The organism is Pyramidobacter sp. YE332 (genome assembly GCF_033060595.1).
Classification (GTDB): Bacteria; Synergistota; Synergistia; order Synergistales; family Dethiosulfovibrionaceae; genus Pyramidobacter.
The window spans coordinates 1,434,819-1,490,325 of the sequence record NZ_CP133038.1 but is presented as its reverse complement, the minus strand read 5'-3'; the positions used below and the strand labels follow the sequence as shown (position 1 = coordinate 1,490,325).

Below are 55,507 nucleotides of genomic sequence, written 5' to 3'. Positions count from 1 at the left end.
GCCGCTCTACAAATCCGATTTCGACCTGGAACGCGCCGTAGAGGAAGCCCGCGAGGAGGACCCGAAGTCGACCGACGGCCTGCTCCACATCTCCGAAGACGTCGTTCAGGAAATCGCCCGTCGGGCGCTGGCGCGGGTTTCCTCGGTGGTGCCGGCGAACGCCGGCATGTCGGTGCTGGGACTGGGACGAAAAAATCCCGAGGGCGTGCGCGTTTCGCTCGAAGAAGGGACGCAGTCGCAGATCTCCGTCGACGCCTACGTCCTCGTTCGCTACGGGCTTCGTATTCCGGACGTGGCTTGGGATTTGCAGGAATTCCTGAAAAAGGAGCTGGAGAGTTCGACCGGCTACGAAGTCAAGGCCGTGAACATTTTTGTCCAGGGAGTTTATTTCGGCGAACAGGCCCCAAAAGAAGAGCAAGGAACGGGAGAAACTGGAGCAAAGGCAGCGGTGACCACTGCCGGAGAGTAACATAACAGCCGGCTCGTCTTCGGGCCGGCTGCTGTCGTAGAGAAAGGAGGCATGCGCGACGTATCAGGATTTTGGGCGTACGCCCTATGGATTTATCAAAGTGGATACGCAGGCGGTGCTCTCTCTCGTTTCCCGCCATCTTCCCCAGGGAGTCCAGTGCAGCGCGGTCAGACTGCGCGCGCACGATCGTTTGTGTCTTGTCGTGATCAACGACAAGCGCGAGTTCTGGAGCCGCGAGGACGATATGCGCCGCGCCAAGGCCATCACCGAGGACCTGCGCGCCATGGGGATGGAGCTGCCCAGATTGCAGTGGATCAGACAGAGCCGCTTTCTCGCCGAGTCGCCCTACCTGGAGCATTCTCTCTGCGGGCAGCCTGCGTTCTGGATCAACTGCGCCTGCGGCGTGTTTGCCTTTTTTGCCCTTTCGTGGGGAGGCTTTGCCGTTTACGTCGGTTTAGGATGCGGCACGTGGCTGCTTTCGTCGTGGCTTATTTCCGGCGGAGGCTGGGCCAAGCTGCAGAATCTTTTGCCCTTTTTGAAAAGAGGTCCCCAATGGTGACGAATAAAGACAACATACAGGAATCGCTTCATGCGGCGCGGGTGCGCCTTTTCCAAATTCTGTGCGCGCTGGATTCTCTGGGCGGAAAGAAGCTTGACCAGCGTGAGATCGAAGCGTTTCTGGAAGAGCTTTTCGTCGAGCCGGAAGCCGCGGCGGAAAACGGCGCTGAAGCTGAAAGCGGGGAAGCCGGCGCCGACGAGGAAATCGGGGTATCGCGGGTTCCCTTGGCGGCCTATCGCCGATCCTGCGAGCGCGCCTGTTCCGTGCGCGGCGCCCTTGCTGAGATCGACGCCTTGATCGGAACGTACTCGACCGAATGGAAGACCGAGCGCATGAGCCTGGTGGACCGCACGATCATCCGCCTGGCGCTGTACGAGGCCGTGATCGCGAAAAAAGTCCCGGTCGGCGTCGCGCTCAGCGAAGCCGTGCTGCTGGCCAAAGAGTACGGCAGCGACGATTCGCCTCGTTTCGTCAACGGCGTCCTGTCTCGTATCGTCAAGGGCCTTTCTCTGTTATGATCCGTTACGGTCCCGTTCGCGTCAAAAAAGACGCCGCGCCTCTGACCGTAGACGAGGTCGCTCTGCGGGTAAAAAATCTGCTCGACTACGACGAGACGCTCGCCCATCTCGTTGTCGAAGGCGAACTGACCGATTTCAAACGTCACGTCTCCGGGCACGTTTATTTCGTCCTGAAAGGGCAGAACGCTTCGATGCCCTGCGTGATGTTCCGCGGCGACGCGGCGGGGACGCTCCTCTGGCCGGCGGTCGGCGATCGCGTCGTGGTTTCGGGCAGCGTGCGGCTTTATGAGGCGCGCGGCGCCGTGCAGATCTATGCGCGTAAAATATATCCGCTCGGATTGGGCGCGGCCGCGAGAGCCAAAGAGGAGCTCCGTCTCAAACTGGAAAAGGAAGGGCTTTTCGCTCCCGCGCGCAAACGCTCCCTGCCGCGTTATCCGCGGCGCGCGGCCTGCGTCACCTCCGACACGGGGGCTGCCGTTCAGGACGTGATCCGGCAGTTCCGCACCCGTTTCCCCGCCGCCGAGCTGATCGTCGTTCCTTGTCTCGTGCAGGGCGTCCGTGCGGCCGAAAGCGCCGCCGCGGCGATGAGACGGGTTTCGGCTCTGGCGGGGGTAGAGGTCGTGCTTCTGGTGCGCGGCGGCGGCGCCAAGGAGGATCTCAATCCGTTCGACGACGAGGAGCTGGTGCGGGAAGTCGCCCGCTGTCCCGTCCCCGTCGTGTGCGGCGTGGGGCACGAAGTCGACTGGTCGCTGTGCAATCTGGCCGCCGACCGGCGCGAACCGACGCCGACGGCCGCCGCCGCGTCGGTGTTCCCCGATCGTATGCGGGAGTTGGGCGGCCTGGCGGAATGCGCGCGTCTTCTTCATATGCACGCAGACCACGGCCTGCGCAATGAAAGGCAGATGCTTGCCAGCCGTGAGGAAAACATGAGGAATTTTCTGGGGCGTCTGCTGGAAAACGCGGCGCAGCGTCTTGACGATCTCGACGAAAAAACGACGTTCCACGCGCGCGCCGAACTTCGACAGAGGCAAGGGCAGCTCGACGGATACGAGCGTTCTCTGAGGAATCTCTCGCCCGCGCTTCTGGCGCGTCGCGGCTACAGCCTGGTCATGAGCGGCGGCAGACCGCTGCTCTCCAGCGTCCAGGTGCGGTGCGGCGACGCCATCGTCGTGCAGACGCTCGACGGCGACGTGAAAGGGCGCGTGGATTCCGTGGAGCCGCGCGGCGTGAACGGAAAAGATGCGCATATACAGTGAAGGAGAATTCATGATGGATTATAAAATCGCCGATCGTTCTCTCGCTCCGGGCGGCCATGCCAAGATGGACTGGGCGTGGCGCTCCATGCCGGTGCTCAACGCCCTGAAATCGCGTTACGCCGCTTCGCAGCCGCTGAAAGGCGTGAAACTTTCAGCCTGTCTTCACCTGGAAGCGAAAACCGCCTGCCTGCTGCGGACGTTCAAAGAGCTGGGCGCCGAAGTCCGCGCGGCCGGCAGCAATCCGCTTTCCACGCAGGACGATATTTGCGCCGCTCTCGTCGATTCGGGCGTTTCCGTGTTCAGCCGCCACGCCATGAGCGGCGAAGAGTATCGCCGCTATCTGCGCGATACGCTGGCTTTCGGTCCCGCCGTCATCGCCGACGACGGCGCCGATCTGGTGGCGACGGTCCTTTCCGACATGAAGGATTTGATCCCCGCCGTCAAGGGCGCTTCCGAGGAAACGACCTCCGGCGTCAAGCGCCTGAAGGCCATGGAACGGCAGGGGATCCTGCCATTTCCGGTGATTTCCGTGAACGACGCTCACAGCAAATATCTTTTCGACAACCGCTACGGCACCGGGCAGTCGGTGTGGGACGGCTTCATGCGCACGACCAACATCCTCGTGGCGGGCAAGACCGTGGTCATCGCCGGTTACGGCTGGTGCGGCCGCGGCGCGGCCATGCGCGCCCGCGCGCTCGGCGCCCGCGTCGTCGTCACCGAGCTGGATCCGCACCGCGCGTTCGAAGCGGTCATGGACGGCAACGAGCTGATGACCATGGCCCAGGCGGCGCCGCTGGGAGATATTTTCCTCACGTTCACCGGCAACACGCACGTGATCAGGGCGGAACATTTCCGGCTCATGAAGGACAACGCGATCATGGGCAACGCCGGACATTTCGACGTCGAGATCGACAAGCAGGAGCTGGCGGCGCTGGCCGTCAGGCGCGAATCGGCGCGGACGAACATAGAGACTTTTACGATGCCCGACGGGCGCCGTCTCAATCTGCTCGGCGAAGGACGCCTGGTCAATCTGGCCTGCGGCGACGGACATCCGATCGAGATCATGGATCTCAGCTTCGCGCTCCAGCTCGAATCCGCTCTCTACGTGAACGAACACGGCCGCGCGCTCAAGGCCGGGCTGATGGACGTGCCGGCGGAGATCGACGCGGCGGTCATGGAGACGAAGCTCGCTTCCATGGGACTGTCCCTCGAGCGTATGACCGACGAACAGCGCGCCTATATGGCCGACTGGCGCGAAGACTAAAATGGCGATCCTGTTCCGCAACGTTTATCTTCTCGACGGCACGATGGAGCGCGCTGTGCGCGCCGATCTGCTCGTCGAGGGGGAACGCATAAAAAAAATCGCCGCCCCGGGGTCGTTGAGCGGCGAAAAATGCGAAGTGATAGACGGCAAAGGCGAAACGCTCCTTTTGCCGGGCTTTTTCAACGCTCATTGCCACGCGGCGATGACGCTGCTGCGCGGGCTCGGCGAAGAGCGCCCGCTGATGGAGTGGCTGGAACAGAAGATCTGGCCGCTGGAAGAGCATTTGACCGACGAAGTGGTCTACGCCGGCGCCGTTCAGGCCATGTGCGAGATGGCCACGTGCGGCGTGACCGGCTTTACCGACATGTACTACCATATGGATCAGGTCGCCCGCGCCGTGAACGAGCTGGGCATGCGCTGTTCCGTTTCCGTCGGCGTCGTGCGCGATCCGGCCCGCTTCAAACAGACGCTTTACCGCGATTTTGCGGAGATGCGGGGGCCGCGGATCATCAACAGCATCGATCCGCACGCGCCGTACACCGTGCCGTTCGAGTTCGTCAGCGAATGCGCCGCCGAGGCGAAAAGAAAAAATCTGCCCTTGCAGACGCATTTCCTCGAGGCGGAATGGGAGCGCGGCTACCTCTCCGACACGCTGAAAATGACGCCCGTCGAATATCTCGAAAAGACCGGCCTCGCCGCCGTACCGCGCCTGGTCCTTGCGCACGGCGTGCAGTTCAGGGAAGACGAGCTCGACTATCTGGCCGCTCACGACAACATCACCGTGGCGCATTGTCCGGCGTCCAATCTCAAGCTTGGCAGCGGCGTGGCGCCGGTTCCGGCCATGCTGGAGAAAGGCGTTCACGTGGCGCTGGGGACCGACGGCGCCGCCAGCAACAACCGTCTCGATCTGTGGGACGAGATGCGGCTCGCTTCGCTGATCCACAAGGGCGTCGGCCGCGATCCGCTGGCCGTTTCCTCGCGGCAGCTGATCGACTGCGCGACGTATCAGGGGGCGCGGGCGTTCGGTTACGAAAGAGTGGGGCGGCTCGCCGAGGGCTGGGCGGCCGATCTGACGGCCGTCGACCTGACGGCGCTCCATTATCTCGGCGCCGATGAGGAAAACATGTCCAGCTACGTCGTGTACGCCGGCGGTTCCGGCGACGTCAAACACGTTCTCTGCGGGGGCGGCTGGATCGTCAGGGATCGGGCGTTCGTCCCCCGTCCCGAGCGGGAAATCCGCGCGGCCAGTTCGGCGCAGCGCGCCTGGCTGCTGGCTGCAAAATCTTGAAGAATCTCCGGCAGCTCGCGCCGCCGTCATTATTTCTCTTAAAAATGTGCAGGAGGGAACATCCGTGCAGTATCGCAGCGGTAAGGAAATCCGTCAGTTGTTCGTAAATTTCTGGGAATCGAAAGGGGCTCACCATTACAAGAGCTTTTCGCTCGTGCCCGACGATCCCTCGCTTCTGTTCACCATCGCCGGCATGGTGCCTTTCAAGAAGTATTATCTCGGCCTCGAGGAGCCGGAATACGCCCGCGCCGTGACCTCGCAGAAGTGCGTGCGCACCAACGACATCGAGAACGTCGGCCATACCGCGCGGCATCACACGTTTTTCGAAATGCTGGGCAATTTCTCCTGGGGCGGCTATTTCAAGCGCGAGTCGCTGACCTGGGGCTGGGAGTTCCTCACGCAGGTTCTTGGACTCGACGGCGGCCGTATGTACGCGACGATCTACAAGGACGATCAGGAGGCCTTCGACATCTGGACCAAGGAGATCGGCATGCCCGAATCCCATCTCGTCCTCAACGGCGAAGACGAGAACTTCTGGTTCATGGGGCCGCAGGGACCGTGCGGCCCCGATTCCGAGATCCTCTACGATCAGGGAGAAGAATTTTCCTGCGGTCCCGACTGCCATCCCGGCTGCGACTGCGATCGTTTTCTCGAGATCTGGAACCACGTCTTCACGCAGTACGACCGGCAGGCCGACGGCAGCTTCAAGCCGCTGCCCCGCAAGAACATCGACACCGGCATGGGGCTCGAGCGCCTTGCCTCGCTGATCCAGGGCGTGCGCAACGACTTCGAGACGGATCTCTTCACGCCGCTCATGAAAAAAGCCGGCGATATCGCCGGCGTCAGGTACGGCGAGAACGGTCAGAGCGATCTGGCGCTGAAGGTCATCTCCGACCATGTCCGCGCCGTCTGCTTCATGATCGCCGACGGCATTCTGCCGGCCAACGACGGCCAGGGCTACGTGCTGCGCCGTCTGATCCGCCGCGCCGCCCGCTACGGACGCCTGATCGGCATCAACAAGCCGTTCATCAACGACGTGATTCCCGCCGTGATCGAACTGATGGGCGATCCCTACGCCGAACTCGGGGAAAACCGGCTCACCATCGAGAAGATCGTCGAGATCGAGGAGAACGGCTTCGGCAAAACGATCCGCCAGGGCAGCGAGCTGCTCGACGCCGAAGTCAAAGCGGCGCTCGAAAGCGCCGGAAAGACTCTCAGCGGCGCGGCGGCCTTCCAGCTGTACGATACGTTCGGTTTCCCTCTGGAATTGACTCGCGAGATCTGCGCCGAGCGCGGCGTGTCGGTCGACGAAGAGGAGTTCAAAAAGGAGATGGAGCAGCAGCGCGAGCGCGCCCGCAGCTCCAGCAAGCAGATCGCCAACAACGTCATCAAGGGGAACGTGTTCAACGCTCTGGCCAACGAATTCGGCGCCACGGATTTCGTCGGCTACGAAAAGAGCGAATGCAATACAAAGGTCCGCGCGCTCGTCAGGGAGGGACGGAAAGTCGACGCTCTCGGCGAAGGCGAGGAGGGCATGGTCCTCCTCGAAAGTTCGCCGTTTTACGCCGAGCGCGGCGGCCAGATCGGCGACACGGGGCTGATCAAGGGCGACGGCGTTCTCGCGGTCGTGAAGGACAGCACGCACCCCTTCGGCGAGCTGAACATGCAGACAGTCGCCGTCACCAAAGGGACGCTTCGCGTCGGTCAGAGCGTCCTCGCGCAGGTCGACGCGGACCGGCATCTTGCCGTCGCCCGCAACCATACGGCCACGCACATCCTGCACGCCGTGCTCGGCAAGGTGCTGGGCGGGCACGTGCGCCAGAACGGTTCGCTCGTGTCCGACCGCTTCCTGCGCTTCGACTACACCCATTACGAAGCGCCGAGCCACGAACAGCTCGAGGAGATCGAGACGCTCGCCAACGCGACGATCCTGACCGACCGGCCGGTCACCACCGTCGTGACGGATCTCGAAGCGGCCAAAGCCAGCGGCGCCAAGGCGCTGTTCGAAGAGAAATACGGCCAGACCGTGCGCGTCGTCTCCGTCGGCGATTTCTCCAGCGAGCTGTGCGGCGGCACTCACGTTTCGTCCTCGGGCACGATCGGTTCTCTGAAGATCGTCAGCGAAGAGAGCATCGGCTCCGGCATCCGCCGCATCACGGCGGTGACGGGCATGACCACGGTGCGCCTGCTTCAGGAACTGAGCCGCACCGCCGACGAACTTTCCGCGCGCCTGGCCGTCAAACGGCCGCTGCTGATCGAAAAGGTCAGGGGCATGGAAGAGGAGATCAAGGAACTCAAACGCCAGATCGACGGGATGTCCCGCGCCAGACTTGCCGGCAGCATCGACGGACTGATCGCGAAAAAGGCGCTTGCCGGCGGCGCCGTCAACCTTTATATCGGTCGCGTGGACGGACAGGACATGGAGCTGTTGCGCGAATCCGGCGACAAGTTCAAGGACGGCGATCCCAAAGCCGTATTCGTGGTCTTCTCCAAAGCGGCGGAGGACAAAGTGCAGATCCTCTGCATGCTCGGCGAGGAAGCGCAAAAGAAAAAACTCCACGCCGGCAAGATCGTCAAGGAATTGGCCGCTTTGGTCGGCGGAAGCGGCGGCGGCCGTCCGAACATGGCGCAGGCCGGCGGCAAAGAGCCGGCCAAAATCGACGCGGCGATCGCCGCCGCGGTCGATCTCGTTGCGAAATTCATCGGAGCTTGACGATGCCCCGAATTATCTGCCTCGACGTCGGAACTGTGAGGATCGGCGTGGCAGTCAGCGATCCCCTGGGCATGTTCGCTCAGGGGATCGCTGTCTGGAAAGCGGAGGGGCCTTGGATGGACGAGCTGGAGCGCGCTTTCGAGCGTTACGACACAGGCTGTCTGCTCGTCGGGCTGCCGATCCGCGAAGACGGGACGATCGGCCCCTCGGCGCAGCGCGTGCAGGACGTGGTGAAGGCGATCCAGCGGCGCTTTCCCATGATCGCCGTGAAATATTGGGACGAGCGTTACAGCACCTGCACCGCCACGGGCTACCTGCTCGAAGGCAACGTGTCGCGCCGCAAGCGCAAACAGTCCGTCGACAAGATCGCCGCCGCGGTGATCCTGCAAAGCTATATGGATGCGAAAGGAGCTGACCGATTTTAGATGACGGAACCCAAAGCGCCCGTCCAGCAAATACCCGCCAAGATGACGCCGATGCTGGAACAGTACTTTTATTGGAAAAACAAATATCCCGACTGCGTGCTCTTTTTCCGCATGGGGGATTTCTTCGAGTGTTTCTTCGACGACGCCAAGCTCGTCTCGCGCGAACTCGACATCGCCCTGACCGCGCGCGACTCGAACAGGAACATGCCGATGGCCGGCGTGCCGCACCACGCGGTGGATCAATACGCCGCGCGCCTGATCGAAAAGGGTTACAAGATCGCCGTCTGCGAACAGATGACGCCGCCCGACGGACGCACGCTGGTGGAACGGGAGGTCGTCAAGATCCTGACGCCGGGGACTTTCATCCCTGAGGAAGGCCCCGTCAACTCGTCGCTGGCCTCGTTGCTTCTGGGACATGACCAGTGGACCGTCGGCTTTCTGACGCCGAGCGCCTCGACGGTGCAGGTGGGGACGTTTCCCCCGCAGGAAGCCTGGTCGGTGCTGCTGTCCTTTGCGCCGCGCGAAATTTTGATCCCGCGCGGACGGGGCTATCGGGAAAAGGTCGAAGCCCATCCGGGCTGGTCGTATTCCGAGATGTCGGCGGAAGATTTCGATCCCGAGATCGGACTGGCGCGGCTGTGCCAGCTGTGGAACGTCAATTCCCTCGAGGGTTTCGGCCTGCGCCGCGGCGACCCGCGCATCGGCGCCGTCAGCGCGCTGGTGAGCTACGCGGAGGAGACCAGTTTCTCGAAGGCGGCCCACATCAGAAGCATTTCCCAGATCCTGCCGGAGGGGTTCATGCACCTCGACTGGCATACGCAGAACAATCTCGACCTCTGGGGCGGCGAAGCGTCGCTGTTCGAGTGCATGAACGAGTGCGCCACGCCGTTCGGGAAGAAACTCCTTCACGATTGGCTTGCCCGTCCGCTCTGTTCGATCGAGAGGATCGACGAACGCCTGGATTCCGTTCAGGAACTGTACGACCACGAAGATGTCTCGCGTTCTCTGGCCGAGCTGCTGGGGAAATGCCGCGACGTGGAACGCGCCATCGCGCGCCTGCACATGAAAAGCGCCAATCCGCGCGATCTCGGCGCGATCCGCGACACGCTGGACGTACACCCGGAAATCAACGCGGCGCTGGGCGAAATGTGCCGTTCGGTCGCGTTGCCGGCTCCCGGCGAACTGGAGGGACTGCGCGCCCGGCTTGACAGATTCTTGCTGCCGGAACTGCCGCGCGCCCTGAGTTTTGGCGCCATCGCCGCGCCCGGCTGCGACGAGGAACTCGATCAATGGCGTTCTCTCGGCGACAGCGGCGACGCGTGGCTCGACGACTTTGCGGAGCGGGAAAAAAAACGTATCGGCCTGACGAAATTGAAAGTCGGGTACAACAAAGTTTACGGATTTTACATCGAGATTTCCCGTGCCAAAGCGGAAAATGCGGAAATCCCGCCGGAGTACGTGCGCAAGCAGACGCTGGTCAACGCCGAGCGCTACATTTCTCCCGAACTGAAGGAATACGAGGAACGCCGCTTGCAGGCGGATTCCAAGATCGCGGAGATCGAGCAGCGTATCTTCGACGAGCTGACCGCGGCCTGTCTCGAACGGACCGACGCCATTCAGCGGCTCGGCCGCGCACTGTCCCAGCTGGACGTGCTGAACTCGTTCGCGCGCACGGCGCGGGAACGCGGCTACTGCCGTCCCGAAGTCGTCGAAGAGCGGGTCCTCGAGATCCGCGAAGGCCGCCATCCGATGGTCGAACGGGCGCTGCGCGGCCAGCCCTGCATCCCGAACGACCTGAAAATGGATCTGACGCGGCGGACGGCCATCGTCACCGGGCCCAACATGGCGGGCAAATCGACGTATCTGCGCATGGCCGCGATTTTGCAGATCATGGCGCAGGCCGGCAGCTACGTGCCGGCGGCGTCTGCCCGCCTGCCGCTGACCGACCGCCTGTTCACCCGCATCGGCGCGCGCGACGAGCTGGCGCGCGGCAACAGCACGTTCATGGTCGAGATGATGGAGACCGCGAACATCCTCCACAACGTCACGGCCCGCAGCGAGGTCATCCTCGACGAGATCGGGCGCGGCACTTCGACGTACGACGGCATGAGCATCGCCTGGTCCGTGATCGAGTATCTGCACAACCTTTGCGGCGTCCAGCCGTTCGTGCTTTTCGCCACGCATTATCACGAACTGACGGATCTCGAAAAGACCATGCCGGGGCTTTTCAACCTGAGTATGGGCGTGGAGGAGACCGACGAGGGCGTGCGTTTTCTGCACAAAATACAGCCGGGGCCGGCCGACCGATCCTACGGTATCGAGGTCGCCCGCATCGCCGGGCTGCCGCGGGTGGTGCTCAAACGCGCTCATGAGATCCTCGAGCGCTTGGAATCCGAACCGCCGGGGGGCGCGGCGATCCGAACCGTTTTGCGCCGTCGGCGCAGGTGAGCATGTTCGATCTTTCCGGTGACGCTTTCATCGAAGAGGTGGCTTCGCTCGAACCCGATCAGATGACGCCGCGGGACGCGCTCGACCAGATTTACCGGCTGGTCTCGCGGGCCAGAAAGCTGAGGTGTGAATGATGGGAATTCATCGACTGCCCGACGGGCTTTCGCGCAAGATCGCCGCCGGCGAGGTGATCGAGCGGCCGCTTTCCGTCGTCAAGGAACTGATCGAAAACAGCCTCGACGCCGGCGCGACGGCCATCGACGTGGAACTGGGGCAGGGCGGCAAGGTGCTGATCTCCGTGAAGGACAACGGCGGCGGCATCGTCCCGGAAGAACTGCCCCTGGCGGTGGAAAAACACGCCACCAGCAAGATCAGCAGCGAGGCGGACCTCGAGGCGATTTCCACGCTGGGGTATCGCGGCGAAGCGCTGAGCAGCGTCTGCGCCGTCAGTCACTTCGAAATCTACAGCCGTTGCCCCGAACTGACCGAAGGCGCTTCGCTGCACTATGAAAACGGCGTGCCCCGCGTCACGGCGGTGCCGCTGCGTCCTGGCACGACGGTGGTCGTCAAGGATCTTTTCTATAATCTGCCGGCGCGGCGCAAGTTCCTCAAGACGGCCGCGGCGGAGTTCCGCCGCATTTCGCGCCTGGTCCAGGACTACGCGTTCGCCTATCCCGCCGTCGCGTTCTCGTTGGTCCACGACGGCAAGAGCGTCTTCAAGAGTTCGGGCGGCGGCAGCGTCGAGAAATTGCTGGCGCAGATGTGGGGCGACGAACCCGAGATCCGCGCTTCCGCTTTCGAAGCCGCGGCGTCCGCCGTGCGGCTGTGGTGGCAGGATCTGGGGCCGCAGAGCCGCTTCCAGCTGATCTCGTTCGTGAACGGCCGCCGCGTCAGCGACGCGGTGATCCGTTCGGCGATCCAGGGTTTCCACTGGGCGACGCGCGGCAACTGGCTGGTCATGCTTTCGCTGCCGGCGGAAGACGTGGACGTCAACGTCCATCCGGCGAAGTCGGAGATCCTGTTCCGCCGTTCCGGAGAGGTGTACGATCTGATCCGCAAAGCGGCGGAGCGTCTTGCCAAGGGATTTTCCGACGCGCCGATCCGTGGGCGCGGCGATCGCATGCCGTTTTCTTCGCCTCCGTTCGACGCGCTGGCAGAATCTTTTTCCGTCGGCGGGCCGACGGCGCCGGGCGGTTCCACGGCGTGGCGCCGCCTGCCCGAACGCGAGCCGCATCCGTTTTCGCGCCTGGAAGAACCGGTGTTCCGCGCCGCGTCGCCGAACGCGTTCGCGGCGCGAGGTTCGCAGGAGGCGAGCGGCGAACGTCTGCCTTTCGCTTCCTATCGTCAGACCGTTTCGGTTCCGCCGTCTGGCGACATGTCTGCTGCGGAAAGCGCCGCGCCGGACGGGAAACTTTATCTCGCCCAGCTGCCTCAGGGCTATCTGGTCTTTTCCACGCCGGACGGGCTGCTGATCGTCGATCCTCACGCCGCCCACGAGCGCGTCAATTACGAACGGATCTTGAAGGCCTGCGCCGATCCGCGCGGGCAGGAAAAACTGATCATGCCCATTCCGCTGCCGCCGACGCTGAAGGACGACGCGATGGCGAACCGCGAAAAGCTGGCCGAGCTGAACTTCGCGATCGACGAGGACGGCTCTCTGTCGCAGCTGCCCATGCACGCCAAAGTTGCGGGCGTTTCGCCCGTCGATCTGCTGCGCAGCGCGCTGAACGCGATCGAGGAACGGCAGGAGCACTCTGACTCGCTGGTCAACGTCTTCGCGACGAAAGCCTGCAAGGCTTCGGTCAAGCTGACGACGCGGCTGGAAGCGGCGGAAGCCTATCAACTGCTGGCCGAACTGGAGCGTTGCGACCAGCCCAACGCTTGTCCCCACGGACGGCCGACCGTACTGCGGCTGACGGGGAGCGCGCTGGACAAACACTTTGGGAGGTTGGGATTGTGAGCGGCGCGAAAAAAACGCCCATCGTCGCGGTGATCGGCCCGACGGCCGTCGGCAAGACGGCCATGAGCCTCGGTCTCGCCCGCGCGCTGAACGCCGAGGTGATCTCGGTGGACTCCCGCCAGGTCTATCGCTACATGGATGTGGGCACGGACAAGATCTCCCGCGAAGTGCGCCGGGAGATTCCGCACCATCTCATCGACGTAGCCGATCCCGATCAGGTCTACACGGCGTCCGATTTTACCGCTCAGGCGGCGGACTGCGTCAGGCGGATCATGGCGCGGGGGCGGGCGCCGCTTTTCGTCGGCGGCACGCCGTTCTATTATCAGGCGCTCTTCAGCCGGCTGCTGTCCATCGACGTGCCCACGGACGAAAAACTGCGCGCCGAACTTTTTGCTCTCGAAGCGGACGAACTGTACGAGCGGCTGAGGAATTGCGACCCCGAAAGCGCCGTCAGACTCCATCCCAACGATAAATTCCGCGTCTCCCGGGCGCTGGAGATCTTTCTCACGTCCGGCCGTCCGGCTTCCGACTGGTACGCCCGCGAGCGCCCGGCCGAATCGCCTTACGACGTGCTCTATCTGGGCCTGTTCAAGCCGCGCGATCTCCTCGTCGGCGGCATCGAACGGCGCGTGCGCCAACAGTTCTCTTCGGGCTACCCCGAGGAAGTGAAGTGGCTGCTCGACCACGGCTATTCCCCCGATCTCCCGTCGATGCAGGGCTTCGGCTATAGGGAACTGGTCCTGTTCCATCAGGGGCGGATGACTTTGGAAGAAGCGATCCGGGGCGATGTGATCGCCACGCGGCAGTTCGCCAAAAGGCAGATGACCTGGTTCAAAAAATTCGCGCCGGCCGTCTGGTGCGACCTGTCGCAGAAGACGCCGGCGGAAAACGGACAATGGCTGCTCGACCAGGCCAGAAAACACCTTGACGAGGCCTTGCGATGAAAGTGCTCGTCGCGGTGCCGACAGGATGGTGCTTCGGCGTCAAGCGGGCGATCGAATGCGTGGAAAAAGCGTTGGCGCAGGCGACGCCGGTCTATGCGATCGGCAGCCCGATCCACAGTCCGCAGGAGGTCGAGCGTCTGCAAAAGATGGGACTGCGCGTCGTCCAGTCGGATGCGGAGATCCCCGCCGGCGCGACGGCGTTCGTCCGCGCGCACGGGATCGCTCCCGACATTCTGGAAAATTTGAGGCAGAAGAACGTCAGCGTCATCGACGGCACGTGCCCCTTCGTGCGCGCGGCGCAGAACCACGCGCGGGAATTGTCCGAGGCCGGCTATCACGTTCTGATCCTCGGAAACGAGAAACACCCCGAGATCATCGGCATGCGGGGATATGTCCGCGGACCTTCGACGGTGATTTCGACGATTCCGTCACTTTTTTCCTCGACAATATTCAAATCGTCTGCTAAAATCCATAAATTGGGATTGGTATCTCAAACGACACAGGAAGAAAGTCTCCTCGCCGAAGCGGCCAAGGCGGCCCTCGGCGTGGCCGACGAGCTCAGGATCTACAACACCATCTGCCGTGCCACGATCGAACGCCAGCAGGCCGTGAGACGGTTGGCGTCTCAGGTCGACGGCATGATCGTTATCGGCGGATATGACAGCGCCAATACCGGCAAGTTATGTCGTATCGCGCGCGATTCGAACTGCGACGCAGTGTGGATCGAGCACGCCGGTCAGCTTGACAGGAGGTGGGTGCTGGAGAAACGGGTTATTGGTATTGCGGCCGGGGCGAGTACGCCTGACTGGCTTATCGAACAACTACATAACGCGATTCATAACATCGCAGGACGTCAGGGGGATGTCAGGAATGAGTGAAGAAGTTAAGAACCAGGTTGAAGAAGAAAGCATGGATATGGCCTCTCTTATGGCCCAGTACGACGCGACTTCGGAAGAGATCGCGCGCGGCAAGGTCATCGAGGGCACGGTGGTCGAGAAGACCGAGGGCGGCTGGCTTGTTGACGTAGGATACAAGTGCGAGGGCTTCCTGCCCGAACGCGAGTGGACGCACCACATCCTTGTCGACGACAAGCCCGCTCCCGAAGTCGGCGACAAGATCGAGGTCCAGGTGACGAGCAAGCGCGACGGCGAAGAAGCCCAGCTTCTCGTCAGCCGCTGGCGCTGCGAGTTCGATCGCCGCTGGGCGGAGCTCGAGTCCAAGGCGAAGGCCAACGACGTCATCACCGTCAAGGGCATCCGCAAGGTCAAGGGCGGCCTGATGGTCAACTGCTTTAACCTCGAGGGCTTTATCCCGATCTCGCACCTTGCCGAGGAAGGCCGCGGCGTCAATCCCGGCCGCTTCGAAGGCGAAGAGTTCCAGGTCCGCCTGCTCGAGATGGACAAGCGCAAACGCCGTTTGGTCCTTTCCCGCAGGAGCCTGCTCGACGAGGATCTGTCCGCCAAGCGCGAGAAGTTCTACGGCGAGGTCAACGTGGGCGACGTGCTCGACGGCACGGTCAGCAGCGTGACCACCTTCGGCCTGTTCGTCAACGTCGGTCCCCTCGACGGGCTGGTGCATGTCAGCGAAGTTTCCTGGCAGCGCAGCTCGAAGTCCCGCGAAACGTATAAAAAAGGCGACGCCGTCAAGGTCAAGGTCATCGGCATCGACAGGGAAAACAACAAGATCAGCCTCAGCATCCGCCAGGCTCAGGGCAATCCCTGGGACACGGTGATGGAGCGCTGGCAGAAGGATCAGCAGACCAAAGGCGTCGTCACCAACGTCACCGATTTCGGCGCCTTTGTCGAGGTGGAACCCGGCATCGAGGGACTGATCCACATCGGCGACCTGAGCTGGAGCCGCATCAAGCATCCCCGCGAGGTGCTGCACAAGGGACAGGAAGTCGAGACCATCGTGCTCGACATCGATCCCGAAAAGAAGCGCATGAGCCTGGGCTACAAGCAGCTGCACGATCCCTGGAAGGGCATCGAGGAACGCTACGCGAAGGGACAGGACATCACCGTCAAGGTCGTGCGCCTGGCCGACTTCGGCGCGTTCGTCGAGATCGAGAAGGGCGTCGAAGGCCTGATCCACATCAGCCAGCTCAGCACGCACCGCGTCGAAAAGCCCGGCGACGTGCTCCAGGAAGGTCAGGAAGTGACCGCCCGCGTCCTCGAGGTGAATCCCGCCGAGCGCCGCATCCGCCTCAGCATCAGCGCCATCGAGGCCGGCGAGAGGGCTGCCGAGCGCGGTAAGAATGCTCCGACTCAGGGTGAAAAGGCGCCTCGTCATGAAGGTTCGATCTCCAGAAGCGAAAGAGCTCCCAAGCCCCGCCGCAAGGCCGAGGCGGAAAAATTCTCCGGCTTCAGTGAGGACACCGGCGTGACGCTGGGCGACCTCTTCAGCGGCATCAACCTCGAAGAAAAGTAACGCACCGTACAGAAAGAGCCGTCTCGCGAGAGATGGCTCTTTTTTATGACTGCTTCGTGAAAAAGCGTCGCGAATATTTCGGGCGGCGAAAACAGGTGCAGAAAAAGCGCAAAACGGCTAGAATAGAAACAAAATATTGTGGGAGGAACATGTGATCCGATGCAGCTGAAAATCGTAGAATTTCCCGATCCTGTTTTGAGACGGGCGACTCGGCCCGTGACCGTTTTCGACGAGGCGCTGAAGGTCTTTGTGGACGAGATGACGATCGTCATGAAAGACGACGACGGCGTCGGCATCGCCGCGCCGCAGGTCGGCGTGTCCAAAAAAGTGGCTGTGGTCTGCTTTGAAGGCGAACGCTACGTGCTGGTCAATCCCGTCATCGTGGAGGCGACGGGGACGCAGCGGGGCGAGGAGGGCTGCCTGAGCTTCCCCGGCATTTTCGGCGAGGTCGAGCGCGCCGAGCGCGTCGTGGTGGAGTGTCAGGACGAAACGGGCGCCAGGCGCCGACACGAGGCGAAAGGTTTTGTCGCCCGCGCGTTCCAGCACGAGATCGAGCATCTGGAAGGCAAGCTGCTGATCGACCATTTCTCGCCGATGAAGCGGGAACTGATCCGCAAGCGGCTGATGAAGCGGAAATGACGGCGAAGATCTGGTTTTTCGGGACGGGCGGCTTTGCGGCCCGCTGCCTGGAGGAAATCGCCCCGGAGTGCAGGCCGCAGCTCGTCGTGACGGCCCCGCCGAGCGTTGCCGGCCGCGGGTTGAAGGCGCGAGTCACGCCCGTGGAGGAAGCGGCGCTGAAGCTGGGACTGCCGCTTCGCCATGCGGCCGCGGTGAATCGCGACGCAGATCTGATCCGGCTTTACGAAAGCGAGAAGCCGGAGCTGATCCTGGTGATCGACTTCGGCCAGAAGGTCGGCGAGCCGTGGCTGCACGGGCCGCGCTGCGGCTGCATCAACATCCATCCTTCGCTGCTGCCGCGCTATCGCGGCGCGGCTCCCGTGCAGCGGGCGCTGATGAGCGGCGAGACGGAGACGGGGGTGTCCCTGTTCCGCCTGGTGGAGAAGATGGACGCCGGCCCGGTGTGGCTGCAGGGGCGCTGCCCGATCGGTCCCGAGGAGAACGCTGGCGGGCTGCTGGAACGCATGGCCGTGGCGGGGGCCCGCCTCTTTACGGAGAACGTCGCCTCGCTGCTGAACGGGACGGCCGCGCTGACGCCCCAGGACGAGGCGCTGGCGACGGTCGCCGCCAAGATCGACAAAAGCGAAGCGCGGCTCGATCTCGCGCTCGGCGCGCAAAAACTCCATGACCTGGTGCGGGGCCTGTGCCCGGCGCCGGGCGCGTACGTGACGTTCCGCGGCCGGCGCGTGAAGATTCTCGAGACCCGTGTGGCGCCGCATCCTGACGCCGGATCGGGAAAAATTTTCGCCGCGGGCGGCCGGCTGTTCCTGGGCACGCCGCAGGGCGCCCTGGAACTGCTGACGGTCCAGCCGGAAGGAAAAAGGCCGATGGCGGCGGGCGACTGGGGCAAGGGGCTGCGCCTCGAAAAAGACGAAACGCTCGACGCCTGACCGATCAGCGGAGATTTTTTGACGGGAGGTCATCCTATGGAACGCTGTCTTTCTTCCAAACGCCTTTACGAGGGCAAGATCCTCAACCTGCGCGTCGATCAGGTGGAAGTGTCGCGAAACGGCCGCCGCGCCACGCGCGAAGTGGTCGAGCACCGCAGCGACGTGGCCGTCCTGGCGCGCGACGGCGAAGGGCGCTTTCTGCTCGTGCGCCAGTTCCGCTATCCCTTGAACGCGGAGATCATCGAAATCCCGGCCGGGGTGATGGAGCGCGGCGAGGAGCCGCTGCAGTCGGCGCAGCGGGAGCTGCGCGAGGAGACCGGCTACCGGGCCGCCAAATGGACGCCGATGCCGGCGATTTACTCGTCGCCGGGCTTTTCCGACGAAAAGCTGTTCGTCTTTCTGGCCGAAGAACTTGCCTGGGATCCTCTCCGTCCGGACGACGACGAGGACATTGCGCTGCTGCGCTTCGACGACGAACAGGCGCGCGCGCTGCTCGATTCGAGCGAACCGCAGGACGCGAAGACGCTGATGGCGTTGGCCTGGTACTTTGCCCGCGCCAGGTAATTTCCCATAAAAAATGGTATGATAGGGAACGGCGCAAGCCGTTCCTTATTTTTATCTGGAGGCGAACGAGTATGCCCGTATCCTTCGAAACGTCGCGCGCCGCTTTTGAGGATTATATCTTGCTGGAGCGCGGGCAGAGCAAAAACACGGCGGAAACGTATCGCCGCGGTCTGGAGCTCTGGCGCGCCTACTGCGAAGAGGCGGGGCTGGACCCGCTCGACGTCGCTCAGGAAGCTCTCTCCAGCTTTATCCGTGCGCTGAAGAGCCAGGGACGCGCCAGCTCCTCGATCCAGCTGATCGTGGCCGGCCTGAGGAGTTGGGTGAAGTTTCGCGTCCTCAACGGCGACCTGCCGATGGGTACGTGGATCCCGGTGCTGCCGGCGAAGTCGAAGAAGCTCCCCAAGATCCTCACCGAGGGGGAGATCCAGCGCATCCTCAACGCCTGCGACGGTCCCAGTTATTACGACTGCCGCGACCGCACCGCTCTGGAAACGCTGGCCAACTGCGGCATCCGCGCCAGCGAGCTGTGCGGGCTGAAAGTCGGCTCGCTGAATCTCGACGACAAGAATCTGATCGTCCTCGGCAAGGGGAGCAAAGAACGGCAGGTCCCCTTTGCCGAAGATCTGAAAAGACAGTTTCAGGTCTATCTGCAGAAGCGGCAGGAGTTTCTCGACGGCGACGAGACGGAGAAGATGCTGTTCCTCTCTTCGCGTCGGGAGCCGCTGAGCCGGGTCGACCTGTGGCGGATCGTGCAGAAGCGCGGCAAGATGGCCTCCGTTCCCGAGGAGCGCCTCTTTCCTCACGTGCTGCGCCATTCCATCGCCACGCATCTGCTGCGCCGCGGCATGGACCTGAGGACCCTGCAGGAGTTTTTGGGGCACAGCTCCATCGCCACGACGGAGAAATATCTGCATTTCGATCTCGAACTGCGCGACGTGTACGACCGCGCCCATCCTCGGGCCTGACGGACGCCGAGCGCAAGAAAGGAAGAATCCCTATGGACATGAAAGAATACGCCCGCCAGGTGACGGAAGCGCTGGAAGCGATCAAAGCGAAAGCGGGCCGCGTCCCCCGGGCGGCGCTAATCCTCGGCTCCGGGCTGGGCATGCTGGCCGAAGCCGTGAAAGACCCCGTCGTCATTCCCTACGCGGAGATCCCGCACTGGAAGACATCGACCGCGCCGGGGCACGCCGGGCGCCTCGTCTGCGGGGTCCTGTCGGGCGTGCCGGTGGTGGTCATGCAGGGACGCCTGCACTGCTACGAAGGCTACACGCCGCAGGAGACGACCTTCCCGATCCGCGTCTTCGGCCAGTGGGGCGTCAAAACGCTGCTCGTGACCAACGCGTCCGGCGGCATCAATTACGAGTACGCCAACGGCGACATCGCCCTGATCACCGACCATATCAACCTGACCGGCATGAATCCGCTGAGAGGCGCCAACGATCCCGAGTGGGGAGCGCGTTTCCCCGACATGAGCGAGCCTTACAGCCGCCGCCTCGTCGCCCTGCTGGAAGAGTCCGCCAAATCGCTGGGGCTGCTGACGCGCCGCGGCGTCTACATCGGCCTGGCCGGCCCTTCGTACGAGACGCCGGCCGAGATCCGCATGGCCCGCGCCATGGGCGCCGACCTCGTCGGCATGTCCACCGTGCATGAGGTGATCGTCGCCAACCACATGGGCATGGAAGTCTGCGGCGTCTCCTGCGTCGCCAACCTGGCGGCGGGCATGCGTCCCGTCAGGCTGTCGGAAGAAGAGGTGCTCTCCGAGATGGGGCGCGCCGCCGCGCGCATTTCGACGCTTGTGGGCAAATTCTTCGAGCTGCTGGGCAGGGCGGATTAAGCCGAAAGGGCAAAATGGGATTCCTGTTTAAGATCGTTCAGCGCCTCATCGTGCCGCTGCTCTTTCTGGCTTTGATGCGTTCTTTTTTCGCCGACCTGTTCCGCCGCATGGGAAGCGGCGGCGGTCCGCGGCGCGACTGGCCGCGCGGCGGGGAAAGCGGGCGCGGCTTTGCGGATCCCGCCGCGCCGGGCGGCGCTCCGCGTTCGCCTTACGAAGTTTTCGGCCTGCCGCGCAGCGCCGGCGACGACGAGATCCGCGCGCGTTATCGGGAACTCATCTCCAAATATCATCCCGACAAGTTCGCCGGTTTGAACGACCCCGAATTCACGCGCCTGGCGGCGCAGAAATTCGAACAGATCCAGGGCGCCTACGAGGAACTGAAACGCCTGCGCGGCATGTAAGCCGCCGGGCCGTTTGAAATCCGCCGCGCAAAAACGTCCGGAGTTCTGTAAAAAAGCGGCTGTCAATAGCCAATAAAAATGTCACCATAACTGCTCATTGAAAAAGTCACCCCCTCACACTCCCATCACAGCAAGACACCTCGAAAGAACTCCCCATCGTGCCGCCATAACAACGTCTACGCGAACGTACGTTTATCCCGACATGTGCTATGATATCCCTGCCTTTTGACGACGCCATGCCGCCAAGGGTGGTCCGGAGCGGGCTTGTGCGCTTTCACAAGCCCGCTTTTCCGTTTCTTTGCCGATGCCTCATCGGAGTTGACTCGTTTTTGACTTTCAACCTCCTTCATCTCGATCCGTCTGCCCTTGGAAACACCCCAGATCCGCCCGGTCGACGTTTCACGCACCTCAACCGTCGTTTTGGCCATCCCGAGGCAATCGTCCGCCGCCGGAACGTACCGACGACCTCCGTAGGAGATCATGCCGCCGTGATCCGTCCTGCGAGATTCGCGACGCGCAAAGAGAAAATCCAAATCGACTTTTCCTTCCGGCTTCACATAAACGTCCTCTCCCTCAGCCGGCGTGACGGCAAACTTCCGATTGTGCCTGGCGATGAGCTTGGGCAAAACCTCGTTGGCCGCCGTGATATCCGAGACGCCAAGCAGCCTCAGCTCCCCGGCAGCCTGTCCTGCATCGTGTTCCAAAGACGTTCGACACGCCCCTTCGCCTCCGGCGTCAAGGCAAAGATCTGCCCGATCCCAAGATCCTTCAGCCCCCGTCCGAAACAACTTAACGGCTCCTCCTTCCCCGCCTCATTCCCTTCATTTTCTTCATTCCCTTCCATTCCCTTCATTCCTTCCATTCCCTTCATTTTTTTCATTCCCTTCGATCCGATCCTCATCATCCTGCGCCCGTGCCTTTGGAGAGCGGAAAATCGTATGCCGGTCGCTGTAAATCGCCATCGGCAGCCCATACCCCTCGATCCCCATCCCCAGCGCGGCGACATAGCCCGCCATACATTCGTTCTCAGTGAAACAGGCGCCAGTCACGATCCCCGTCGCATCGTCAATATAAGCGTGCAGCGTCGCACGCCCGTTCCCCCTGCCAAACCATTCAAACGACGTGGCGTCAGTCTGCCACAACATCCCCGCGGCCACCTTCCGCGGTCGGGAACGGTGAAGCTTCGGCCGCCGCCGCACACTCTTCTTGCTCCTGATCCCCTCGTCCTTCAGAATGCGGACGACACTCGAACGACTGATCCCGATCCCCTCCCGTTCGTTCAGGCATTCCGCAAAGTGAGAGAAGTTGAAATCGTAATAGACCTCCTCATACGCCTTCAGCACCGACTCCCGAACCTCATCTCCGATCCTGCGCCGAGACGTTCTGCCGCGGTTGCCGTGAACAAGCCCCGCCGCCCCTTGAACGACGAACCTCTTTTTGATCCTGATGATTTGCCGTTGACAGAGCCCCAGCTTCTCCGCCGCCTCCCTGTTCGTCATGCGTCCGTCGACAAGCGCTCCGATAATCCTGATACGATCCAGTTCCTTTTGTGACAATGTCATTCGCTCCTGTTTCATGAACGGTATTATCTCAGAGTGACATTTTCTTGGAACAGTTATGGGTGACTTTATCACTGAACAACGACATTCTGTAAAAAAGCGGCTTGCCTAAAGAGGGAGAATAGAGTAAAATACTCCACGTTGCGGAGGCGGATGCAGTCCGGTGGCTGCCCCGGGCCTCAAACCCGCGTGAGGGGCGATTCTGATCGTCCTTGGTGTGTTCGATTCGCACACGCCTCCGCCATAACGAGAAAATCAATGAATCAAAATAAATCGCGAAGCCTGTAAAATGAGGGCTTCGCGATTTTTTTGTTGTCTGGAGAAATACTTGTCAGTGCCGGTATCAGCGGAGAACGATTGAATCTCGCCAAAGCTCTGCGGTCTTGTTTCTCATGCGCGGGAGGCAGGATATTTCTCGTCCTGCCCGCTTCAATTCGTGCGTTGGGGGGTGACGACGGCAGGGGAACCGCGCAGCGCCGCACCGTCTTTTTGTTTCCCGGCCCCGATGTTCCGCGAGAACCGGCGTCGGAAACGTTCCCGGGCTCATCGGACCGCGCACAGCTTCTGCAGATATCTTCGCAGCGTCGAAACTTCCGGCCGGTCGGCGTTTTTCTTCAGGCAGATAAAATCCAGCGACGCGGTCGTCGACGGCGACAGAGGCACAGCCGCCACGCCGAAATAGCTGGCGAACGATTTTGGGCCAATGATTACGCCCTTGCCGCTCCTCAGCAGGTCCATGTTCGTCTTCATGCTGTCGGAGCGGTAGAGGCGGTTGAGCGTGAAGCCGTGCTTCCTGCACAGATAGTGCAGCGTGCGGTCTTCTATCGTGTTTTCCAGACTGGTGATGATGGCGCAATCCTCCAGTTCGGAAAAGCGGAATTCATTTTTTTGCGCGCGAGGATCGCTTCGGGGGAGCAAAATGCACTGCGGCTCCTCGATCAGCGTCCAGCTTGCGAACTGTTCCGCACCGTCGAGCAGCGACGGCGGCGGTAAACGGTCGAGCGCCAGGTCGAGGGCTCCCTCGCGCAGGTCGCTCAAAAAGTCGCGGCCTGCTTCGGTAACGAACGACACTTCGATCTCGGGGTGGTTGTCGAGAAACGCGACAATCTTTCTGAACAGTCGGTTGGAATACACGCGCGCCCCAAGGCCGATGCGCAGGACGCGCGCCACCGTCGTCCCGCTGATGTGCGATTTGAAGTCCGCCCATGCGACGGCGAGCGGCCGGGCAGCCTCGCAGAAGGCGCGCCCGCTCGCCGTCAGCGTTACGCCACGTGTGGTGCGCTCGAACAGCCTGCAGCCCAGCTCCGATTCCAGCGCCTTGATCTGAAGCGACAGCGCCGGCTGTGACACGAACAGTGCCCGCGATGCCGCCGAGAAGTTCAAGTGCTGTTCCACCGCCAGCGCGTACAGGATCTGCGTGATCGTCACCACGATCCCCCTTTGTGCCGTGGTTATTTGTTTTTCTTATAGCGCCATTATAGAAAAGTATTTCCATTTTTTCAAGCTTTTTTATAAAATACAAATAACATCAAAAATAATATATTCGCAAAAAACAAACGGGGGGATTCAAGTGACAAAGCAGCTGATGTCGGGCAACGAGGCCGTCGCGCGCGGGGCATGGGAAGCCGGCGTGGCGTTCGCTTCGGCGTATCCGGGCACTCCGAGCACGGAGATCCTGGAGAACGTGGGAACGTACAAGGAAATCGTCGCGGAGTGGGCGCCCAACGAAAAGGTGGCCATGGAAGCGGCCATCGGCGCGTCGATGGGAGGCGTGCGTTCGATGGCGGCGATGAAGCACGTGGGACTGAACGTGGCGGCCGACCCGATCTTCACGTTCGCCTACATGGGTGTCTCGGGCGGCATGGTCTTCGTCACCGCCGACGATCCGGGCATGCACAGTTCGCAGAACGAGCAGGACAACCGCAATTACGCACCGTTCATCAAGATTCCCATGCTGGAGCCGTCCGACTCGCAGGAGGCCAAGGACATGTTCCGCGACGCCTTCGACCTGAGCGAGCGGTTCGACACGCCGGTGATGTTCCGCATGACCACGCGCGTGTGCCACTCAAAGTCGTTGGTCGAGCCGGGGGAACGGTATCCCTTCGCCGCCATCCCCTATGTCAAGAACCGCGCCAAGTTCGACGACGTGCCGATCGCGGCCAAACGCAACCGCCTGAAGATGCCCGAGCGTGACCGCAGGCTGCTGGCGCTGTCCAACGACTGCAAGTACAACCGCGCCGAGTACAGCGGCAGCAGGAAAGTCGGCATCGTCACCAGCGGCGTCTCGTATCAGTACGCCAAAGAGGTGTTCGGCGACGCCGTATCGTACCTCAAGCTGGGACTCACCAACCCGCTGCCCATCGACCTGATCCGCGAGTTTCGCGCCCGCGTCGAGACGATGTACGTGATCGAGGAGCTCGACCCGTACATGGAAAACCAGATCAAGGCGGCCGGTATCGACTGCATCGGCAAGGAGAAGATCCCCGCCATCGACGAACTGAACCCCAACATTATCCGCAAGGCGCTGCTCGGCGAAGAAGCGCGCGGCGTACAGGGCGATCCCAAGCTCGTCGTTCCCCGTCCGCCCGCGCTCTGCGCCGGCTGTCCGCACCGCGGCTTTTTTTACGAGGCGGCCAAGCGCAAGGACACCGTCATCGTCGGCGACATCGGTTGTTACGCCCTCAGCGGCAACGAGCCGCTCAACGCCAAGGACCTGGCCAACTGCATGGGTTCCGCGTTCTCCGTCGGCCACGGACTCAGCAAGGCGTTCGCCCTCAGCGGCCAGGACAAGACCGTCGTTGCCTGCATGGGCGATTCCACGTTCTTCCACACTGGCATCAACGCGCTGGAGGAAGTCATCTACAACGACTCGCACCTGATCTGCTGCGTCCTCGACAACCGCATCACCGGCATGACCGGGCATCAGGAGAATCCCGGCACCGGCTACACGCTCAAGGGCGAGCCGGCCACCATCATGGACGTCGGGACGATCGTCCGCGCCCTCGGGCTCGAGCGCGTGCGCACCGTCAACCCGCTCCACCTCGACGAGATGAAGAAGGCCCTCGACTGGGCCTATACGGAAGTGCGCGAAGGCCCCGTCGTGCTCATCACGCGCTGGCCGTGCGTGCTCAAGCGCCTGTCCGCCGAGGATCGTCGCGAGTTCCGCATGACGCCGGCGCAGTGCACGATCGACCGAAAAAAGTGCATCGGCTGCAAGAAATGCTTGTCCACCGGCTGCCCCGCGCTCTCGTTCGACACGTGCGAGAGAAAGGCCGCCATCGATCCCATGCAGTGCGTCGGCTGCACCGTCTGCGCGCAGGTCTGCCCCCAGCAGGCCATCGTGAAAGGAGCGAAAAAAGCATGAAAAGGCCCGATACCCAAAGCGTTATCCTCGTCGGCGTCGGCGGACAGGGGACCATCCTCGCCAGCAAAGTGCTCACCACCGGCCTCATCGACGCCGGCTACGACGTGAAGATGAGCGAAGTCCACGGCATGAGCCAGCGCGGCGGTTCCGTCACCACGCAGGTGCGCTACGGTCAAAAGGTTTGGTCGCCCCTCATCGGCCAGGGCGAAGCCGACGTGCTCGTTTCCTTCGAGACGATGGAGGCGATGCGCTGCCTGCCGTTCCTCAAGCCCGGCGGCAAAGTCATCGTCAACACGTATCGGATGCCCCCGTTGCCCGTCCTCAGCGGCGAGTGCGAGTATCCCGACGGCATCGTCGACGAGCTGAAAAAGCGTGCCGACACCCTCGCCATCGACGCCGTGAAGATTGCCTCCGACCTCGGCATGCCCCGCGGCATGAACGTCGTGTTGCTGGGCGCGCTGATTTCCGCCATCGGCGTGGACGGAGCCGACTGGACGCAGGCGCTTCGAGGCTGCGTCAAACCGAAATTCTTCGAGGATAACCTGCGTTGTCTCGAAGCCGGGCTGAACCTCGCCGCCGCGAAAGCATGATGAACGTTTTCGACGAGTACCGGGCAAAACTGCGTACGCCGCAGCAGGCCGTGTCGATCGTCAAAAGCGGCGACTGGGTGGACTACACCACCAACGTCGGCTTCCCCGCGCTGTGCGACGCCGCCCTTGCCGCTCGTCGCGAGGAACTGACGGATGTGAAGATCCGCGGCAACCTCATCTTCGGGCCGCTGCGCACCGCCGAAAGCGACCCTGCGCGCGAACACTTCACCTACAACAGCTGGCACTGCTCCGGTTACGAGCGCAGGTTGTGCGACCGCGGACTGTGCAGCTACATCCCCATGGTCTTCCGCAACCTCGCCTGGTACTACCGTGAGTTTTTGACCGTCAACGTCGCCATGATGAGCGTTGCGCCGATGGACAAGCACGGATATTTCAACCTCTCGTGCGCCGCCGGCGTGGGACGTCCCATCCTTGAAAAGGCCGACGTCGTCATCCTCGAAGTGAACGAGTCGTTGCCCGTCGTCTACGGCGGCTTCGGCGAGAGCGTCCACATCAGCGAGGCCGACTTTGTTGTCGAAGGGCCGCACGGCCCTTTGCCGCAACTGCCCGCTCCCGTTCCAACGGTCGAAGACGAAAGAATTGCCGCTCACATCGCGAAATATATCCAAGACGGCGCCACGCTTCAGCTTGGCATCGGCGGCATGCCGAACGCCGTCGGCTCGCTCATCGCAAAGTCCGGCCTGAAAGACCTCGGTATGCACACCGAACTGTGCGGCGACGCCTACCTCGACCTGTACGAAGCCGGCAAGCTGACCAATCGCCGCAAAAGTTTTCAGCGCGGCAAAGGCGTGGCTGGCATCATCCTCGGCACGCAGAGGCTGTATGACTGGGTCGACCGCAATCCCGGCGTCGTCGTCGAGCCGCTTGAGTTCATCAACGATCCTGCCGTGATCGCCCGCAACGACCGGATGATCTCCATCAACAGCTGTATCTCAGCCGACCTCTACGGCCAGGTAGGCGCCGAGTCCGCCGGCCTGCGCCACATCAGCGGCACCGGCGGACAGCTCGACTACCTTACGGGAGCCGCAATGTCGAGCGGGGGAGCGGCCTTCATCTGCATGACCTCGTCGTTCATGACCCAAACCGGCGAGCGCAGGTCGCGTATCGTGCCGCACTTCTGCGGCGACATCGTCACCGACCCCAGAAGCCAGGCTTACTTCATCGTCACCGAATACGGCGCCGTCAACCTGGCCGGAGCTTCCGCGTGGGAACGTGCCGAGCGTCTGATCTCGATCGCCCATCCCGACTTCCGCGACGAACTCATCGCCGCCGCGCGGAAGCAGAACATCTGGCGAGCGAGCGCGAAACGATAAAAGTTTTTTCAAAAAAGCAGAACAGCGTCTGCCGTGCGTATCTTCATTGCGCAGCAGACGCTGTTTACTTTATCCGCAAAATGAGCGCTGGAGCATCATTAAAGTATAATGTATACATTAAAAAACTTCCTTGACGGAGTTATTTCATTCGATTATCATTATTGAAGTTGTTACGACATTAATATAATATATGTCGTAATAACAACAAATCTGTAAGGGAGGAAATCTTATGAGTGCCGTTATTAATGATTTATCGGTATTGGCTCTGTTTTTACTGGTTGGTCTAGCGCTGCGCGAGCTGGTGAAACCTTTGCAGAAGCTGTTCCTTCCCGCCGGTCTGATCGGCGGCGTGGTAGCGCTCATTGTTGGGCCGCAGGTGCTCGGCTGGATGGAGATCCCGAAGGGGTTCTCGGGAATGCCCACGCCAATGATCACCGTCGTGCTGACGTGTATTATCTTCGGCACAAAGATTGAAAAAAGCCGCATCAAGCAGTTCGTCGGTTCCGTTGTCGTCGACGGTCTGACATACTTTTCGCAGATGTTCGTCGGCACACTCGTCGGCATGGCCCTGAGCGTTTTCTGGCCGATGATGCCCAAGGGATGGGGCCTGATGGCCGCATATACCTACTGGGGCGGCCACGGCGCTGCGGCTTCTGCCGGAAAGCTGTTTGAGTCGCTTGGCGAAGCTCAGCGGGGAATGCTCGACCTTGGCATCATCATGGCCACACTCGGTCTGATCGTCGCTATGGTCGTCGGCATGACGATCGTCAACTGGGGCGTGCGTAAGGGCTACGCGACAAGCCTTGAAAAAGGCGCAACGGGCAAGATTGATGTCGTTAGCGGTCCCATTCCTGTTGAAAAGCAGAAATCGCTTGGCAGCGCCACGGTGGCGAGCGACGCGCTCAACGGCCTGGCGCTTCAGCTGGCGCTGGTACTTGTCAGCATTTGGCTGGGCACGGTGCTCTTTACGACACTGAAAACCTACGTCCCCGGCGCGAAGAACATCCCCGTGTTCCTTTATGGCATCGTCGGCGCGCTCATCATCTGGACTCTGATGTGCAAGCTGCGTATCGACGGTTACGCTGACAAAAAGGCGATCGGCAACATTTCGGGCGTCGCTTTGGAAATCTGCATCTGCGCGGCGACTGCCACGCTTAACCTGAAAATGGTCGCGTCGTTCCTTGTTCCCATTTTGATTCATATGCTCGCGATCATTGTATTGATGATTTTTATCTGCGTCTTCCTGACCAAGCGCTGGTTCAAGGACAACTGGCTTGAGACGGGGCTGCTCTTCTTTGGTCAGGGCACCGGCTCGGCCCCCAGCGGTCTGGCTTTAGCTCGCTGCACCGACCCCGACACGCGCAACTCGCCGGCGTGGGAAGGCTTCGGCGTCGCGATGAGCTGCTTCACGCCCGTCACTTCGACGCTCGTGGCGATCGTGCCGATTCTCACCGTTCAGTCGATCTGGTATCCCGTCGCCATCGGCGGCATCCTGACCGTGATTCTGCTCGTCATCGGCGAGAAGTTCATCAAGAAAAACTGACGTTTTGCCGGACATGGAACAGCGGTTTTCTTCGCGAGCCTGCTTTATAAAAATCTTTCGGATCAAGATCAAGAAAGGAAGATCTTAACACATGAAAATTATGGACTGCACATTGCGCGACGGCGGCAACGTCGTGGGCGCCGGTTTCTCTGCCGAACTGACCACGCTCATGCTGAAAGGCCTGACCGAAAACGGCGTGATGATCGTCGAGATGGGCAACTGCGCCGGCATGGGAGCGTACGACAAGGGCGTCAAAGCGCCCTGCACGGACGACGAGTATCTCGAACTGGCAAAGCCGTTCGTGGACAAGACCGAAGTCGGCATGTTCCTCGGCGCGACAAACGCGACTGAAGGGCTCGTCGCCAAAGCGGCGAAGGCCGGATTGAAGTTTCTGCGCGTCGGCATCAACGCTGGCGACGGCGAAAAGGCCGTGAACGCCGTGAGAATGGTCAAAGCCGCGGGCATGAAGGCGTTCTTCGCGATGATGAAGGCCTACGTGCTTACGCCTGAGGCGCTGGCTACCGAGGCGCAGCTGCTCGAAAAGGCTGGCGTTGATGTGCTCATCATCATGGATTCCGCTGGCATGATGTTGCCCGCTCAGGCGGCGGCTTACACGAAGGCTGTTTCGCAAGCCGTGAAGATCCCCGTTGGTTTCCACGGGCACGCCAACCTTGGCTGCGCCGTTGCCAACGCCGTCGCGGCTGCCGAAAACGGTGCGCAGATCATCGACTGCGGCCTTATGGGCATGGCCCGCAGCGCCGGCAACATTGCTACCGAGACGGCCGTCGCTGCGCTCGACCGTGCCGGTTACAAGACGGGCATCGATATGTACGGGCTGTTCCGTTTTATCGACAACGAACTCGCCCCCGCGATGAAGCCTTACGGTTACCGCGCGCCGGCCATGCCGCTGGACGTCGTACTCGGTTACTCCGGCTGCCACTCGCACTACATCCCCCTGTTCAAAGAAGTTGCCGCCGAAAAGGGCGTGGACCTGTACAAGCTGATTATTGAGACCTCGAGGCTCGACATGAAAAAGCCCTCGCGCGAGCTGATGGAGCAGGTCGCCGGAAGGCTTTAATAAAGAAAGGACTGCTTTTCTTATGAACAAGATCCTGATGTTTGGCGCGTTCGCGCCCAAGGGTGTCGAATACTTTAAGGAAAAAAGCGCGGGCAGATATGAACTGGCGTTTGGTTCTACCTACGAGGACCTCGAAAAGCACAACGATGCAGCCTATATCGTTTTGCGTGGCCCCGCCATGGACGCGGAGCATATCGCTGGCCTGAAAAATGCCCGCATGCTGCACCGCTGGGGCGTCGGCTATAACGACGTTGATGTCAAGGCAGCCGGCGAACGCGGTATCCGCGTGGCGATCACGGCAGGCATGAACGCGCAGCCCGTCGCCGAGATGGCGACGCTACTCATTCTCGCAGCATTCCGTCACTTTTTGCAGCACATTGACGACGCCAAACATGAAAAACTGCTTGGCAGCTACCTGATCGCCGACTCGTGGATGATCAACGGCCGCCGCGTCGGCATCGTCGGCATGGGAGCTATTGGCCGCAAGCTGACGAAAATCCTCCAGGGCTTCGGAGCAGAGGTGGTTTATTACGACGTCTTCCGTCTTCCCGAGGAAGTCGAGCGCGAATTGAACGTCACGTTCCTGCCGTTTAAAGAGCTTCTCGCGACCTCCGACATCATCAGCCTGCACATGCCATTGCTTGATAGCACCCGCAACATGATCGACGCGAAGGCCATCGCTATGATGAGGCCCAACGCCCTGCTCGTCAACACTGCTCGTGGCGGCATCGTCGATACGGATGCACTGCTTGCCGCCGTCCGTGAACGCCGCATTTGGGGTGCGGCCCTCGACACCGTGGAGGGCGAGCCGCTGCCGTCGGATCACCCGATCTTCTCGGAACCTCACATCCTGCTCACGCCGCATGTCGGCGGCAACACCGAGGATAATATCGTCAACATGGCCGCCTGCATCTTCGACAACATTGAGCGTCTTGAACGCGGTGAGGAGGTCGTCCCGCGCTGTCTCGTCAATAAACAGTACCTGAAAGCCTAACCTACTGTGCAGAAAAAAGCGGAAGAGACTCCCGAAAGAGTTTCTTCCGCTTTTTGCGTTTCTGTGTCATATCAGCAGATCCTTGGTATACTCGTCGCGCTCGCGTACGTGCGCCCGGTAGCGGTCGAGACAGCAGGGCGTAAGCAGCATGAGCAGATATTCGGCAACGGCGTTCATCGCCGTGGTTGAGTTGAAAAAGCTTGCCTGCCGAACCTCGGCTGTCAGCACGACGTCGGCGCACGAGGCCAGCGGCGAAAGGATACTGTCAGTGATCAGACAGACAGCTGCGCCGTGACTTTTTGCCAGGCGGGCCAGACGCAGATCGCTTTTGTAATAGCGGCTGGCCGAAAAGAACACGGCACAGTCGCGCTCGGTCGTCCGCTGCATCTGGTCGATGCCGCCGACGCTCTCGTCGATGATTCGGCAGATACGGCCGGTAAGGATGCTTAAAATCCACGAGAAATGATGCACGGTGCCATAGCAGCCGCGGAAACCGGCAACGAAACATATATCCGCATTCAGGATCACGTTCGCAAACTTGTCATACAGTTCCTCGGAATTCTGCATGATTGTTCTCTCGAGGTTATACGTCTGTATTTTCAGAAATTCCTCACGAGAGACATCGCTGCCGAATTTAGCCCGATTCGCCTCAAGACGTTCGTCCAACGACAGGCGGCTGACGCCCTGGGTAGCGCGCTCGACCATGCGATCGTAGATGTCGTTTTTCAGTTCGGTAAAGCCTGGGTATCCAATCGCGCGCGCAAAACGTGTCACCGATACGTCGCTGACGCCGGCAGCGCGAGCCACTTCCAGCGACGAGCTGCGGCCGGCGAGTTCCGGATTGGCGATGATATATTCGGCGATCTTTACTTGCGCTCTGGTCAGCTTCGCTTTTTTGATACGTTCGGCGATGACGTTTTCCACGCGCTTATCCCCTTTCATTTGAAATACTTTATTATAACATGATTTGTTAAGCTGGAATTTGTATGATATTAGCTCAATAAAAAGCCCCTCAAACGGTCAGAGGTACAGAAGGTTCTCTGAATGAGCCTGCGCCTTGGCGCCAAGTCGAAAATAAGAGCAAAAATCTGCGGCTGGAGCTTCTCAAGAGAAAAACTTTTATCAATGTGTCAACGTTCATCGTGGTAACAGACAGGACAAGAAAGCTCAGTATCGTCTCGGCAAGTCAGTTGGTTGCGGAACACTCCCAGCACAAATCTCTTCTGCTTGCAGAGTCCAAAATACCGTTCAATTCCAACATGGTCTTTGGCGTCTTTGTATTCCTTCTGCTGGTCTCTGCGTCAAATCGGGAATATTAGGTTATATGAGGTAAAGGAGTAATAGAAGCGTAAAATTTTTGCCGCCCTCATCTGGCACTTGCGCACTACGCCGGAGAGTTGGAGCATCACTCCGGTAAGTCCACCCTGCCGACAAAGTTGTGTAGTGTTTTAACCCCTTTAACGCGGCAGCCTTGACAGTTGATATGTTCAGGCAAAATGGGAGCATTATTCAACTCGGCCCATGATTTTTGCCGTTTTTTTACGCAACGCCTGATTGTCATTGAGTGCTGCAAGATATGCGTTGCACTTTTCGCAGTCCAACCCGCAGTATGCGATCGTATCCCTCACAGCTACGCACCTCCTGGAGGTCCGGCTTGTCTGGTGACTGCTCCTGTGCTGTCAGTCGCATTTCTCGATATTTACAGTGGCGATCGCGGATCGACCGGCGGCCCCGGTAATAAGATCTTGCGGCGCCGGTATCAGCATCATAAACCCCTCTCTGCCGTATCGTCGCTCATAGCCCTGCGCATATTCCTCTTCCACGGAGATATGCTGTACCTGACCGACAATCATTGAGGTGATCCCCGCACCGCTTAAATTCCGCGTTTCTTTCAAAGTACATTCCATATTTATGAATGCCTCTTGAATGACCGGCGCGCGGATCGTTTTCGCATGGGAAAGCGTGAAATCTCCTACGGCAAATTCATCCGTTTCCAAGTCATTGTGGTTAATGGTATCTATCAATCTGTCATAGGAGCTTATCGGCAGAAAATCGATGCAAAAGCATTGATCCCTTTGGATGTTTGCATAGGTATGCGTGTGCTGGTACACATTCCCCATCACGGCGAAAAAAGCGGTCTTATCTCCGTGAAAGCAGCTCCACGAATGAAAGCAGACATTCGGCTTTCCATTTCCCTTCCATGTGGTGATGGCAAACAAAACCGTTGGTATCCCCGCGGTCGTTTCAAAGTGTGAAAACAGTTCGAATTCCTCTGGATACGAGGGCTTGAAATACTGGGGAAAATTTTTTCCGATCTCTATTTTCATGACTGCTCCTCCCATAATGATACCGATGTGTCTTTTTACATCCTCTTCTCAAAACGAAACCTCCCGTCCGGAAACTGCCCGTCCGTCTCTTCCTCCGAATCCGGGGTGTTGGGATCGGGATGATGGCTGTTGTAAAACTCCACGATATGGAAGCCGCACTGGTTGACGTAGAAATGGATATTTCGTCTCTCGAAAGAGGGCGTGACGGTCTCCCAGAGGGCCACTTGCGGGTGCCGCCGCTCTACCGCGCACCACGCGGCATAACCGATGCCCCCGCTGTGGAGGTGCGGCGAAACGAACAGCAGGTCCAGACCGCCGCGTTTTCCGTCCACCGTGATCACCATGCCGCCGACCTTCCGACCGCCCAGTATGATCCTATAAACCTTGACACCATAGGACGAAGTACCAGTCTTTCTGTTTCTAAAATCATCCTATTCCTCCTCGAGCCTCGATTTTGTTCAATCGGGCGTTGCCCGTTAGCTTTTTCAATATAGCACAGAAATATGAACGTCTCTCTACTTCCGGCCTCCGAACGTCGCGGAATAGCGAGGCCTTCTGCTATTTTCTTGTTTGCTTCTTTATCATATGCGGGCATTCAAGAGCGGAATCGGCAGGCGAACGGCTCGCTCTTTGCGATAGCGAAGGCTCGATCTATTTTTTTTGCAGATACATTCGACGAGCATCCTTTGTGGATAGCGCCCTCTGCGTTGAAAGGAGCGTTCTCCTGCGATGGACCGTACGGTGGGTGGCGGCGGCGTTCATTCTGCCTCTCGCGGTCGGGGTACTATAACGTTTTTTTACAAGGCCCGGTATAAGATCGCTCTGAATTTTGCTGCAATCTCGCATACAGCGGTTCACAGAACGGCGTTTCGGTTATAGAATAATAAATTGTGAACGGGGGAGGGGGAGCGGAAATGAACAGAGAGGCGGATATTTTTCTTCCGGCGGAGAAGGGCTACGTGGTGCTCGACGTCGAATCTCAAGGCTACGTCCGGTTTTGTCCGATCGAAATTTCCGCGGTCCGCTTCGCTCCTGACGGGCAGTGCCTTGACGCGTACAGCTCCCTTGTGCGCCCGCGGGTGGCGCGGGTGTCTCGTTACGTCTCCGATCTGACCGGCATTACCACCGACATGGTGCGCCGTGCGCCGCTTCCCCGTGAGGTGATCGGCTCGCTCCGCGATTTCATCGGCGATAGCGTGATTGTCGGGCATGCGGTGGCGGAAAACGATCTTCCCATTATCGATCACTTTTGTCAGGAGCTTTATCACGCCCGGCTTGAAAACGTGTACGTAGATACTTTCTACTGGGCTCAAGCGCTCTTTCCGGCGCTGGGGACCGGACATTACAACTTGAAAGCGCTGGCGGAGCATTTTGTGATCGACGCGCAGACTTTTCATCGGGCCGAGGCCGACTGCCGCACGACCGCCCGGCTGTACCAGATCCTTCACGACGCGGCGCAGAGGTTGCCCGACGCCGAAAGGATACAGGTGCTGCACGATTTCGCCCATAAGAACGATCCCAAGAAGCCGATCCGGAAGAGCGCAAAGGGGACGGCGAAAAAGACGTCCGGTAACGTTATCGATTACAACAGCCTTCCGGTTTTCGAGGCGGGCGACGAAAAAGCCGCGGTAATCCACCTGTGGCACGCAAGGAAGCAAATCTGCGTCGAAGTGCGTTTCGCAGGCAGCGTTCCCGAGGCGGCCGACAAGTTTATGGACCGCCATCGCGAGTGCCTTTGGCAAGCGTATTTGCCGAATCTGCGCGTTGCCGACAGCGTTTCGCTGCCGGTGCTGAAGCAGCTGTGGAAGATCCTGCGCGCGCAGGGGTGCCGCTTGTATCGGCGGGCGGACGTCAGGTTCGAAGGGCTGGAGGCCCATGAAGCGAAAAAAGAGGGCGCCGCCAAAAATCGCTCCTGCCGCAGAAAACGGAAAACGGAGCCATCCATAGCGGCTTGCACCGGGTCGGATTGAGCGGGAGGAAAAGGATTTCTTCAGTTCGGCATTTTCCGACAGGAGGCGATTTTCCGCTTGACAGGAGTGGTCCGCCGCGTTAGAATGTGACCTGTTCGATTGAGGCCGGAGAGATGGCCGAGTGGCCGAAGGCGCACGCCTGCTAAGTGTGTAACCCGGTTTCGGGTTCGAGGGTTCAAATCCCTCTCTCTCCGCCATCTTAAAAATAACGATGCGCGCCATTAGCCCAGCTGGATAGAGCGTCTGGCTACGGACCAGAAGGTCGTGGGTTCGAATCCTGCATGGCGCGCCAGTTTTTTGTTTAGGCCCTCAGTCGTGCGGTGTTTTTTTGCGCGCCATTAGCTCAGCTGGATAGAGCGTCTGGCTACGGACCAGGAGGTCGTGGGTTCGAATCCTGCATGGCGCGCCATCTTGGAGAAGAGCCAGGGGAGCTTCGTGAGGAGCTCCCCTGTTTTGCATTGTGCGAACGGAGACCTCTCATGCTCACACGCGATCAGGAATACATGAACCTTGCCCTCGAACTGGGGCTTCAGGCGGCGCGCGAAGGCGACATCCCCGTGGGCGCGCTCGTGGTGGATCCTTGCGGAGAGATCGTCGGCAGGGGGCGCAATCGGCGCCGGGTTGAACATGACCCCACCGCGCATGCCGAGATAGTCGCTCTGCGAAACGCCGCACAAAATCTGGGCGCTTGGAACCTGAGCGGCTGTTCCCTCTACGTGACGCTCGAACCCTGTCCCATGTGCGCCGGGGCGCTCGTTCAGGCGCGCGTTTCGCGTCTCGTCTATGGCTGTACCGATCCGAAAGCCGGCGCCTGCGGCACCCTCTACGATTTAACGCGCGACACGCGCCTTTTTCATCGTCTGCAGGTCGTCCCCGGCGTAATGGAACAGGAATGCCGCGCGCTCCTTCAGGATTTCTTTCAGGCCTGCCGTGAGAAAAACCGCAAATTCGGTCGGTAAATTTTCAGAGTAAATGCAACCTCGTCAAAGTAAATGCGACGGGGTTGCATTTACTTTGACAGGACAAAAGCAGCAAGCAGTCATTACGAACACATAATAACGATCAAGATTGCGCTAACGGAACAAATTCAAGGGGATGAAAAGCTGTTACGAGGAAATTGTCCGAAAAAAGTGCATACAAAAGTGATCCTCAACTGAAAGCAAAATTTTCAGTTCAGAGTTAATGCAATCAAGAAATTAAAAAGGAGCCGTTATTTACCGGCGAGAAGAGTCCGCTTTAAACAGATATCCTGTGGCGGAATAAGTTCGAGTCCGAGTAAATGCAATACGTCCTCGCCATACAGGTTGATAAAGATCTCTGCAGGAGATTTTCCGTTAAATTTTTTCCTCCCGTATGAGTTTATATGAGACATCATCAGGTTGATATCAGTTTGGGATAAATTGTCGAAAGTTGTTCCCTTGGGAAGGATCCTTCGAATGAGAGTATGATTATTTTCAACCTTCGTTTTTTCCTGCGGTGCTTGTGGATTGCAATAGAACATATATGATTTTCTTTCTCCGTCCGGACCTTTTTCGATAGCCGTCGGATTGGAAAACTCTGTACCGTTGTCAGCAAGAAGGACCTGAAACATGGACTTATAGCGTTTCCTGCCCAGAAGAGTGAAGAGCATTGTAAAAATCTGCTCAACAGATTGAGCAGTATTTTTATCTCTCAAAAAAGCCAGCATAAAGTTGCAGTTTCTTAAGATGACAGTCAGAAGAACTTTTCCTCCTGCGGTGCCAACGACACTGTCGATTTCGGTAATAAGCATGTCCGGATGTTTCTCCGAAAAAGAGAGAAAATCATTGTAGGTACGGCCTTCACGACATTTTTTATCCACCTTCATGTTATTTCTTTTTCCCTTTCTCTTCTTAAAACGGACAGCTCGGGGCAAGTCTATTTTCCGTGCCTCTAAAATACCCGAAAGCAGGAGCCGTCTGGCGGTACTTTCAGAACAGGGAACAGTATCTCGATTATTACGGATAATATGATAGAGAGACTGCCCCTGTTTGATGAGAGGAGAGAAAAAAGAATCAATATCTGCAAGCTCGGCATCGGAGATATTGAAGCCTTCACGAGCCTCATGCAAAGTTTTCTCGTAAGAGTCATTTGCAGATTTAGCAGAATAGATCCGTTTTTTTAAAGTGCAGCGGTGACGGTTGGGGCAGCCGTTACAGACATACGGAGGAACCGAAAGCTGCGGGCAGACCTCCTCCTTAAAGTCAGGACACATCGTATTACATCTTGAGCACCGGAAACACAGTGAACGGCATTTCGGAGAGGTGTTACAAAGGGAAGTAACGGAGCAGTCATACCGGTGAAGGCAGCAGTTTGCTGTCCGGCCATAACAGCCTTTGAAGACAGTCTCTGCATGTTTTCTGATCTCTCTGGAGATCGTACTCGGCGACTTCAGAACTGTTGAGGCAATACTTCTGATACTATTTCTCAATTAAAATACCGAACGCAGAGGCGCTGAGAGGAAGATTCATAAGGCGAGCTGCGCAGCAGTCGAGCTCCTTCTGAGCGACTGAACTCCCTCGCAGCGCCCTGCAAACTATATTAGTGCTTTTTATCAAGAAATAGTATGAGAGATTCTCGCCGGTTGAGGGCGCTTTCAATGGCTTTTCTTTCAGCCAGAGTCAAATGTTTGTTCATGATGATGAACTCCTTTCCGAGATCTGTTGTCTCGTAAGAAAGGTCTTTCATCAATTCAGACTAAATGCAAGCTTCTTTTAATTCAGATTTAATGCAACGGGGTACCGGATGTTGCGTTGCATTTACCTTGAAGAATTTCACGCAAATTCGGTCGGCTCCCCGACGGCAGAAACAACTAGGCAAGCTCTTCGGGTTGTGCTATAATACCCTTCGTCTGCGGAGGGATGGCCGAGTGGTCGAAGGCAGCTGACTCGAAATCAGCCAGGGGTTCACGCCCCTCGGGGGTTCAAATCCTCTTCCCTCCGCCATGCAGTGATTTCAAAGCGTCGGAGCGTTTCCATGTATGTTGTTCATGGACTGCGTTCCGGCGCTTTTTTGTATGAATCAGTTGCTGCTGGGAAGCCGAACGTGCATTTCAAGTTGTAAACATTCCTGTGTTGCGCCTTGAGTCTCTACATTTAATAAAGATTATATTTTCCCGACTATCCATTACTCACCTCCTTGATCCGTATGATTACTCATGTTACCACAGAAAGGGAGGTTTATGGAGTGCCTTATTTAGTGGAAAACTCTTGCGCAATTGCTCTATATATGGTATAAAAGTACGAAAGAGAGGTGAGTGAAAAATGTTGACAGTGGCAAGGTTCGAACGTATGCGGCGCGACATTTCAGTGAAGGCGGTCTCAGAGCAGGCGGGCATTGACGCGGCACGGTACAGGAATTTTGAGAGGGGGGATAGGAGTCGCTACTTGACCAGTGATGAGCTGTTAGGCGTATCTGCATGCATCGGCGTACCGCGCGACATGATCGCCGACGACCGGGGCGCGCCGCGTATGCTGGCGTGAGCAAAAAAAAGACCGCTCAGGCACGGGCCTGATGGCGGTCGATAGAAGGAAGGTTGTTTTTTATATGAACAATTATAGCGTAAAAAAGTTGAAAGCGCAACTCCAAAATAATGTGGAGTTCAGGAAGGCCGTGAGCGCTCGCGTGAGCCGCGTCTTAGTCCTTCCCTCGCGGAGCGCCCCCGTGTTCAAAGACGTGGCGGGCCTTGACGCCGCGGCCGATCCGATGCCGTTCCTGCGGTCTGCTGTGAAGGCTGCGCGCGCACAGCTGCGGCGCTTTACGCCGGTTCGCGTGCGTGTGCGCAGAGAGGCTGTACGTGCCCATGTCGAGCAGGGTGCAGACTCCGGCGGCGACGACGGCGGCGGTTCAGACGACGGGGACGGAGACGGACAATCTGACTCGCATCATGTAGGCACTGGCCACGAGGCACGTGTCAATGTTGTCGTAGACTCTCAACAGAATAAAAGTATCGAGGAACCGGGCATTGCCGCGCGGAGTGACGCGCTGGCGGTGGCTGGATTTTTTGTACCCTTTTCCCGGCAGGAGGTGGCGGCATGAGCGCGCAGGAAAGTATCAATAAAGCAGCGGCGAGAACGCAGCGGGCGCTTGTGCTGCGCCACCTGAAAAGCGGCAGGACGCTGACGCAGGACGAAGCGCAGGCGCTTTACGGAGTGCGGCGGCTGGCGGCCCGTATCAGCGAGCTGCGGAACGACTTTGGCTTCCCCATAAGAACAGAGATGGTTGACGTCGGTGGCGTATCCGGGCTGGCGCGCTACTCTTTGGAGCAGACGCCGGAAGACATTAAGAGAAAGCGGGCCGTGCTTCAATCTCTCCTTCGCGGGGATGCCGTAGAGGCCGTTCCGGGCGTATCGCCTGATGAGCTGGCGCGTATCATGGGATATCTGCGCGCCGACGGCTGGCCAGTACTGGCCATTGAAGGGAAATACATTTTGATCGGCGCGGGGAAGGGGGCGGCGAGTGATGCTTAGCCAGCGAGACATGAACGCCGCGTGGTTCGAGAAGCACGTCGAGTCTCGAGTCGAGAAGCTAAGGAGAGGCGGAGACGAGGTGGTCATGAGCTCGCCGCTGCGGGAAGACCGCAGCCCCTCCTTTACGGTCAACTTTGAAAAAGGCTGCTGGCACGATCTTGGTACCGACGAGAGCGGCACGCTGACTGACCTTGCCGGCCGTCTGGGCGTTCCAGCGCCGGAATACGCGGGCGGCGGGACTTCTTCTTCCTCGAGGAAAGAGCGGGACGCCAAAGCCGCAGCAGCGGAGAGGGAAAAGATCGAGGCGGCCCGTGCCGTGTGGGAGATGGCGACGGAGAAAGACGTGCAGAGCCATGAATACCTGAAAGCCAAGCGGATCGATGTAACAGGCCTTGCGTTGCGAGTGCTTCCCTTTAGCGGCCCCGCTTTGCCGAAGCCGTACCAGAAAATCCCCCGCCGCGGGCAGCTGATCGTCCCCGTGAAGGACGCGAAGACGGATCAGCTCGTCGGCGTGGAACTGATCGACTGCTTCAAGGCTGATGGCAAGTGGGGCAAGCGCGATCTTGGCATTAAAGAGGGCGGCTACTGGGAAGCCGGAACGTGTTCCGGGAAAGACGCGCCACTCGTCTTCTGCGAGGGCATGGCCACTGCGGCAACGGTGAAACGCTTTGTCGGCGATTCTGCGCGCGCGATCTGCTGCTTCGGGGCGGGGAATGTGTCCGTCGTGGCGGCGGCTTTTTCTTCGCGGTTCCCGGGCAGGGAGATCGTCATCGCCACCGACGCGGGCGAAACCGGAGAAGACGCCTACAATGCCGTGCGGCTGGGCGAAGCGAAAAAGCGCGGACGGGGGCACGAAAATGATACCCTGCGCCCCGCGATTCCCGACGCCCTGAAAGCCATTCCCCAAGGGGAGAGCAACATCGACTGGAACGACGTTGTTCTCGCCAAGGGCTTCGAGGCCGCCCGCACGGAGTTTGAGAAGCGTCTGAAGCTGTCGCGGATGCTGCGCAAGATGCAGGCTTCGGAAGCGACGCGGAACAAGCCAAAGTTTATTAGCGCGTCTGCGCTCATGGCCACAAGATTCGAAGCCAAGAAGTGGGCGGTCGAGGGGCTTGTTCCTTCGGGGCTGACCGTGCTTGCCTCGATTGCCAAGAAGGGCAAGAGCTGGCTCGTTCTGCAAATGGGGGCGGCGGTCGCGGCTGGAAAGCCCTTCCTTGGCATGAAGACGACGCAGGGGGCCGTACTCTATGCGGCTCTGGAAGACACTCAGGCACGTTTAAAAGAGCGGCTCCAGCTGCTCTACCCTATGGGTGGCGTTCCCTCTGTCATGAGCTTCACAACGACCTTCCCACGCCTCGACGCCGGAGGGCTTGAGCTACTGCTGGAATGGGTCGTTGAAAATAGCCCTTCGCTCGTAGTTATCGACGTCTGGAACAAGGTGAAGCCAGCGGGCACGGACAAAGGCCTGAACGCCTACGAAGCCGACTATAAGGCCGTCGGCCCATTGAAAGCACTGGCCGATATGACGGATACGCCGATCCTTCTCGTCCACCACCTGAAAAAAGGCGGTGCGGCAAGCGGTGAGATGCTGGAAGGGCTGTCCGGTTCCATGGGGCTACCGAGCGCGGCGGATGCGATCCTCGCCCTGAAGCGTGAGGGACAGCGCGAAACGGCAGTGATCGAGCGGACGGGACGAGACATGAACTGTACCGACGATATTCCCATCCGTTGGACGAAGCCCGCGGGCTGGCGTCTCTCCACGCCGGAAGAGATCTACAAAGAGCGCCGCGAGAAGGAAACCGGCACAGCGAGGGCCATCTTCGACGCTCTGGAAGAAACCGGCGCGCCGATGTCGCCCAAGCAGATCGCGGAAGCGGCGGGAATTTCTCCGCAAAATGTCCGGATGTATGTTAAGCGCCTCAAAGACGCGGGCCAGCTCCAGCGGTTCAGCGACGGCAGTTATTACCTCGCAGAAGAAGCAGCCCTGTGCCGCGAAGAAAAAGAAGTTCCCCCTATAAAAGAAGAAGATAATAATCTCTCTCTCTTTTCTGTTACGCCTGTTACGCCTGTTACGCCCGTTACGCCTGTTACGGGTGTTACGGTTGGGCAAGAACGAGGCTGTTACGCTTCTGTTACGCCTGTTGTTACGCCTATCCGAAGCAGTGATACCAATGGTTTAGGCGAAAAGCGTAACAGCGTAACAAGCGTAACAGCCCCCCTGGTTGTTTAAGCGAGTACGAAAAAACGGGATTTATCCTGCAAAAATTCTCCGCCCCCATTTCTTCCCTTGCGGAAAGGGCGGGATGCTCGCCCGAAGTTGTTCGCCAGGCGTTGCTGAATCAGTTCGGAGAGCGGGCGGACTTTGGCAGGGATCGTGTGGCGATTTCACCGCCTGACTTATGGCTGGAGGGTGAGACGGATGACTGATCAGCAGCGCGACGCCCTCAAGCTGATCGTTGCGGAAGAGATTAGCCGCCGGACGGGCGAGGAGTACTTCTTTGAGTACCACTTCGCCCGGCCTGACCGGCTCTGGAGAAGTGACGTCGCATGGCCCCGCGTGCGCGTCGCTTTGGAGATCCAGGGCGGAAACTGGACGCGCGGGCGGCATTGCCGGCCCTCCGCCATGCAGAGCGAGTACGACAAGCAGAACGGCTACGCTTCCCGCTCGTGGCTCTGCTTCTACGCCGACTGGGCGCAGATGAAGAAGCCTGAACTGGTGGATATGGTCGTCAGGACGATACAGCGCCGCAAGGGCGTAGAGAATGAGAACGGAGGCGTTCAGGGTGAGCTATTTCGCAGTGAGAGATAGAGAGACGGTCATCTGGCACGGCGCGGCACAAGACCGCCTTGACGCACTGGACAAAGCCGCGGCGGAGAGGGGGCTTGTATCGTACCGCTGGGCCTTCGATCATGATCCCGGCGTCTTTAACGTAAGAAGCTGGCAGGCCGTAGAAACGGGCCTTTCCGAGTTTGCCGTCGTATACAGAGACGAGAGAGGCCGCGAAACGGAGGTGCTGCGGGGTGTGGCGAACGATCGAGCGGATGCCATGCGGCTGATCCGGGAAGTGCCGCCTGAGTGTTCTTTCCCTCGCGGAAGGCTCGCTGTGCGGAAGTGTGGATAAAATGAATGAAAGTTTACGTACTTAGGAGGTTTTAACCATGGGAAGCAAGCCGAAGGGCGTTAAGCTGGCGCGTCCTAAAGCAGGTATGCCGCAAAAGCTGACGGAAGAGGTGAAGGACAAGATCATCGACGCGATCCGCTGCGGCGTGTACATAGAAACCGCCGCGGCAGTCGCAGGGATTACGCGGCAGACCTTTTACAACTGGCTGAGGCGCGGCAAAGAGGAAAAACGCGGCAAGTTCCACGACTTCGTGAAGGAGGTGAACATCGCTTTCGCGGAGGTGACGCGGAACGACATGGAGGTGATCGGTCTGGCCGGAGAACGCGACTGGAAGGCCGCGGCGTGGAGGATCGAGAAGCGGGACAAGCTGTATCGCGATACGAGCGGCACAAGCAAGATCGGGAGCGAGGACGATCCGTTCATCGTCTTCCTCAAGGGTGTAAGAGACGGGAGTGCTGATAGCAATGCAGAGTGAGAGAACAGATTTTCAGCGGTTGATGGAAGAGAACGGGCTGAGCTTGAGCTTTGACCGCATGGCCATGGCCGAGCTCACCTTCGCGGACGGATCGAGGGCCACGCTGTACCAGGCGCGTTCCCCAGCTGACAAGATCGCCGTTCTGGAGCCTGACGATCAGGTTCCTTCCCCCGGTCCGTTGCAAGGGCGGGAGTTCATCCGGAGGGTCAACCGCGCCCCGACCGACGACGACATGGCCATAGTCCACGGCGCGATGCTGGCGGCGTGGGAGCGCATTCAAGAGGTAGGAGGAATACTCCGGGCGGCGATTTAGGCGTTATCGCGCAGGGAACGAAGGGCGACGTCGTCGTGAACAACAACATTTCCGTGACGACCGAAGGGGGCTCCGGCGACGAGGAAGAGACCCGCAAGACCGCCAAGCTCATCAGCGATATGGTCGAGGAGAAAACGATCCGCACGATCTACGAACTGAAGCGCAGCAATATGTTGTAGGCAAGGGCCGCCAACGGAAAACAACGAAGCCGCTTCTCAGATCGAGAGGCGGCTTGTCCTGACAAATTAGTTCAGAAAATTCACGATATTCAACTGAATGGACTTTTTGTTTTTTTGGAAAACGGTTCATTTAATGGATCGCATCAAGTTCGGCCTTCATCTGGTCGAGCGTCACTTCTTCGAGTCTTCCGGCTTCCGCGTCGGCCATGGCCTGAAGCGTTTCGGCGCTGAGGCGCGGCTGGAAGGGAAGACCGCCTTCATCGACGATCTGACGAAAGAACAGCCGCACGGCGTCGCTGGTGCTGAGGCCAAGTTCGGAAAGGATCTGCTGAGCGTCGTGCTTGATCTGCTGCGGCATGCGGACGTTGACGACGGTTGTATTCTCCGCGTTCATCTTCATCACCTCTGAAAATATTGTAGTGCAAGATGAATTACGCGTCAAGAAACTGTCTGCTTTTTCCCTTCGCGGTCAATCCAGTACCTTCAAATACTCCAGCAAACGGGCCTCGAGGCACTCCTTAACCAGACCGGTCATCGGCGCGGAATCGCCGTCTCTGTAGTAGGAATCAAAGGCGGCGTAATAGCGGCGGCGATCGCTGTATTTCACGTTGACGGGCGGAAAGCCCGCCTGCATGAGCATGAAGTTCAGCAGCAGCCGCCCCGTGCGCCCGTTGCCGTCGATGAAGGGATGGATGCCCTCGAAGCGGAGATGGAACAATGCCGCCGCCTCGACCGCGTTCTTGTCCGTGGCGGCGAAGTCTCTCAGCAGGGCGGCCATTTCCTCATGGATCAGCAGCGGCTCCGTCGGCGTGTGGAAAGCCCCAGCGATGACGACGGGCACTTTCCGATACCGGCCCTTGTCTTCCGGCCTGTCCATGAGTACGAGGGAATGGATTTCCCGGATGCGCCACTCCGTCAGCGGTTCTTTTTCCGAGACGAGCCGCTCGACGCAGGCGAAGGCGTCGCGGTGGCCGATGGCTTCCAGGTGGTCTTTCAGCGGCTTCTCGCCGATGGTGATCCCTTCCAGCACAAGCGCCGTTTCCCTGAGCGTGAGCGTGTTGCCCTCGATGGCGTTGGAGTTGTAGGTGTACTCGATCGTGAACTGTTCCCGAAGGCGTTCCAGCTCTCCGGGCGTCAATGGCCGGCAGGCGTCGAGCCTGGCTTTCAGCTCCGCGAGGCGGGAATAGCTAATCATGAGCCTGCTCCTTCCCTTCGCGGTCAGCTTCCGGTTCGTCGGCTTCAGCGCTGGCCGCAGGCTCGTGCTCGATCACGTTCTGGATCGGCGCGCGCAGGGCGGAGCAGATGCGGTCGAGCACTTCGAGAGCCACGTATTCGCCCTTACTCATTTTAGAGAAGGTAGTACGAGAGGCATTGACAGTTTTCCTTAAGTCTTCACGCTTCATGCCTCTGTCAATGAGTAGTTTGAACAACGGTTTATAGTTGAATGGCATTGTTTCACATCCTTTCTATCCGTTATTTTATCATAAATGTCCATTTTCGCAATAATAAGGCTTGCATTCACGAACATTCTATGATAATATTGTTCGTGAAATAAGACATAACGACTGCTAAAGCGGATAATTGAGTGGGAAAGACGATAACACACAAGAGAGGTGATGGATTGAAGCACGTCGATTCGGGACGGCGCATCAAAAAGACCCTTGGAACTGTTAGGACAGTAGCAAGGGCGAGGGCCTGAGAAGAAGGCCGCTTGTACTGTAACACGGCGGCTTTCTCTTCGGGGAGAGTGTGAAAGGAGAATGTTCTCATGATGATTCATGGCGTGAAATTGGAAGAGTGTTCAGAACTAGGCGTGAAAATGACATTTCCCGATAATTCTTATTGCACTTTGGCCATTGATGTGGTGTATCGGCATCCTCGCCGCCCGCCGTTGGAATTAGGTGAAGAAAATATCCCGACTGACACTGACAGGTACGCAAGGAGATTACGATATGACAAGACGCCAGAAGATAAAGAGATAGATGAAGCGGCGCTGAAGCTTTTGTATTCGCGACTGGCAAGGGCGTACCTCAACGGCGAACTTGACGTGAAGCCCTCGACGGAAGAAAGCGTCTTGTGAATGGTAAAACCGGCACAGGCCGAGAATCAGGAGGCATGAGAGCGGGCGCAGGGCATGAAGGGGTATCGGTATTAGCTACACCCTTTTCTTGAGGGGACGGTTCCCTCAGTAATTCTTAGGGTACAAACAATACTTGTACCCCTTTCATCGCCGTCTAGGGGTGAAACCACCTGACTTCAGTAATTCTGAAGTTGGCGCATCCATGACCGGAATACTGTTCCGCTCATTCCCCGTCTTTGGTCAAGATCCCCTTAACGTCAGGGGTGTTTACTAAACACGCCACTTTTCATCATCAACGTTCCCGTGCGCGCAGAGCGTGAAGGGTACGGCGTTTCACAGTATAGGGGTGTTCCGTTTTAGAACTTCCTTGTAAAAGGATGTCCATAGTGTGGAGGCCCCTGGGCAGGAAACGCGACGCAGGGATAGCGGACGGGGTAAGTTCAACTTAGGGCGCTTAGATGGGCGCAAAATTGCACTTGTTGAAGGGGGGAACGTTTCGTTCCCCCCCGGGGAAGTTGTTCCTTGTCGGAAGAAATCTGGTAGAACAAGGTCGAAAGGGGCCTTCATGTTCGCGTCAGAAGGCCCCAAACTTAGGTCAGGTAATAGAATCATACCTGTAATGTAAAATGGAGGCTAAAAATGGCATATTTCAAGATCAAAGGTCAATCTGCAAGCGCCGGCTATGCCACAGGTGAATACGGCGGCCCTCGTACCGACATCATCGAGGCGGTCGACAGGGACGGCGCGCTCGAGGCGGCCGTAAGGAGCGGCTTTTACCGCAAGGGGCTGACGGCTGAACTGTGCCGCGGCAAGTGGGCCTGTTACGCGAAAGAGGGCGGCAAGCTGGCCAAAGTCTGCGAGGTCTACGCGAACAACGGCACGGAGGCCAGGCTGGCGGCCCTGAAGTTTCACGGGTACAAGTTTGTGGAAGAGGTCAGGCGGATTTCGGCGTGATGATCCCGATGCGCAGCTCTTGCAACAGGCTCTCAAGCGGGAATTTCAGGTGCAGTGAAGATGAACGGCCTTCATAAACGCGCTGCAAGGCCCGTAACTTGAGCGAGGTGATATAATCATACCTGTGAAATAAAGAAGCCCCCACAGCGGGCGGCTGTGAAGGGCTGAGTAGTTTATCCGATCTTTCTGGGCGCTCTTTTCCTCGCGGGAACCAACAGTTCGGCGGGCGAAGTGAGCGCCTGCTCTTTTCTGAGGTCGTCGGCGGTCAGGTGGATGTAGCGCTGCGTCATCTCCGGGCCATGATGGCCCATGAGGCGCTGAAGGACTTCTCCGCTCATCCCGGCCCTGAGGTGGAGCGTGCAGGCGGCGTGCCTCAGGTCGTAGGGCCTGAACGTGGTGCCGTCTTTCAAGCGATAACCTTTCAGACGGTCGTTCCAGCGTTCCACGGCGAGACGCCGCCCCGTGACGCTGGCGAAAACATACATTTCCGCGTCCCATTCGCGCGGCCGGCGCTGCATGACGTGCCTCAGCGCGGCGGCCGTGGTCGGCGAGAGGGGGATGATCCTCTCTTCGCGGGTCTTGGCGGCGTGCGCCGGAATGACGACCGCGAGAGAAGAGAAGTTGAAGTCGGCCGGAAGCAGCTGGAGCGCTTCGCCGGGGCGCGTGGCCGTGTCGAGCGTGAAGAGGATCAGGGCGTAGTCCCGAAGCCCCGCCCATGTGGAACGGTCTGGAAGCGCCAGCAGCTCTTTCACCTTCGCGGCGTCGATGTCGCGGAACCGTCCCGGCGCACTGCGGCGCTTCAGGCCCCTGAACGGATCGGGTTCCGGCTGCTGTATCCCCTCTTCGACACACCAGCGCCAGAAAGCGCGGACGTAGATCAGCCGCAGGTTGTAGGTGGCGGGAGCGACCTCCTGGCTGAGCCACGAAAGGAAGGCGGTGCGCATCTTCAGCGGGCTGCTCCACGCTTGCGGGAAGGCGGCGAAGAATTGCCGGATCGTCTTTGCGTATTCCTTGCACGTCTTGGGCGCAGCTCTGGCGGCGGTTTTGCAGGTCAGAAAGCTTTGCGCGGCTTCATCGATCGACGTTACGGGCCCGTTGCTCATCAGGAAAAGCGTTCGTGCGGATGTCATTTCTCCATTCTCCTTGTGGAATCATTCTGTTTACAACGCTGAAATATCTGAAAATTTCGAGTCGATGAATCAGCTGCTGCTGGCGGAAGCCGCTCTTGTCCAGCGGGGCATGAGGTGTTATAATCGCTGGCGTCGTAGGGTGTGGGCATTTTGCGGGCAAGGCAGCTGACTCGAAATCAGCCAGGGGTTCACGCCCCTCGGGGGTTCAAATCCTCTTCCCTCCGCCATGATTTTTGTGAAAATCATAAAAAGCCCCCTTCGCGGGGCTTTTTGTTATACTGGCGTCAGGGGGAATCAATAAGCTTCAGGGGGGATCATCGTGCAGCACAGTTGAAGACTGCGGCGAGTACCGCGTGCTGAAAATCGACTGATTCCATCAAAAACGGCCGCATCTGGCGCAATCTCTCGACTTTGTGATATAACGGAACGGTGAATTGTGATGAAGGGTGAGGAACGAATGGCGGACGATGAAAAAAGCGTTGCGGCGGCAGAGGTGCAGCCGGAGCCTGGGAAAGACTTCTGGACGCTGTGCGTCAAAGGGACGGTCGAAGAGATCAAGGGAAGAGTCGCTGCGGAGCAAATCGACGTCACACAGCCGTTTCGCGACGGGATTACGCCGTTGTACCTGGCGGCGCAGAATAACTCGCTGGCAGTGGTTCAATATTTTCTCGATGCCGGGGCTGACGTCAACGTGCGGACGACGGGCGAATACGGTGATACGATCCTCCACGCCGCGGTCTGGACGAAGGATCTTCGCGTCGTGCAGGCGCTGCTCGAGCACGGAGCGGATCCGATGGCGACGAACGCCAAAGGCTGGACGCCGCTGCGGCTGGCGCGTTACCACGTGCGCGGCAAGGAGATGCTTCAGCTCCTGATCAAACACATGAAACTGGAGCCTGCCGAGAACGGCCGCTCGTATGAGGGAACGATCGAGTATGTGGATCTCTGGTCGAAAAGATGTTATCAGCTGTGCGGCACTACGCTGATCGAACATTCCATGGATCGCCTGAACACGTCGAATATTTCTCTGGGAGAGACGGACCGGATCGCGTACGGCTCTTCGCAGAAGCGCAAGGCCGTGGTCGTGAATACGGTGCCGGCAGGATAGGCGTAAATTGACTGTGACGGACATGATACTAATTCTTGATAGAAAGTATTAACATAGTTTCCCGGGCGCTGCGGAGGAGTTCAGTCGCTCAGGACTCCCTCGACCGCTGCGCGGTCTGCGCAGCTCGCTTTGTGAATCTCCTCCGCAGCGCCTCTGCATTCGGCATTTTAATTGAGAAATAGTATGATACTATTTCTCAATTAAAATACCGAACGCAGAGGCGCTGAGAGGAAGATTCATAAGGCGAGCTGCGCAGCAGTCGAGCTCCTTCTGAGCGACTGAACTCCCTCGCAGCGCCCTGCAAACTATATTAGTGCTTTTTATCAAGAAATAGTATGAGATAAAAGCGGCGCGGGCCGTGTAGATTTTTTGCGAGTCCGGCGCCGTCTGGATTCCGCGGCATCAAAAGGCCGATAGGAGAGGAAGAATCTCTCCTATCGGCCTTTTGCATACTTTGAATGCCGGTTACTTCACGGCGGCCGGATCAGCGGCTTTGTTTGCCGCATCCTCGGTGAAAGCCGGTTTCAGTCCGTCCAGCTTTTCATCGGGAAGGGCGTCGGCAGGCGGAACGTCGTCGCTCTTGACGGTGAAGAGTTCGGGGGCGACGATCTCCACGTTCATCTTATCGGTCAGCCCCTTGATGTAGTTGCGCTGGGCCTCCATTTTTTTGCTCTGAAGGAGCATCGTCTTGATGCTGTCGGACACTTCGGAGAGAGGACGCACGTCTTCCGAGACGGCCCTGATGCGGTGCACGACGAAATAATCCTGACTGGTGATCTCGATAGGGGCGGAGGTTTCGCCGTCGTTCAGCGCGGAAAGAGGCTCGAGCTTGCCGACCATCTCCGTCGCGGCGATGCGCTCGTGAACGTCGCTCGAGGTCGCCTGGACAATGTCGGCCGAAACGATCGTAAGGGCCTTGTCCCAGTCCTTGTCCGCCTTCACTTCTTCGGCGAATTTGTCGGCGGCCTCCTTGCTCTTCAGCTGGACAAAGTCGGCTTCGATGCCGGCCGGCAACGTGAAGTTGCCGCGCAGCGCGTCGTACAGGGCTTTGATCTCGTCGTCGGAAACGACCACGCCGCCGGAAACGTCTTCCAGCATCTTGTTGATGGCCAGCTGGCGGGCGATCTCGGCTTTGACCTGTTCGAGGCTGCTGCCCTGGTTCTTCAGCGTCTGCATGAAGGCTTCTTTGGTCACGTACTGATTCTCGACCTCTTTCAGCTGCTTGTCGACGTCGTCGGCGGGGGCGCTGATTTTCAGGCGGGCGACTTCGTCGATGACGGCGCGGTTGGACACCATTTCGTCGAACACGGCTTTGTAGATAAGCGGCATTTGTTTGTCGGACAGGTCGCGGATGCCGTTGCGCTCGACGAACGAGCGCAGGTGTTCCTGCAGCTGGCTGATGTGCAGTTCTTCGCCGTTGACTTTGGCGACCACGAAATCGCCGGTGCGCTGATTGTCGGAGTCGGAGGAACTGCCCGTGCCGTACATGAATCCGACGGAAGCGGTGAAGATGACGATAAACAGGGCGAGGATCCACTTGATCTGAGTGCGAAGCGCAGTAAGTATCTGCAAGTGACTTTACTCCTTTCGAATTGGCAGCGTGAAAAATTCTGTTTCAGCCCAAGAATTGTACCATAAAACATTAAACCGTGGCGAGAGATGTGCCGACGGTCCGTTCCGTTTTCAAAGGAACGGAGAGCTGAACGGCGCTTTCCATGACCTGGCCGAGCTCCATGGCGGTCTGTTCGGCCCGATCCTGCGGGCATTCACAGACGATGGAGTCGTGGACCTGGAGCACCATGGCCACGTCGCGGCCGGCAAAATGCGCGGCGACTTTGTTCATGGCGATCTTGGTGATGTCGGCGGCCGTCCCCTGGATCGGGGCGTTGATGGCGACGCGTTTTTGGTGGTCTTTCGTCTGGTTCCCGGTGGCGATCTCGTCCATCGGGCGGCGGCGGCCGAAAAGCGTGGACGTGTAGCCGACTTCGAGGGATTTTTTCTTGCTCGTTTCCATGTATTCCCGTACGCCCGGGAGAGCGGCAAAGTAGGCGTCCATGATCTGGAACGCGGTGTTGCGGTCCGTCCCCAGCCGGGAGGCGAGGCCGAAAACGCTCATGCCGTAGATCAGGCCGAAGCTGACGGTCTTGGCGCTGCGGCGCAGCTCCTTGGTGACGGCGTCGGCGGGGAGGCCGAAGATCATGGCGGCGGTTTCGGTGTGGATATCCCGATCCGACTTGAAGATCTCGATCAGCTGCGGATCTCCCGAGAGATGGGCCAGCACGCGCAGTTCGATCTGCGAATAATCGGCGGCGGCGAAGCAATGCCCCGGCCGCGACGGGATCAGACATTCGCGGATCCTCTGTCCCCAGCCGCTGTAAGCCGGCAGGTTCTGCATGTTGGGATCGCGGCTGCTGAGGCGCCCCGTGCCGGTCGTCAGCGATTCGAAGGTGCTGTGGATCAGACCGTCCTCGCCGGCCGCGCTCAGCAGCGGCTGCACGAAGCCGGAGGCCATTTTCTGAAGCTCGCGGTATTCCAGGAGCTGCCCCGGGATTTCGCAGCGCGCGCCGCAGATCTCCCGCAGCTGTTCAAGCACCGACACGTCGGTGGAGTAGCCGGTCTTTGTTTTCTTGACGACGGGAAGCCCCAGTTTTTCAAAGAGAAGCTCCCCGATCTGTTTGGGCGAGTTGAGATTGATCTCGCATCCGGCCGCTTCGTAGACTTTTTCGGTGATCGCGTTCAGCTGACGTTCCAGCTCCCGCGAAAGCGCCAGCATTTTTTCGCGGTCGAGGCGGATGCCGCGGCGCTCCATGTCGACCAAGGAGGGGATCAGAGGCAGGTCGATCTCGTTCATGACCCGCGTCATGTCCTGTGCGGCGATTTTTTCTTCCATGGAGCGGGCGATGGCCAACAGGCGCAGCGCCCGGCCGGGCGAAAGTTCGAGGCCGATCTCCTTCGAGATGTCGTAGCTTTCCAGATCGGGATGGAGCAGGTACCAGGCGGTCTTGACGTCCCAAAGCCCGCCGAGGCGCGGCCGCTCCATCAGGTAACACAGCGCCTTGGCGTCGAGACAGACGACCCTGTTGTCCAACAGTTCGTCCAAACGCGGCGCCAGTTCAGCCAGCGTGCCCTGCCACCAGCTGCCGTCGGGGCGGCGAGGATGACGCGGCGCGACTGCAGCGTTTCTTCTTTGATCGTGTATGGAACGGGCGCGCCGGATTCTTCGAGATCGAGCGCGATCCTTGGCGCGCACAGGATCGTGTCCAGCGGGATCGCGGCAGCGGGGGGGACGGCCTCGCCGAAGTCGTCCCCGGTACTGACGGGCGACGGCCGCGCCGCCTCCGCCGGCGGATTCCCGGCGGGGGATTTTTTCTTTTCAGCTGCGGCGCCGAAGGATTCGGCCGCCTTTTTCATGCCCAGTCGGGCGCAGAAAGCGCCGAACGCTTCCAGATCGACCGCCGCTTCTTTCGAGATGAATTCGCTCAGGTCCTCGTCGCATTTGAGCCGCGTCAGTTTGCGGTTCGCGACGGCCTGCGCGCCGTGCTCGCTCATTTTTTTCTGCAGCGCCAGCTTGAGTTCACCGGCATGTTCCAGAATGCCTTCGATGGAGCCGTAACTTTGAAGCAGTTTCGAAGCGGTCTTCTCGCCCACGCCGGGCACGCCTGGGATGTTGTCGATCGAGTCGCCCATCAGCGCCAGATAATCGACCATTGTGTCCGGAGGGAAACCGTATTTTTCGGTAAAGTGAGGAACGTCGTATTCCTCGAAAGACGAGACGCCCTTGCCGGGGCGGAGGATCTTCACGCCCGGACGCAGCACCTGCATGATGTCCTTGTCCGAGGTGAGAATCAGCACCTCGTCGCCGCGAGACGCGAACTGCACGGCGGCCGAACCGATCAGGTCGTCGGCCTCGACCGAAGGACGCTCCATGATGTGGACGCCCAGAAGCGGAAGCATTTCGTGGAGCAGCGGAACCTGAATTTTGAACTCCTCGGGCGTCGGCCGGCGCGTGGCTTTGTATTCGGGATAGAGCTGGTGGCGGAACGTCGGTTCCTTCATGTCGAACGCCGCGTAGATCTCGTCGGGACGCCGGTCGTGTCTGACTTTGGCGAACATGTTGAAGAAGCCGACCAGCGCGTTGGTGGGCGTGCCGTCGGGGGCGTTCAGCTCGGGGATCGCGTAAAAGGCGCGAAAGGCGATGCCGTGTCCGTCGATAAGCAAAATCTTTTTTCCAGGCATTTCCATAAACCTCCAGGACGGGTTATAATGCTCTCTGAATCTCTGCGGATTTTCTTCCGCATCCGTTTGTCTATTGTACACGCGATGAACCAATTATGTGAGGAGGAACTTTTATAAATGGCGGATGAAGTGAGAGTACGTTTCGCGCCCAGCCCCACCGGCGCGCTACATATCGGCGGCGCTCACACGGCGCTTTTCAACTGGTTGTGGGCCCGTCATACCGGCGGAAAGTTTATCCTTCGCATCGAGGACACCGACCGCGTCCGTTCGACCGCGGAATACGAAGAGACGATCATGGCCGGGATGAAATGGCTGAATCTCGACTGGGACGAAGGGCCCGACGTCGGCGGCGATTACGGACCGTACCGTCAGACCGAACGCCTCGACCTCTACAATAAATACGCCCGACGGCTTCTCGACGAAGGCAAAGCCTACAAGGACGGCAGCGCGGTCATCTACAAAGTGCCGCTTGGGCTGGACATCGGCTTCGACGACGAAGTCTACGGCCACGTGGACTACAAGAGCGACGCGCTGATCGACGGCCGTACCGGCGTGATGAAGGACATCGTGCTGATCAAAAGCGACGGTTTCCCTACCTATAATTACGCCGTCGTCGTCGACGATCATCTGATGAAGATCTCTCACGTCATCCGCGGCGAAGACCACATCTCCAACACGCCCAAGCAGGTCCTGATCTACAAGGCGCTGGGCTGGGAGATGCCCAAGTTTGCCCATCTGCCCATGATCCTCGGCAAGGACAAGAAAAAGCTCTCCAAACGCCACGGCGCCACCAGCGTTTACGAATACCGCGACATGGGCTACCTGCCCGATTCGATCTTCAACTTTCTGGCGCTGCTGGGCTGGGCTCCGAAGGGGAACGTGGAAGTGTTCGGCCGCGACCTGGCCATCAAGGAATACGAACTTCGCAACATCAACCGCAAGTCCTCGGTCTTCGATTTCGACAAGCTGAATTTCATCAATCAGGAACACATCACGGAAATGCCCGTCAGGGAAAAATTCGAACTGGTCCGTCCTTTCTGGGAAGAAATGGGCGTGGACTGCGGCAAACTCGATCTGGATTATCTCGGCAAATGCTTCGAGATCATGGCCGGCCGCGGCAAGACGATCAAGGAACTGGCGGAGTTCTCCGACTATCTCGTGACCTTTGCGCCCGTGGCGGCCCGGTACGACGGCAGCGACCTGACGGACGAACGCCGCGTCCTGCTGAAAAAGTTCAATACCGATTTTCTGTCTCGTCCCGAGCTGGTCACGCCCGATCAGATGCTGGCCTTCGCGCGCGAGTGGTGCGACGCCAACGGAGCCAAGCTGAAAGACATCGCCATGCCGCTGCGCTACATGCTGACCGGCTACAAAGTCAGCCCCGGCATCTTCGAAGTGATCGAACTGCTGGGCCGCGACGAGGTGTCCAGGAGACTGCGGCATTATAACGTCCTCTGACTTTCGTCGCGCGGTGCAAAGACTGCTTTTGAAAATGCACGTGCGCTTTCTCTGCCGAGGAAGGGAAACGCAATGTATAAAAATCCTTGAAAAAACGTGCGCGCGCTAATTTCAAGTTTGACATTTCAGAAGAATCGTTGTATATTTTCCCCGTACTCGGAGAATCTTCCGGGCGCTCCCGAACTGGTCGGGATTTTTCATCACGTTTTTTTTGGAGGCATGTACTTTGAAGGGCAAAGTGAAATGGTTCAACAGCACCAAGGGCTTCGGTTTCATCACCACCGAAGAGGGCAAGGACGTTTTTGTCCATTTTAGCGCTATCAAGATGGACGGCTACAAGTCCCTTGAGGAGAACGAAGAAGTCGAGTTCGACGTCGTCGATGGTGAAAAGGGCCCTCAGGCTGCTAACGTCGTCCGTCTGTAGGACGACCGTTAGTGATTGAACCCTTTTTAGATTAAAAAAGAAGGCCGGCAGATCTGATCTGTCGGCCTTTATGCTATTACGCAAAAAAAGCGAGTTCTCCCCAAGGAGAATCCGCCGTGGAACAAAACGCGCTATCGACTC

The 55,507-nt window shown here is 59.1% G+C and carries 58 protein-coding genes and 5 tRNA genes (2 of these 63 only partly in view); 46 read left to right on the top strand and 17 right to left on the bottom strand.

Annotated features, from left to right (window positions below):
- The 20 genes from RAH42_RS07025 to RAH42_RS06930 form a co-directional block, all read left to right on the top strand.
- Positions 1-469: the 3' portion of an Asp23/Gls24 family envelope stress response protein gene (locus RAH42_RS07025; protein WP_078016473.1), read on the top strand. It extends 35 nt beyond the left edge of the window; 469 of the gene's 504 nt are visible here — the last part of the coding sequence; the start codon falls outside the window, past its left edge; the stop codon is at positions 467-469.
- Between the two features lie 100 nt (positions 470-569).
- A complete protein-coding gene (locus tag RAH42_RS07020; protein ID WP_078016474.1) occupies positions 570-1,028 on the top strand; it encodes a hypothetical protein in 459 nt (152 codons plus the stop codon).
- Positions 1,022-1,546, top strand: coding sequence for a transcription antitermination factor NusB (gene nusB, locus RAH42_RS07015; RefSeq protein ID WP_078016475.1), 525 nt, complete (start codon positions 1,022-1,024; stop codon positions 1,544-1,546). Before RAH42_RS07020 ends, nusB begins: the two co-directional genes overlap by 7 nt.
- A complete protein-coding gene (gene xseA / locus RAH42_RS07010) occupies positions 1,543-2,802 on the top strand; it encodes an exodeoxyribonuclease VII large subunit (RefSeq protein ID WP_317539134.1) in 1,260 nt (419 codons plus the stop codon). Before nusB ends, xseA begins: the two co-directional genes overlap by 4 nt.
- A 13-nt stretch (positions 2,803-2,815) precedes the next feature.
- Positions 2,816-4,066, top strand: coding sequence for an adenosylhomocysteinase (locus RAH42_RS07005; RefSeq protein WP_078016477.1), 1,251 nt, complete (start codon positions 2,816-2,818; stop codon positions 4,064-4,066).
- Between the two features lies 1 nt (position 4,067).
- Positions 4,068-5,354: an amidohydrolase gene (locus RAH42_RS07000; RefSeq protein WP_078016478.1), complete on the top strand. Its 1,287-nt coding sequence runs from the start codon at positions 4,068-4,070 to the stop codon at positions 5,352-5,354.
- Positions 5,355-5,418: 64 nt separating this feature from the next.
- Positions 5,419-8,067, top strand: a complete 2,649-nt coding sequence (gene alaS / locus RAH42_RS06995; RefSeq protein WP_317539133.1) for an alanine--tRNA ligase — start codon at positions 5,419-5,421, stop codon at positions 8,065-8,067.
- Between the two features lie 2 nt (positions 8,068-8,069).
- Positions 8,070-8,492: a Holliday junction resolvase RuvX gene (gene ruvX, locus RAH42_RS06990; RefSeq protein WP_078016480.1), complete on the top strand. Its 423-nt coding sequence runs from the start codon at positions 8,070-8,072 to the stop codon at positions 8,490-8,492.
- Positions 8,493-10,940, top strand: coding sequence for a DNA mismatch repair protein MutS (gene mutS / locus RAH42_RS06985; RefSeq protein ID WP_317539132.1), 2,448 nt, complete (start codon positions 8,493-8,495; stop codon positions 10,938-10,940).
- The gene (locus RAH42_RS06980; RefSeq protein WP_317539131.1) at positions 10,937-11,074 is read left to right on the top strand and encodes a hypothetical protein; all 138 of its coding nucleotides are present in this window, start codon (positions 10,937-10,939) and stop codon (positions 11,072-11,074) included. The genes mutS and RAH42_RS06980 overlap by 4 nt, the downstream gene beginning before the upstream one ends.
- On the top strand, positions 11,074-12,900 hold the full coding sequence (gene mutL, locus RAH42_RS06975; RefSeq protein WP_317539130.1) for a DNA mismatch repair endonuclease MutL: 1,827 nt from the start codon (positions 11,074-11,076) through the stop codon (positions 12,898-12,900). The genes RAH42_RS06980 and mutL overlap by 1 nt, the downstream gene beginning before the upstream one ends.
- Positions 12,897-13,844: a tRNA (adenosine(37)-N6)-dimethylallyltransferase MiaA gene (gene miaA, locus RAH42_RS06970; protein WP_296427912.1), complete on the top strand. Its 948-nt coding sequence runs from the start codon at positions 12,897-12,899 to the stop codon at positions 13,842-13,844. Before mutL ends, miaA begins: the two co-directional genes overlap by 4 nt.
- The gene (ispH, locus tag RAH42_RS06965) at positions 13,841-14,722 is read left to right on the top strand and encodes a 4-hydroxy-3-methylbut-2-enyl diphosphate reductase (RefSeq protein WP_120372100.1); all 882 of its coding nucleotides are present in this window, start codon (positions 13,841-13,843) and stop codon (positions 14,720-14,722) included. The genes miaA and ispH overlap by 4 nt, the downstream gene beginning before the upstream one ends.
- Positions 14,715-16,271 carry a S1 RNA-binding domain-containing protein gene (locus RAH42_RS06960; protein ID WP_317539129.1) on the top strand — a complete coding sequence of 519 codons (1,557 nt, stop codon included), beginning with the start codon at positions 14,715-14,717 and terminating at the stop codon, positions 16,269-16,271. Before ispH ends, RAH42_RS06960 begins: the two co-directional genes overlap by 8 nt.
- Before the next feature lie 159 nt (positions 16,272-16,430).
- Positions 16,431-16,910 (top strand): peptide deformylase, encoded by a 480-nt coding sequence (gene def / locus RAH42_RS06955; protein WP_317539128.1) that lies wholly within the window; start codon positions 16,431-16,433, stop codon positions 16,908-16,910.
- Positions 16,907-17,839 carry a methionyl-tRNA formyltransferase gene (gene fmt, locus RAH42_RS06950; RefSeq protein WP_317539127.1) on the top strand — a complete coding sequence of 311 codons (933 nt, stop codon included), beginning with the start codon at positions 16,907-16,909 and terminating at the stop codon, positions 17,837-17,839. The genes def and fmt overlap by 4 nt, the downstream gene beginning before the upstream one ends.
- A gap of 36 nt (positions 17,840-17,875) precedes the next feature.
- Complete coding sequence (locus tag RAH42_RS06945) at positions 17,876-18,403, top strand: NUDIX hydrolase (protein ID WP_078016488.1); 528 nt, start codon at positions 17,876-17,878, stop codon at positions 18,401-18,403.
- A gap of 71 nt (positions 18,404-18,474) precedes the next feature.
- Complete coding sequence (locus RAH42_RS06940) at positions 18,475-19,368, top strand: tyrosine-type recombinase/integrase (protein ID WP_078016489.1); 894 nt, start codon at positions 18,475-18,477, stop codon at positions 19,366-19,368.
- Between the two features lie 32 nt (positions 19,369-19,400).
- Positions 19,401-20,240, top strand: a complete 840-nt coding sequence (locus RAH42_RS06935; RefSeq protein ID WP_317539126.1) for a purine-nucleoside phosphorylase — start codon at positions 19,401-19,403, stop codon at positions 20,238-20,240.
- A gap of 14 nt (positions 20,241-20,254) precedes the next feature.
- On the top strand, positions 20,255-20,641 hold the full coding sequence (locus tag RAH42_RS06930; RefSeq protein WP_120372105.1) for a J domain-containing protein: 387 nt from the start codon (positions 20,255-20,257) through the stop codon (positions 20,639-20,641).
- A gap of 176 nt (positions 20,642-20,817) precedes the next feature.
- On the opposite strand, the gene RAH42_RS06925 is transcribed toward RAH42_RS06930, so the two are convergent.
- Genes RAH42_RS06925 through RAH42_RS06915 form a run of 3 tightly spaced genes read right to left on the bottom strand, consistent with a single transcriptional unit; the run spans position 20,818 to position 22,218 of the window.
- Positions 20,818-21,345, bottom strand: coding sequence for a hypothetical protein (locus RAH42_RS06925; protein ID WP_317539125.1), 528 nt, complete (start codon positions 21,343-21,345; stop codon positions 20,818-20,820).
- A complete protein-coding gene (locus tag RAH42_RS06920; RefSeq protein WP_317539124.1) occupies positions 21,309-21,494 on the bottom strand; it encodes a hypothetical protein in 186 nt (61 codons plus the stop codon). Before RAH42_RS06920 ends, RAH42_RS06925 begins: the two co-directional genes overlap by 37 nt.
- On the bottom strand, positions 21,472-22,218 hold the full coding sequence (locus RAH42_RS06915) for a helix-turn-helix domain-containing protein (RefSeq protein WP_317539123.1): 747 nt from the start codon (positions 22,216-22,218) through the stop codon (positions 21,472-21,474). Before RAH42_RS06915 ends, RAH42_RS06920 begins: the two co-directional genes overlap by 23 nt.
- Before the next feature lie 127 nt (positions 22,219-22,345).
- Between RAH42_RS06915 and RAH42_RS06910 the strand changes: the two genes are divergently transcribed.
- Positions 22,346-22,444, top strand: a tRNA-Sec gene (locus RAH42_RS06910).
- A gap of 299 nt (positions 22,445-22,743) precedes the next feature.
- Here RAH42_RS06910 and RAH42_RS06905 read toward each other — a convergent pair.
- On the bottom strand, positions 22,744-23,628 hold the full coding sequence (locus RAH42_RS06905) for a LysR family transcriptional regulator (RefSeq protein WP_317539122.1): 885 nt from the start codon (positions 23,626-23,628) through the stop codon (positions 22,744-22,746).
- 142 nt (positions 23,629-23,770) lie between these two features.
- Between RAH42_RS06905 and iorA the strand changes: the two genes are divergently transcribed.
- The 6 genes from iorA to RAH42_RS06875 all read left to right on the top strand — a co-directional run bounded on the left by iorA (position 23,771) and on the right by RAH42_RS06875 (position 31,103).
- Positions 23,771-25,564, top strand: coding sequence for an indolepyruvate ferredoxin oxidoreductase subunit alpha (iorA, locus tag RAH42_RS06900; protein WP_317539121.1), 1,794 nt, complete (start codon positions 23,771-23,773; stop codon positions 25,562-25,564).
- Entirely contained in the window at positions 25,561-26,154 is a 594-nt protein-coding gene (locus tag RAH42_RS06895; protein WP_120372107.1) for an indolepyruvate oxidoreductase subunit beta, read from the top strand. The genes iorA and RAH42_RS06895 overlap by 4 nt, the downstream gene beginning before the upstream one ends.
- Positions 26,151-27,488 carry an acetyl-CoA hydrolase/transferase C-terminal domain-containing protein gene (locus RAH42_RS06890; RefSeq protein WP_317539120.1) on the top strand — a complete coding sequence of 446 codons (1,338 nt, stop codon included), beginning with the start codon at positions 26,151-26,153 and terminating at the stop codon, positions 27,486-27,488. The genes RAH42_RS06895 and RAH42_RS06890 overlap by 4 nt, the downstream gene beginning before the upstream one ends.
- Before the next feature lie 229 nt (positions 27,489-27,717).
- Positions 27,718-29,031: a sodium/glutamate symporter gene (locus RAH42_RS06885; protein WP_120372109.1), complete on the top strand. Its 1,314-nt coding sequence runs from the start codon at positions 27,718-27,720 to the stop codon at positions 29,029-29,031.
- A 91-nt stretch (positions 29,032-29,122) separates the two neighbouring features.
- Positions 29,123-30,109, top strand: a complete 987-nt coding sequence (locus RAH42_RS06880) for a 4-hydroxy-2-oxovalerate aldolase (protein WP_120372110.1) — start codon at positions 29,123-29,125, stop codon at positions 30,107-30,109.
- A 22-nt stretch (positions 30,110-30,131) separates the two neighbouring features.
- Positions 30,132-31,103 (top strand): 2-hydroxyacid dehydrogenase, encoded by a 972-nt coding sequence (locus RAH42_RS06875; RefSeq protein ID WP_317539119.1) that lies wholly within the window; start codon positions 30,132-30,134, stop codon positions 31,101-31,103.
- A gap of 66 nt (positions 31,104-31,169) precedes the next feature.
- Here the strand turns inward: RAH42_RS06875 and RAH42_RS06870 are convergent, their stop codons facing one another.
- The 4 genes from RAH42_RS06870 to RAH42_RS06855 all read right to left on the bottom strand — a co-directional run bounded on the left by RAH42_RS06870 (position 31,170) and on the right by RAH42_RS06855 (position 33,798).
- The gene (locus tag RAH42_RS06870) at positions 31,170-32,027 is read right to left on the bottom strand and encodes a MurR/RpiR family transcriptional regulator (RefSeq protein ID WP_158606259.1); all 858 of its coding nucleotides are present in this window, start codon (positions 32,025-32,027) and stop codon (positions 31,170-31,172) included.
- Positions 32,028-32,608: 581 nt separating this feature from the next.
- Positions 32,609-32,731: a DUF3795 domain-containing protein gene (locus RAH42_RS06865; RefSeq protein ID WP_233543453.1), complete on the bottom strand. Its 123-nt coding sequence runs from the start codon at positions 32,729-32,731 to the stop codon at positions 32,609-32,611.
- Between the two features lie 51 nt (positions 32,732-32,782).
- Entirely contained in the window at positions 32,783-33,430 is a 648-nt protein-coding gene (locus tag RAH42_RS06860; RefSeq protein ID WP_317539118.1) for a flavin reductase, read from the bottom strand.
- Positions 33,431-33,465: 35 nt separating this feature from the next.
- Entirely contained in the window at positions 33,466-33,798 is a 333-nt protein-coding gene (locus tag RAH42_RS06855) for an N-acetyltransferase (RefSeq protein WP_343228919.1), read from the bottom strand.
- Between the two features lie 546 nt (positions 33,799-34,344).
- Between RAH42_RS06855 and RAH42_RS06850 the strand changes: the two genes are divergently transcribed.
- The 5 genes from RAH42_RS06850 (at position 34,345) to tadA (ending at position 36,359) form a co-directional block, all read left to right on the top strand.
- A complete protein-coding gene (locus RAH42_RS06850) occupies positions 34,345-35,400 on the top strand; it encodes a 3'-5' exonuclease (protein WP_317539116.1) in 1,056 nt (351 codons plus the stop codon).
- Between the two features lie 107 nt (positions 35,401-35,507).
- Positions 35,508-35,597, top strand: a tRNA-Ser gene (locus RAH42_RS06845).
- An 18-nt stretch (positions 35,598-35,615) separates the two neighbouring features.
- A tRNA-Arg gene (locus RAH42_RS06840) sits at positions 35,616-35,692 on the top strand.
- A gap of 40 nt (positions 35,693-35,732) precedes the next feature.
- Positions 35,733-35,809 (top strand) — tRNA-Arg (locus RAH42_RS06835).
- Positions 35,810-35,879: 70 nt separating this feature from the next.
- Entirely contained in the window at positions 35,880-36,359 is a 480-nt protein-coding gene (tadA, locus tag RAH42_RS06830) for a tRNA adenosine(34) deaminase TadA (RefSeq protein WP_168170132.1), read from the top strand.
- Between the two features lie 251 nt (positions 36,360-36,610).
- Here tadA and RAH42_RS06825 read toward each other — a convergent pair whose 3' ends face one another.
- Positions 36,611-37,633, bottom strand: a complete 1,023-nt coding sequence (locus tag RAH42_RS06825; protein ID WP_317539115.1) for an IS30 family transposase — start codon at positions 37,631-37,633, stop codon at positions 36,611-36,613.
- Between the two features lie 640 nt (positions 37,634-38,273).
- On the opposite strand from RAH42_RS06825, the gene RAH42_RS06820 reads away from it, so the two are divergent.
- The 9 genes from RAH42_RS06820 (at position 38,274) to RAH42_RS06780 (ending at position 43,976) form a co-directional block, all read left to right on the top strand.
- A tRNA-Ser gene (locus RAH42_RS06820) sits at positions 38,274-38,363 on the top strand.
- A gap of 568 nt (positions 38,364-38,931) precedes the next feature.
- Positions 38,932-39,456, top strand: coding sequence for a hypothetical protein (locus tag RAH42_RS06815; RefSeq protein WP_317539114.1), 525 nt, complete (start codon positions 38,932-38,934; stop codon positions 39,454-39,456).
- Positions 39,453-39,887: a helix-turn-helix domain-containing protein gene (locus RAH42_RS06810; protein ID WP_317539113.1), complete on the top strand. Its 435-nt coding sequence runs from the start codon at positions 39,453-39,455 to the stop codon at positions 39,885-39,887. The genes RAH42_RS06815 and RAH42_RS06810 overlap by 4 nt, the downstream gene beginning before the upstream one ends.
- A 10-nt stretch (positions 39,888-39,897) precedes the next feature.
- Positions 39,898-42,117, top strand: a complete 2,220-nt coding sequence (locus RAH42_RS06805) for an AAA family ATPase (protein WP_317539112.1) — start codon at positions 39,898-39,900, stop codon at positions 42,115-42,117.
- 189 nt (positions 42,118-42,306) lie between these two features.
- On the top strand, positions 42,307-42,696 hold the full coding sequence (locus RAH42_RS06800; protein ID WP_120373129.1) for a hypothetical protein: 390 nt from the start codon (positions 42,307-42,309) through the stop codon (positions 42,694-42,696).
- Complete coding sequence (locus tag RAH42_RS06795) at positions 42,671-43,009, top strand: hypothetical protein (RefSeq protein ID WP_317539111.1); 339 nt, start codon at positions 42,671-42,673, stop codon at positions 43,007-43,009. The genes RAH42_RS06800 and RAH42_RS06795 overlap by 26 nt, the downstream gene beginning before the upstream one ends.
- 37 nt (positions 43,010-43,046) lie before the next feature.
- Positions 43,047-43,484, top strand: coding sequence for a helix-turn-helix domain-containing protein (locus tag RAH42_RS06790; RefSeq protein ID WP_317539110.1), 438 nt, complete (start codon positions 43,047-43,049; stop codon positions 43,482-43,484).
- Positions 43,474-43,797, top strand: coding sequence for a hypothetical protein (locus RAH42_RS06785; RefSeq protein ID WP_317539109.1), 324 nt, complete (start codon positions 43,474-43,476; stop codon positions 43,795-43,797). The genes RAH42_RS06790 and RAH42_RS06785 overlap by 11 nt, the downstream gene beginning before the upstream one ends.
- Positions 43,798-43,832: 35 nt before the next feature.
- On the top strand, positions 43,833-43,976 hold the full coding sequence (locus RAH42_RS06780; protein ID WP_317539108.1) for a hypothetical protein: 144 nt from the start codon (positions 43,833-43,835) through the stop codon (positions 43,974-43,976).
- Between the two features lie 130 nt (positions 43,977-44,106).
- Here RAH42_RS06780 and RAH42_RS06775 read toward each other — a convergent pair whose 3' ends face one another.
- From RAH42_RS06775 to RAH42_RS06765, 3 genes are all read right to left on the bottom strand, one after another.
- Positions 44,107-44,370: a type II toxin-antitoxin system RelB/DinJ family antitoxin gene (locus RAH42_RS06775; RefSeq protein WP_317539107.1), complete on the bottom strand. Its 264-nt coding sequence runs from the start codon at positions 44,368-44,370 to the stop codon at positions 44,107-44,109.
- Between the two features lie 75 nt (positions 44,371-44,445).
- Complete coding sequence (locus RAH42_RS06770; RefSeq protein WP_317539106.1) at positions 44,446-45,171, bottom strand: Fic family protein; 726 nt, start codon at positions 45,169-45,171, stop codon at positions 44,446-44,448.
- The gene (locus tag RAH42_RS06765; RefSeq protein ID WP_317539105.1) at positions 45,164-45,427 is read right to left on the bottom strand and encodes a helix-turn-helix transcriptional regulator; all 264 of its coding nucleotides are present in this window, start codon (positions 45,425-45,427) and stop codon (positions 45,164-45,166) included. Before RAH42_RS06765 ends, RAH42_RS06770 begins: the two co-directional genes overlap by 8 nt.
- A gap of 317 nt (positions 45,428-45,744) precedes the next feature.
- On the opposite strand from RAH42_RS06765, the gene RAH42_RS06760 reads away from it, so the two are divergent.
- A complete protein-coding gene (locus RAH42_RS06760; RefSeq protein WP_317539104.1) occupies positions 45,745-46,056 on the top strand; it encodes a hypothetical protein in 312 nt (103 codons plus the stop codon).
- A gap of 639 nt (positions 46,057-46,695) precedes the next feature.
- Complete coding sequence (locus tag RAH42_RS06755; protein WP_317539103.1) at positions 46,696-47,010, top strand: hypothetical protein; 315 nt, start codon at positions 46,696-46,698, stop codon at positions 47,008-47,010.
- A gap of 173 nt (positions 47,011-47,183) precedes the next feature.
- Here RAH42_RS06755 and RAH42_RS06750 read toward each other — a convergent pair whose 3' ends face one another.
- The gene (locus tag RAH42_RS06750) at positions 47,184-48,140 is read right to left on the bottom strand and encodes a tyrosine-type recombinase/integrase (protein WP_317539102.1); all 957 of its coding nucleotides are present in this window, start codon (positions 48,138-48,140) and stop codon (positions 47,184-47,186) included.
- A gap of 457 nt (positions 48,141-48,597) precedes the next feature.
- Between RAH42_RS06750 and RAH42_RS06745 the strand changes: the two genes are divergently transcribed.
- Positions 48,598-49,248 carry an ankyrin repeat domain-containing protein gene (locus RAH42_RS06745; protein ID WP_317539101.1) on the top strand — a complete coding sequence of 217 codons (651 nt, stop codon included), beginning with the start codon at positions 48,598-48,600 and terminating at the stop codon, positions 49,246-49,248.
- 465 nt (positions 49,249-49,713) lie between these two features.
- Here the strand turns inward: RAH42_RS06745 and RAH42_RS06740 are convergent, their stop codons facing one another.
- From RAH42_RS06740 to RAH42_RS06730, 3 genes are all read right to left on the bottom strand, one after another.
- Positions 49,714-50,820: a SurA N-terminal domain-containing protein gene (locus tag RAH42_RS06740; protein WP_317539100.1), complete on the bottom strand. Its 1,107-nt coding sequence runs from the start codon at positions 50,818-50,820 to the stop codon at positions 49,714-49,716.
- A 70-nt stretch (positions 50,821-50,890) separates the two neighbouring features.
- Complete coding sequence (locus RAH42_RS06735; RefSeq protein ID WP_317539099.1) at positions 50,891-52,348, bottom strand: DNA polymerase; 1,458 nt, start codon at positions 52,346-52,348, stop codon at positions 50,891-50,893.
- Positions 52,288-53,484: a 5'-3' exonuclease H3TH domain-containing protein gene (locus tag RAH42_RS06730; RefSeq protein WP_317539098.1), complete on the bottom strand. Its 1,197-nt coding sequence runs from the start codon at positions 53,482-53,484 to the stop codon at positions 52,288-52,290. The genes RAH42_RS06735 and RAH42_RS06730 overlap by 61 nt, the downstream gene beginning before the upstream one ends.
- Before the next feature lie 117 nt (positions 53,485-53,601).
- Between RAH42_RS06730 and gltX the strand changes: the two genes are divergently transcribed.
- On the top strand, positions 53,602-54,942 hold the full coding sequence (gene gltX, locus RAH42_RS06725; protein ID WP_317539097.1) for a glutamate--tRNA ligase: 1,341 nt from the start codon (positions 53,602-53,604) through the stop codon (positions 54,940-54,942).
- Positions 54,943-55,168: 226 nt separating this feature from the next.
- The gene (locus tag RAH42_RS06720) at positions 55,169-55,366 is read left to right on the top strand and encodes a cold-shock protein (protein ID WP_040550697.1); all 198 of its coding nucleotides are present in this window, start codon (positions 55,169-55,171) and stop codon (positions 55,364-55,366) included.
- A gap of 131 nt (positions 55,367-55,497) precedes the next feature.
- Here the strand turns inward: RAH42_RS06720 and RAH42_RS06715 are convergent, their stop codons facing one another.
- On the bottom strand, positions 55,498-55,507 hold the 3' portion of the coding sequence (locus RAH42_RS06715; RefSeq protein ID WP_120373080.1) for a DedA family protein. Its footprint extends 620 nt past the window's final position; 10 of the gene's 630 nt are visible here — the last part of the coding sequence; the start codon falls outside the window, past its right edge — the gene reads right to left on this strand; its stop codon occupies positions 55,498-55,500.

Excerpts from the sequence above, each read along its gene's own strand:
- nusB (WP_078016475.1), top strand. The coding sequence starts at position 1,022 with ATGGTGACGAATAAAGACAACATACAGGAATCGCTTCATGCGGCGCGG.
- xseA (WP_317539134.1), top strand. The coding sequence starts at position 1,543 with ATGATCCGTTACGGTCCCGTTCGCGTCAAAAAAGACGCCGCGCCTCTG.
- RAH42_RS07005 (WP_078016477.1), top strand. The coding sequence starts at position 2,816 with ATGGATTATAAAATCGCCGATCGTTCTCTCGCTCCGGGCGGCCATGCC.
- RAH42_RS07000 (WP_078016478.1), top strand. The coding sequence starts at position 4,068 with ATGGCGATCCTGTTCCGCAACGTTTATCTTCTCGACGGCACGATGGAG.
- ruvX (WP_078016480.1), top strand. The coding sequence starts at position 8,070 with ATGCCCCGAATTATCTGCCTCGACGTCGGAACTGTGAGGATCGGCGTG.
- mutS (WP_317539132.1), top strand. The coding sequence starts at position 8,493 with ATGACGGAACCCAAAGCGCCCGTCCAGCAAATACCCGCCAAGATGACG.
- mutL (WP_317539130.1), top strand. The coding sequence starts at position 11,074 with ATGGGAATTCATCGACTGCCCGACGGGCTTTCGCGCAAGATCGCCGCC.
- ispH (WP_120372100.1), top strand. The coding sequence starts at position 13,841 with ATGAAAGTGCTCGTCGCGGTGCCGACAGGATGGTGCTTCGGCGTCAAG.
- RAH42_RS06960 (WP_317539129.1), top strand. The coding sequence starts at position 14,715 with ATGAGTGAAGAAGTTAAGAACCAGGTTGAAGAAGAAAGCATGGATATG.
- def (WP_317539128.1), top strand. The coding sequence starts at position 16,431 with ATGCAGCTGAAAATCGTAGAATTTCCCGATCCTGTTTTGAGACGGGCG.
- fmt (WP_317539127.1), top strand. The coding sequence starts at position 16,907 with ATGACGGCGAAGATCTGGTTTTTCGGGACGGGCGGCTTTGCGGCCCGC.
- RAH42_RS06945 (WP_078016488.1), top strand. The coding sequence starts at position 17,876 with ATGGAACGCTGTCTTTCTTCCAAACGCCTTTACGAGGGCAAGATCCTC.
- RAH42_RS06940 (WP_078016489.1), top strand. The coding sequence starts at position 18,475 with ATGCCCGTATCCTTCGAAACGTCGCGCGCCGCTTTTGAGGATTATATC.
- RAH42_RS06935 (WP_317539126.1), top strand. The coding sequence starts at position 19,401 with ATGGACATGAAAGAATACGCCCGCCAGGTGACGGAAGCGCTGGAAGCG.
- RAH42_RS06930 (WP_120372105.1), top strand. The coding sequence starts at position 20,255 with ATGGGATTCCTGTTTAAGATCGTTCAGCGCCTCATCGTGCCGCTGCTC.
- RAH42_RS06920 (WP_317539124.1), bottom strand. The coding sequence starts at position 21,494 with ATGAAGGGAATGGAAGGGAATGAAGAAAATGAAGGGAATGAGGCGGGG.
- RAH42_RS06915 (WP_317539123.1), bottom strand. The coding sequence starts at position 22,218 with ATGAAACAGGAGCGAATGACATTGTCACAAAAGGAACTGGATCGTATC.
- RAH42_RS06895 (WP_120372107.1), top strand. The coding sequence starts at position 25,561 with ATGAAAAGGCCCGATACCCAAAGCGTTATCCTCGTCGGCGTCGGCGGA.
- RAH42_RS06890 (WP_317539120.1), top strand. The coding sequence starts at position 26,151 with ATGATGAACGTTTTCGACGAGTACCGGGCAAAACTGCGTACGCCGCAG.
- RAH42_RS06885 (WP_120372109.1), top strand. The coding sequence starts at position 27,718 with ATGAGTGCCGTTATTAATGATTTATCGGTATTGGCTCTGTTTTTACTG.
- RAH42_RS06880 (WP_120372110.1), top strand. The coding sequence starts at position 29,123 with ATGAAAATTATGGACTGCACATTGCGCGACGGCGGCAACGTCGTGGGC.
- RAH42_RS06875 (WP_317539119.1), top strand. The coding sequence starts at position 30,132 with ATGAACAAGATCCTGATGTTTGGCGCGTTCGCGCCCAAGGGTGTCGAA.
- RAH42_RS06860 (WP_317539118.1), bottom strand. The coding sequence starts at position 33,430 with ATGAAAATAGAGATCGGAAAAAATTTTCCCCAGTATTTCAAGCCCTCG.
- RAH42_RS06850 (WP_317539116.1), top strand. The coding sequence starts at position 34,345 with ATGAACAGAGAGGCGGATATTTTTCTTCCGGCGGAGAAGGGCTACGTG.
- tadA (WP_168170132.1), top strand. The coding sequence starts at position 35,880 with ATGCTCACACGCGATCAGGAATACATGAACCTTGCCCTCGAACTGGGG.
- RAH42_RS06825 (WP_317539115.1), bottom strand. The coding sequence starts at position 37,633 with ATGTGTCCTGACTTTAAGGAGGAGGTCTGCCCGCAGCTTTCGGTTCCT.
- RAH42_RS06815 (WP_317539114.1), top strand. The coding sequence starts at position 38,932 with ATGGCGGTCGATAGAAGGAAGGTTGTTTTTTATATGAACAATTATAGC.
- RAH42_RS06810 (WP_317539113.1), top strand. The coding sequence starts at position 39,453 with ATGAGCGCGCAGGAAAGTATCAATAAAGCAGCGGCGAGAACGCAGCGG.
- RAH42_RS06805 (WP_317539112.1), top strand. The coding sequence starts at position 39,898 with ATGAACGCCGCGTGGTTCGAGAAGCACGTCGAGTCTCGAGTCGAGAAG.
- RAH42_RS06800 (WP_120373129.1), top strand. The coding sequence starts at position 42,307 with ATGACTGATCAGCAGCGCGACGCCCTCAAGCTGATCGTTGCGGAAGAG.
- RAH42_RS06790 (WP_317539110.1), top strand. The coding sequence starts at position 43,047 with ATGGGAAGCAAGCCGAAGGGCGTTAAGCTGGCGCGTCCTAAAGCAGGT.
- RAH42_RS06785 (WP_317539109.1), top strand. The coding sequence starts at position 43,474 with ATGCAGAGTGAGAGAACAGATTTTCAGCGGTTGATGGAAGAGAACGGG.
- RAH42_RS06775 (WP_317539107.1), bottom strand. The coding sequence starts at position 44,370 with ATGAACGCGGAGAATACAACCGTCGTCAACGTCCGCATGCCGCAGCAG.
- RAH42_RS06770 (WP_317539106.1), bottom strand. The coding sequence starts at position 45,171 with ATGATTAGCTATTCCCGCCTCGCGGAGCTGAAAGCCAGGCTCGACGCC.
- RAH42_RS06765 (WP_317539105.1), bottom strand. The coding sequence starts at position 45,427 with ATGCCATTCAACTATAAACCGTTGTTCAAACTACTCATTGACAGAGGC.
- RAH42_RS06760 (WP_317539104.1), top strand. The coding sequence starts at position 45,745 with ATGATGATTCATGGCGTGAAATTGGAAGAGTGTTCAGAACTAGGCGTG.
- RAH42_RS06755 (WP_317539103.1), top strand. The coding sequence starts at position 46,696 with ATGGCATATTTCAAGATCAAAGGTCAATCTGCAAGCGCCGGCTATGCC.
- RAH42_RS06750 (WP_317539102.1), bottom strand. The coding sequence starts at position 48,140 with ATGACATCCGCACGAACGCTTTTCCTGATGAGCAACGGGCCCGTAACG.
- RAH42_RS06745 (WP_317539101.1), top strand. The coding sequence starts at position 48,598 with ATGGCGGACGATGAAAAAAGCGTTGCGGCGGCAGAGGTGCAGCCGGAG.
- RAH42_RS06730 (WP_317539098.1), bottom strand. The coding sequence starts at position 53,484 with ATGCCTGGAAAAAAGATTTTGCTTATCGACGGACACGGCATCGCCTTT.
- gltX (WP_317539097.1), top strand. The coding sequence starts at position 53,602 with ATGGCGGATGAAGTGAGAGTACGTTTCGCGCCCAGCCCCACCGGCGCG.